The organism is Haladaptatus sp. W1 (genome assembly GCF_001723155.1).
Classification (GTDB): domain Archaea; phylum Halobacteriota; class Halobacteria; order Halobacteriales; family Haladaptataceae; genus Haladaptatus; species Haladaptatus paucihalophilus.
This window is the reverse complement of the sequence record NZ_MEIH01000327.1, coordinates 1-57671: the sequence shown is the minus strand read 5'-3', so window position 1 is coordinate 57671 and position 57671 is coordinate 1. Positions and strand designations below refer to the sequence as shown.

The following is a 57671-nucleotide window of genomic DNA, read 5'->3' as shown; positions in this document are numbered from 1 at the left end:
TGCCGAAACGACGCGTTCGAGACGGTTGACCTCTCGGGAGAGGGCACCATCTACTCCTATACCGTCCTCTCGCCGGGTGGTGCGCCGCCGGAGTTCGCCGGACAGGCGCAGGCGGAGGGGCGGTACGTCGTCGCCATCGTCGAACTCGACGAAGGACCGCGAATCACCGCGCAGGTCACGGATGTCGACCCGACCGAGGTGACGGTCGGTATGCCCGTTTCGGGTCGCATTCGTCGCATCTACGAGGAGGAGGGAATCGTCAGATACGGGTTCAAGTTCGTCCCCGCGACGGAGTGAGTCTCGCCCCGCGATGAGGCCGCGATAATCGGGTCGTCGATTGCCCGCCCGAACCACGCCACCCCCCACCGATTCATCTCTGAGCTAACAAGCGCGTCCTAAATTAGAATCATCACAATATATCCACTTCTATTTTGGTATCTAGTTAGTTTTATTAGCGCTCGATTCGAGGTGCATGACGAACGAGCACAGTAACCATGGAACTAGAACACTACACCGGCTCGGTTCAGGAGAACCATCAGCAAGCGAGCGAGGAGGCACAGTCGTTCGGGACGTTCGAAGCGTGGATCGGTGGGTCGTCTCACCCAGCGGAAAGCGGCGAGACGTTCGAAACGCGAGACCCCGTCGTAGACGAACCCATTCTCTCGGTACCTCGCTGCGACGAGGTTGACGTGGACGCAGCCGTCGAGGCCGCACAGGACGCCTTCGAGAACGAGTGGGGCAACGCGACGCCCGCGGAGCGGTCGGAAGCCCTCCTCGAATGGGTCTCCGTCCTCCGCGACAACATCGAAGAACTCGCGCTTCTCGAGAGCCTCGACGTGGGCAAGCCGCTGTCGTACGCCAAGGGCGAGGTCAACAAGGGCATCGACTTCATCGAGTACTACGCGAACATCTGCCGCGCCGAGGGTGGCAAGGAGATTGCGGCGGCGAACGACGCGCACATCTACACCCGTCGTGAGCCCTACGGCGTCGTCGGCTGCGTTACGCCGTGGAACTACCCCCTCGTCCTCACCTCGTGGAAGATCGGCCCGGCGCTCGCCGCCGGCAACGCCGTCGTCCTGAAACCCGCCGAACAGAGCCCGCTCACGGCGCTCCGAATCGCCGAACTCTCCGAGGACGTCCTGCCCGACGGCGTTTTCAACGTCGTCCCCGGCTTCGGCGAAGAGGCAGGCGCGCCCCTCACGGGTCACTCCGACGTGCAGAAGGTTTCGTTCACCGGCGAGGACGTGACCGGCGAGGAAGTGATGAAGTCGGCCGCCTCGAACATCACGCCCGTCACGCTGGAACTCGGTGGCAAGTCGCCGTTCGTCGTCTTTCCCGACGCGGATATCGAACAGGCCGCCGAGACCGTCGCCGGGAGCATCACGTACAATACCGGCCAGTCGTGCGACGCCTGTTCACGCGCGCTCGTCCACGAGGACGTTCGTGACGAGTTCGTCGAGAAACTGGTCGAGGAGATGGAGTCACACACAATCGGCGACACGCTCTCCGAGGGGACCACCTTCGGCCCGCTCGTCTCCGAAGCGCAGTACGAGAAGGTGACCTCGTACCTCGAACTCGGCGTCGAAGAAGGTGCCACCCTCGCGACCGGCGGAAACGCCGTCGAAGCCGAGGGCACCGACGACGGGTGGTTCGTCGAACCCGCCGTCTTCGTGGACGCCGACAACGACATGCGAATCGCGCAAGAGGAGATATTCGGCCCGGTCGAGACGGTCGTCACCTTCAGCGACTACGACGAGGCCATCGAACTCGCCAACGACGTGGAATTCGGCCTCGCCGCGGGCGTTGCGACGGAGAACGGCTCGCTCGCCCACCGCGCGGCCGCCGACATCGACGCGGGAAGCGTCTGGGTCAACAAGTTCTACGGACGCACCGTCACCGGTAGCCCGTTCGGCGGGTTCAAACGCTCCGGCATGGGCCGCGAGTGCTCCCGCGACACGCTCAACGCCTACACCCAAGAGAAGACGGTCCACGTCCCCATCGAGCAGGACCCGACACTCTGAATCCACCGTCGATTCTGACCTCCCACCTATTCCGTTCCCACCGACCCCGTGACGCGAGTCTGTCTGGTACTAGTTTAGATTACTCCGGTGCGTTTTGGAACCTCTACAAAATTCGGATTTCTTAGTAAGACTTATTTTATTATGGGGTGCAGTCAATCGTGATAGATGGCACATCAGAACCACATCTTCTACAAGTGGGGAGGGGGAATCGAGCCCGACCTGCCGAGGATAGACCACGCCACAGACGAGTTTCTCGTGACCGAAGACGGCGAGCAACTCATCGACGCCGCGTCGGGCGCTGCCGTAACTAATCTCGGCCACTCGGTTCCGGGCATCGACCAGATATTCGAGTCACAGTCGTCGAACGTCTCGTATCTTAGTCTGTCTCACTTCTCCCACGACGCACCCGAGGAACTCGCGCGCACGCTCGCGGAGCGATCTCCCGGTGATCTCTCCAAAGTGTTTTACACGAACTCGGGGAGCGAGGCAAACGAGGCGGCGTTCAAGCTCGCACGCGAGTACTTTCGTTCGCGTGGGAAGACCGAGAAGTCTGTCGTGATCTCCCGCTGGCAGTCGTATCACGGCGCAACGTTCGGTGCACTGTCCGCGACCGGGAACACGCTTCGACGGCGTGGCTACGAATCGTTCCTGGCCGATTGGGAGCACATTTCGCCGGCGTATCCGTACCGGTGGTCGTTCGAGGGAACGCCCGAAGAGCAGGCCCGCGCCGCCGCGCGTGAACTCGAAACGACGATTCGCCAACGCGGTCCCGAGACGGTCGCAGCCTTCATCGCCGAACCGGTCGGCGGCGCCAGCATCCCCGCGACCGCACCGCACCCCGCTTACTACGAGGAAGTCCGCGACATCTGCGACGAGTACGACGTGCTCTTTATCGCGGACGAGGTGATGACCGGATTCGGCCGGACCGGGCCGCTGTTCGCCATGGAACACTACGGCGTCGTTCCCGACATGATGACGCTCGGAAAGGGCCTCACGAGCGGCTACACGCCGATGAGTGCCGTGCTCGTTCGTGACCACGTGGCCGAGGAGTTCACCCACGACGGTGCCTCGTTCGCCCACGGCCACACGTTCGCCGGAAATCCGCTGTCCGCGGCCGTGGCGAACTTCGTCGTGGACCGGTACACGGACGACGTGCTCGAACAGGGTCGCGCTCGCGGCCGCCAACTCGTCTCCGAACTCGACGCGCTCCGAGACCACCCGATGGTCGGCGATTTCCGTGCGATGGGGCCGATGGTCGGACTGGAGTTCGTCGCCGATAGGGCGACGAAAGAGCCCTTCGACCCCTCCTCGAAGGTCTACAAGCAGGTCTACGACGCCGCACTCGACCGCGGCGTCTACACGTACCCCGGAAAGGGGTCGGTTGATGGGCTGGCGGGCGACCACCTGATGCTCGCTCCGCCGCTGACACTCAGTGAGGCCTCGGCCTCTCGAATCGCCGACGCCGTCATCGATTCGGTTGAAACGGTCTACCGCCGCATCAAGCCGGAGGTGACCACCTGATGGCGCAGAGCGAGGAGAACGCGGTCACGGCCGAGGAGTCGAACGCGGAACCCGAATCCGAGACGGCGCTCGAAACGGCCCGGCGGCAACTTGAGCGCGCCGCGGGACTCGTGGACGTGGACCCGGGTATTATCGAACGGTTGAAACATCCGACGAAGGTCCAACGGGTGGCGGTCCCGCTGAAGCGCGACGACGGCACCGTTGCAGTCTACACCGGCTACCGCTCCCAGCACGACGACGTTCGCGGGCCGTACAAGGGCGGCCTTCGCTACCACCCGAACGTCACCGAAGACGAGTGCGTCGGTCTTTCGATGTGGATGACGTGGAAGTGCGCCGTGATGGACCTCCCCTTCGGCGGCGGGAAGGGCGGTATCGTCGTGGACCCGAAGGACCTCTCGCCCGGCGAGAAAGAACGGCTCACCCGTCGGTTCGCCGAAGAGGTGCGCGACTTCGTCGGCCCGGAGAAGGACATCCCCGCACCGGACATGGGGACCGACGCGCAGACGATGGCGTGGTTCATGGACGCCTACTCGATGCAGGAAGGCGAGACCCAACCCGGCGTCGTCACCGGCAAGCCGCCCGTTCTCGGGGGAAGTTACGGTCGCGCGGCCGCACCCGGCCGGTCGGTCGCTATCATCGCTCGTGAGGTCATCGACCACTACGAGATGGACATCGAAGAGACGACCGTCGCGGTCCAAGGATTCGGTTCCGTCGGTGCGAACGCCGCCCGTATCCTCGACGATTACGGTGCGACCATCGTCGCCGTCTCGGACGTGAACGGTGGCATATACGACCCCGATGGCCTCGATACCCACGCCGTACCGACCCACGAGGAACAGCCAGAAGGCGTTATGAAGTACGATTCGCCCGCGAAGATTTCGAACGAGGACCTCGTCGAACTCGACGTGGACGTTCTCATTCCCGCCGCCATCGGCGACGTCATCACCGCGGAGAACGCGGAAGACGTCCGAGCCGACATCGTGATCGAGGGTGCCAACGGGCCGACAACGTTCGCAGCCGCGGAAATCCTCGAATCGAATGATGTCGCCGTCGTTCCCGACATCCTCGCCAACGCGGGCGGTGTGACCGTCTCGTACTTCGAGTGGCTCCAGAACATCAATCGTCGGTCGTGGTCGCTCAAACGCGTGAACGACGAACTGGAGACGGCGATGCTCCGCGCGTGGGACGACGTGTCCGATGCCAAAGCGGAATTAGACGTGACGTGGCGCGATGCCGCCTACGTGGTCGCCCTCTCTCGAATCGCCGAGGCCAAAGAATCCCGCGGACTGTGGCCCTGAGTCACCACCGCCGCGTCAAACAAAACTGTCGAAGGGCCGTCTCAGTCCTTCCAGCACGACGAACAGGTTGGTTGCTCGAACAATACCGGTCGTCGGGATGAACGTACTCACGACGAGAACGAGTGAACCGCCGACAGGAAGTACGACGCTCTCGGAGATATGCGATAAAAAATTTCGTATGCAGTTCATCCGATGGACGAAGCGGCCCTCCGGTCACGAAAAGCACTCAGAGCCACAACCCTTTGGGATGAATCCGTCTAGTTCTAGCGGATGAGAATGCGCTCGAAACGAGTCAAAAGACACCCAGGGGGGCTGAATTCATCCGTCACGGCCGATGCTAAACGATGGAGTTCGGGCGGATGACGCCCTCCTATTCCCGAAGAGGGATTCTTCGCGTGACTGGCCTCGCTTCCATCTCCCCTTTCGTCGGCGGTTTCGGAAGTTGTCGGCGCGCCGAATCCGCCACGTCCGAGTATCGGACCACTGCTGTCGCTGATTTCGAGCCGTTTTCCGAGGAAATCCGCGACCGAGCCCGCACGCTCGGAGAAACGGTACAACGGTCGGTTGTCCGACTATCGACCGATTCCGGGGGTGGGACCGGGTGGGTCGTCGATAGTGGATACATCCTTACTAATTCTCATATCGTTCGAGAAGCGACGTCGGTAGCGTTCGAAACGTTCGATAGCCGCACGGGAACGGCTACTCGTGTCGGATTTCACCGGGACCTCTTTCCGGACATCGCCTTGCTCAAGACGGACCTCGAAACCCCGCCTCCGCTTTCACTGGCGACGAATACACACCCCTCTCGGAACGATGTCGTGCTCGCGGTCGGACATCCAAAAATGGTGGGTGACTGGGTGATATCCTTGGGTCGGTACGAGCGCTACAACCCACATTCGGATTGGATAGAAGCGACGATTCCGACCGGAGATGGTAACAGCGGCTCGCCGCTGTTGCTGATGGACGGGGGCGTCATCGGCTGTGTCAATGGCACTACGCGGGAGAAACACACGATAGTGCGTGAAAACCGACCGAAAACCGTGTACACCACCTATCCGAGACGACTAACAGTCGCGACGGCAATACCAGCAGATACTATCGCGAAATGGGTGTCGAGGTGGCGATGATTCCAGAGAATGGAAAATCCGCTCCGGAACTTCCCGTATTCACCGATCAAATTCGTTGTGAATCCGTCGCCCTTCGTCGTTCGGGTGGGGACCCACACCATTGCTGGTCTCTACACGGATTTCTGCCAAGCGAATGGATGATTTCGTACCCGTGAATTCCGTCATGTCACCACTGCTGACGCCCTGGTCGGGGTCCCCTACAGCGAACGATCAGGGCCCACGTTGCAGGACCGTTACGCTGATGAGTAGTACGCTCTCACTCGAGCGAGCCGAGCGGGCCCTGCAACGAGAGCAACACCGGTCGCCAAGAACGCGATAAAGCTGGAGGCAAGCATGAGCGTGTCGTACCCAACCCCAACGGAGATCGCGAGACCGGCGAACACGATTGGACCGGTAGTCCGCCCAAGGAACGTGGTGCTGTTTCGGAGACTCATTGCGCCAGCCATGTATTCCGTGGAAACCCGGTCGCTCACGGCAGCGTCAACAACCGGCATCAGCAGACCAACGCCGACGCCGATAATCACGACTGCCGCCATCGTCGCAACCAATTCACTCGCGCCCCACGCGGCTGCGAATCCGATCGCATAGCAAGCGAATCCGACCACGATCAGCCACTCGTTCGAGAGGTAGCGCGCCAATCGGCCACTCGAGGCGGCGACGATCATCGACGCCGTTTCCGATACCAAAATCACGGTCCCGATTAGCACCGGCGTGAACGTCGTCGCGAGGACGAACGGTATCGCCGTGAATATCACGCCGAACAGCAGGAACTCGGTGATGAAGGCGACGGCGAACAACGCCAGAAGCGACGGCTTTACGATCGATCGTGCCGCGTCCGCAAGATACGCGATTCCTTGTTCACCATCGACGTGGTGGGGTTCATCCAGTGCTACCTGTGTGAATACGGCGACCGGGATTGCTACGAGATACGCCAGAAACGGTGCATTCCACGCGATACCAGTGAGCGCCCCTCCAAGCACCGGAAATAGGGCGGCAGTAGCAGAGAGAACGGCGACGTTTGCTCCCAGTACCGCGTTACGCTGAACGCCGTCGAACACATCACCGACAATCGTAACGGTGGTGATGAAGATCGCGGCGGCGGCGGTCCCCTGTGCGATACGGAGCACTAGTAAGAGCTCGAATGTCGGTGCGATCGCCATCGCGCCACCCAGCACACCAAACGCCAATAGACCCGCGACAAGTACTCGCTTCCGCCCGATACGATCCGCAAGGATACCGATGAATGGCGAAAGAACGATTCCGACAAGGAAGTACGTACTCACCAAGAGACTCGCCTGTGCGTCGGTAATTTCGAACACGTTACGGAATACCGGTAGTGCGGGGCTGATGAGTGGCACTCCGAGCGGTGCGAGCGCCGTGCTAATCAATACAGTCTGTACCGTCCGGGAATGCCACGGAACGGTTTCAGTTGGTTCGTCGACCGATGCTACCTGTGAACCGACCTCGGTTGTGTGGTCCATGGTTGTATAGATGCGACTTGCCTTGTGTAGTCATTTAACGAAAATGACATCTCTAGCCGAATGTGGTATCATCGCTTTTGAGGAGTCTCACCACCTGCGACAAGGATAACCATGTGAGAACCGTCTGTCTCTGTAGTGGTTTGGCAACCATGTGATCGAAATGGGAAACGCAGTACTTGACGAGATCTTAGAGACCAGCCTCGAATTGGATTCGAATCCGGTTTCAGCACACAAACTCGGCTCGCGGATGGAGACTGACGAACTCATCGATATCATCCGCCATCGCGAGGTTCTCGAGGCGCTCGTAACCGATTCGCTCGACCGAAAGGATCTCGAAGCGCGGCTCGACATCTCTCGGGCCACGAGTCACCGATTCACGCGATGGTTGGCGGATCACGACCTTGCGGAACGCGTCGACAACCAATTTACACTGACCGGGAAAGGGCAAGTCTACGCCGACGCGATCATTCATCTCGAACGAGACCTTCGAGCGGCCACGATACTGGCCCCACTGCTCGAGTCGATCTGTGAAGCACATCGAGAATTTGTCGTTGCACCATTCGCGGATGGAACGGTGACTACCGCAACACCCGAGGACCCGTACGCGCCATTCACCCGATTTGTTCAGCTGTTACAAGAGAGCAATTCTCTTCGTGGGTTCAACACGACTCACATGTTTCCACCAGCGCTCGAAGCGACATCCGGTCAATTGTTTGACGGTCTCGAAGTGGAACTTATTTACTTACCCGATGTCGTTGACATGCTTTTCGAGACCCATCCCGATCGACTCCGTGGCGCCATCGATGCAGGTCATCTAACGCTTCGAACGCGTGAGGCGCTTCCATACGGGCTTGCAATCTTCGACGATCGCGTCGGGATCGGCGGCTACGACGACCAGACCGGCATAATGCGAGTGTTCGTCGACTCTGACTCCGCCATCGCCCGTGGATGGGCCGAACGCGTGTTTGAGACCTACCAGGAGCACTCGAAACCGATCCCCGATTATGATGATCTATGAGAGAATAATCGTGCCTCTCGGGAGCTAGTTTTCACAGCGGTCTGATAAAAAGTCTATTACCCTGAAAGGCGTCTCAAGCGGTGAGATATTCATCATCCGATGACTGCCGTCTCACTTCTACTCATTGTTCTCGTGCGTGGATTATACATGTTTGTCCATCCTTCACTCATGCATGGTCCAGGTACGGTGGTTGGGATCGGCGACGGTGATCAGACAACGGTTCACAAGGGCTCGTGCATTCGGTGAGCGGTGCCGTAGCGGTCTCCTATTCGTGACCGTGACTCTCGTGATGGGGGTAGGATACGTTGCGATTGGAATCGGCACCGAAACCGTCCCGCCAACGGTTCTTGCAGCGTTTCGCTTCGACGTGTCCGCGGGGGTACTGTTGACGTACGCGGTCCTCTCAGGTCACTGGCGTCCACGAACGACAGTCGATGTGCTCGCGATTATCACTCTTGGCGAACTCGTGTTCGCTGGAACCATCGGCTTCCTCTTCGTGGGGCAGCAATATACTACGGCTTCGATTGCCGCTGTTGTGATGGGTCTTGGTCCGATCGTTACTATCCCTATCGCGTACCTGCTTGTTCCAAGTGAACGTCTTTCTCGAGCGGACATTGTCGGCCTTCTCCTCGGGTTTTTCGGCGTTGTGATAGTCGCCAATCCGTCACCAGCGCAAGCGGCGACGGGAGCCAACGCGGGGATCGTCTTCGTTTGCTGTGCGGTGCTCAGTTCGAGTCTCGGTGGTGTCTTGCTCAGTCGCTTCGAGACGGAGCTCTCGCCGCTGGCATTGACCGGATGGGGGGCGTTGCTTGGGGGAACGACGTTGCATGTCGTCACCATCGGTCTCGGTGAATCGACCGAGACGATCAGTTGGACGCCTGCTTCGATCGTGGTGCTTGTCTACCTTGCCGTCATCGTCGGTATCGGTGGGTACGCAGCGCTGCTCGTTCTCCTGTCAGAGGTCGGCCCTACCCGGACTAGTCTCACGTCTTTCGCGAGCCCGATCGTCGCTATTGGGGCGGGCTGGTTCCTTATCGGAGAGGTCGTCACGGTCACCACGCTGGTAGGATTGGTCGTGGTCGTCGGAGGGTTTGCCGTGTCGAACTGGTCGAGCCTTTCTCAAACCCTCGACCGATTCGGATGAAGACCAATTCAATCGGTAGAAGAGTAACGGCAACAATCATCGAGTCACTCACAGTCGCATTTCTCTGGTTCTCTATCAACTGTATCGTCCTCTAAGGGGAAAGCGTTGCGAGTCCCATCGTCAGTTGCGTTCGCAACACCGGCCATATGCTTACTCCATTCTCCACTGAACGATCTTCTTCGTGCCGGATTCGGTGTACGTCAACTGCACTGCCACATCAACGGAAGTGGTTGCTTTTTTCGGCAATTCGAACGCAACGGTCGTCGATGTCGATTCATCGGGCTTCACCGACGACGAGACGAACTGTTGCCATTTCTTGGCGGCTGGTTCGGCTATTCTGCGTAGCTTTTCGTCTCGAACGTCACGAGAACGAATGTTTTTCCCTCATTCGATTTAGTCGTCGTCCCGTCATACTTGTACGAATTGGATACATCACCTCCTGTGGCGGCGACTTCGAGACTGCTACCAACATTCGTGAATTCTCCAAAAGTAACAGTTCGAGTTTCTCCACTCGGTGTGGTTGATTCCAATGTAGTTGTTTCCGCTGTTGTTTCGTCTGTCGTTTCGCTTGTTGTGGTGCTACTCGTCTGTGTCGTCAACGTTGTTTCGCTCGTGGTCGATTCCTCTGTCTTGGGTGTGGTCGAAGTTATATTCTCCCCGCTAGAGGAGCACCCTGCGAGAAAAGCTGCACTTGTTGTGCATGTAATAAATTTGCCGCGTTTCATAGCATTTGGCGATTATTAGCTAGGGTATTTTACCACTGATAAATTATATTATATATAATTAATAATGGGGAACTAAGAGTAGGAAGAAGATTTGTTGGAGACTATTCAGTTGAGGTTGCCGTACCGATCCAGCAGCTTGACTATTTGGCGAGGAACTGCGTGCGTCGGTGACCAACCGTAAATGAGGTTGCAGGGGAGGTATGGTGCGAACGTAATGACACAAGTCGCTGAGTGGAATCAAACCAGTGGGTCACAAGGGAGCCGCCATCGACCCGATGTCGATGGTGCTTCTATCAACAAGCAACCCGTTTCATGAAACGGCGCGTAGTCGTGCCGCAGAAATACGCAGCGAACGGTAGGTATCCAAACAAGTCGTTTGCTCGTTGACGATGCTCGAGCGTCGCAGACTATGGCGACCTGACTGGTGTAGTGCGACGCTCGCGGTTCTTCTATTGAGTGCGTTGAGTATTGTTATGTAGTGCCTGTCAGTAGTGAGAGGGAGGAGAGCAAACGCCAAAATATATAGTATCATAATTATCATCACTGAATATTATACATCGTGTAGTTAGGTACTACCAGGTGGAAATACTCATTATTATTTGAATTTATTCTTATGAGTATGGGCTCAATTGATGGGTATCGGTTGGTTGCTGGTGGAGTTGCCCCTTATTGGGATTCTCGGCGGACTCTATTTCCCCCTCGTGACGAACCTACTTATAACAATGATTCTGTTTCTACTTGAGAATTTTGTGATTGCAGCAGTCGCCGAAACGATTGGTGCACGGCGTAAAGCAGAGCAGCTCAAATCGCACTCGTAAGTATCTCCTTATCGAACTATACGGTGTCATTTCATCGTAGTTGTAGAGAAGTATTTCATGCGTCCTTTGAGCAAAGATTAGACAGGGTAGAAAGGATACAAACGATCTAAACGTTGCCTCTGTTCAGAATTCTATAAAAATTCGCTGTAGACCCGAGCAAAAGCCCAATTTGTACGAGTTAGGATGGCACCGTTTATCCCACTTGACCGAATCTTCGAAAATAACAGTTCGATTGAAAATCGAAACAGTCGACGGAAGTTATCAAGAGCGGTGAACACCCTCAGCATGCAATGCGACGAATACAACGCCTGGGTTGCCTACTCGTGGGCGCGGTACTCCTCACATCCGTAGCGATGGGTGCCACAGCCTCCAGTGGCGATTCTGCAACACACCCGAACGATCGCGCGGAAAAAGAGCACCAGATTCAAATTAGTGGTGGGACGGTCCAGATCCACAACACACACCTGTCGGGGCCCGGTCTCCCGACCGCTTCGATCGAACACCAAGCGTTCACGATCGATTCGTCGACAGTCCATATCGACGGAGTAACACTCACCATCGACGGTCACACGCAGACAGTTGGCCAGACATCGATTACGATGGATAACGTCGGTATCGTTCTTGAGGATGTGTCGACGAGTTCGACCTGATGGCTATAAGCGTCAACCAATTGGATATCGATCCAAACGCAATCCGGTTCTTTTTCTGAACAACCAGTGGAATACACGGAATTATACCGAGCGATCATGACGGAGACCGATCGAGAGCTTATCGAGATGAGAGGACCCCTCGAACCAACAGCGCTTTCAGGCCGTCTATCGGGTGAGTAAGCGAATTACCGAGGAACTCCTGAAAGATATCGTTGTATTTGCTGAGTATCGACCCGACAAACTCCAAGAACGTCGTAAGATCGTATCGTTTTGCGAGTCCAGGCGTTTGTGGTCTAGTCCACTACAGTGAGCACCATTTCAACGGGCTGGACGAAGCGAGGGGTAATTATTTCTCAACATTAGATTAGTCACCATATTAAAAACAATTCAAATCGAGTATTCCTCGCTGGGAGCAGCCTTGAGGATCGTTTCGAGTCATGAATTACCCCAATATCGGACCGTTTCACTTCGCGGATCGTACTCAAGTACATCGGCATCTGCTAGTCTCGGCAAATGACTATGAAGCAACTCAATCGTAACCTGCTCACGGCGTTCAGCCGACTTTGCTCCTCTCTTCAGATCTGAAGAGACGATGTATTCAACGAGGTCGTCGAAGACAGCGCTATCGGTTGTCTTCTGATCGAAATACGAAATAATGGCACGATGATGTTCATGCTGCAGCAGGTGCACCATCTGCTCAGTCGAGAGGACTTCCGAAGTACTCGATTCCCCTGTACTCATGCGTCCTAATTGTAAACCATCCTGAAAAAGGAAAGATCCCAAATAGTTAGGGACTACGTACTAGTTCTGTGTCTCTGCTTCCCCGAAGAACACTGCCAAAAGTTTACGCTGGCTTGTTCTCAGATGCTGATGGAACGTCGGTGCCGAAACTCCGAGGGAATCTGCGACATCTTCGCCGGTACTCTCACGTGGCCACTCGAAAAATCCGGCATTATATGCCGCGGTCATGGCTGCTTGCTGACGATCAGTCAACTGGTCTCTGAGGTGTGCATGCTGTCTTCTGAGCGGTGGAAGAGACCGCTTCACCTCCTGTTTCGCTGTGAGACGAGCCTTCGGATAAATCGACTGCACAGCATCAGTGAGCGCTCGGATATCAGCATCGGCAGACGCTTCAGCAATGAGCAATCCTGTCCCTTCAGTCGTCCTCGCGTGTTTGATACGGGCACCCCGTTCGATGAGAACTTGTGGGGACGTCGACGCCCCCACGAATACGATTTCAAGAAGACTCCGCTCGGGTCCCTGCCTAATACAGCGGGCCTTTTTAACAATCGACTGGTGGCGTGCCATCTCGAGAAACAAATCGACTTGAACGTCCTCCAGCGTGATATAGTAGAGGAGTTCTTTGTTTGTTGATGGAACAACGTCTTCGAGCGTGATAGAACACTGTAAGTCAGCAGATGCAGTAACGAAAAATGCTGTTGTCTCGGTGAGATCAAAAGTGAGCTCATAGTGACTATCCGTATGGAGTAGCTTCTTACTCTCCGCAGCATGAATCGCGTAGCCAATTGTTTCGCCCAGTTCTTCGAAGACAGCCTGCTCTGGCTCACTGAATGCATCAGTCCGAGACGCGTGGACGATTAACACACCATACGTTGTTTCACCATAGATAAGCGGTACACACAGCACAGAGCAATACCCACGTGCGAGTGCTTCTTCTCGCAATGAATTGGGAAATTGGGGATCGGATTCGATCGATGTAATTAGTTGGGGTTCCTGTGTCCGGATCGCTTCGGCGGCACCTCCAGTACTTGTCTCGGCCGGTTCTACGTCGTTTAGGAGATCGAAATAGCTCGTATCAAGGTTTGCCCCTGTGCGGGGCGTAATTCCACCGTTTGGCAACGAACGTTCACCAATATACGCGTCCTGGTAGAGGTCGGACGCAGCGAGAAGTTCACAGACACTAGTTTCAACTTCGTCCCGCGTTGTCGTTCGAACGAGCGTTTGATTGATCTCGCGTATGAGTCGGTTAATTCGATTAAGCGCTTTGAGGCGATCACGGTGCTGTTCAAGAGCCTCCTCGCGTCTCTTCCGTTCAGAGATATCCTCGCCAACGAGGACAATATATTCGAGTTTGCCATCTGGGGACCAGAGCGGTGCAGCGTTTAGCGAAATCCACAATCGTTCTCCACCTGCTTGCTCAAGAATCGCTTCATAATTATACACTGGGTCACCGGTAGTGATGACTTCTGCTACTATCGCGGTTTCCGGATCGATGGGTTGATTCTGGGAATCGTACAGCGTAAAGTCATCATACAATGACGGGAGAGACAGCAACTGATCGACGGAAGCTCCAAGAATTTCACCGACTTGTTCATTTGCCCGCACAAGTTGCTTCTCTGGTGTGAAGACCCCAATCGCGATTGGACTCGTTTCGAGAATTCGTTCGGTGAGATCTCGTTCCTGCCGGAGCTCTTCTTCCCATTCTTGCCGTTCAGAAATATCCCGGAAGATTCCCTGTATGACTGTTTTCCCGTCCAATTCAGTGACACCAGAACTAACCTCGACAGGAATGCGAGAGCCATCTTCGTGGACGACGTGCTGATCCATATCGTGCCGAATCACACCCGTTGAATCACCCCGGACACCACCGTGTTCGACGTGCTCTTGGAAGTTTGCCGTATACTGCTCGGCCCGTTCGGATGGATGGAGCTCCGACTGATGCATCCCACAGATCTCATGCGGTGGTTTGCCCATGAGCGAGACCGCAGCTTGATTCACGTCCTCGATCGTTCCAGTGTCGGCATCCGCGATGAAGATCGCATCAGGAGCGGTCTCAATGAGTTTTGCATACTTTTCTTTGGTATTCTCGAGTTCTGTCTCTCGCTGTTTTCGCTCCGAGATATCCCGGATAATTGCTGTGAAAAGTCGCTGTCCCTCATACTCGTGTTCATAAAACGATAACGCCAAGGGAAGCTCAGATCCATCGGCATGTAATCCGACTCGTTCGTCGTACTCATGATCTACCTCTCGCGTATTATCGTGTACGCGTCGATAGAACGAGTCATAATAGGCTTCCCGATGGCGCTCTGGAAACAATTTCAGTATTGATTGCCCGACGAGATCGTCGTTGGACCACCCGAAGAGGCGTTCAGCCGCCTGATTTGAGAATACAATAGTTCCGCTCGGTTCAAGGGTGAGAAAACCATCGAGTGCGTGTTCGACGAGGTCACGAAAGAAAGTGGTTTCAGTGCTAAGATGCGCTGCAAACTCTTCGGCAGCTTTCTCGTGATCAGGTTGGTGAGTCATGGTGGTATGCGGTGGTGTAGCACCATTTGGTGGAACGAATGGAGAACGAGGACCAATATAACACTTCGGATAATTTTCATCCGCTGTGTTTTAAATACGAATAATGGTGAATCGGGGCGACTGAACTTAACACGAATTCGATCAGGGTTGGTGCAAGCAGCGAAAGAGCGGCTTGATGCAAAGACGACCGATATTCCCTATCCAGTCCGAACACTCGAAGGGTCGATTGAAATCTCGGAGTAGCGTGCGACGAACAGAGGTCGCTTTGTGAGATAGTGACTTCGTCTCCCCTACTCACTCACGGCGGAGGCCGTTCACTCTTTGTGGAAGGGTTTTCCTGTTTCCACGACGCACTTGCAGGATCAGAATCGGTCCCGTAGGATGTCACATCCCGTGGCCACGCAGTGAAAGTAAAGCACCGGTCGGGGTGTTGCTTGACGGCGCGTTTCCACATCCTCTCGGTCACCGATGTTAGTCGACTTATCGAGGATGCATATTCATCACCGAAGCTAATGAGGGCGAGTCCCAGTGAATCGTTCGATTGTGATACCTACCGGAGTGCACGCTACCTCGTCGTGACCTATCGCTCGAATCGAAGTGCGTAGTGATACGGGGGCAACTCGATGTGAGTATCCAGAGTGAAGTCAGCGGCGTCCAGCACGGCCATTTCCGTTTTATCGGGAGTCATTCGCAGGTCGGTTGGTGGGCCTCGTGGTTCGCCCGCAACGGTGGTGGTTTCCCGCGGTAGGTCGTGCCAGTTGACGACGATGAGCCAGCCGCCCGAGCGAAGCGAGTCGGACACCTGCTGGATGAACTCGGTCGTATCGACGACACCGTGGAACGAGTTCGCATGGAAGACGACATCCACCGGTTCCGGAAGATGGTGTGTCATATCTCGAGCGTCACCGTGGAGGGTCACGATGTTCTCGATACTTTGTTGCTCGGCGAGGTGGGTGAGTTCATCGAGAGCGGATTCATCGAGGTCAAGTGCGTAGATTGGATTGGGGTCGGTAATCCGAGCAGCAGGAAGGGCGAAGTAGCCATTTCCGGAGGGGACTTCAGCGAGCGTGTGGTCGGACGTTATCCCGAGCTGACGGAGGGTTTCGCCTGGAGCCGGCCACAGCTTTCCCCACCAATCCCAATCTGGCTGGGCCGTATTTTGGAACCGGTCCATGTAGGACACTCGGTCAAGGACTTCAAAAACCCACTTGATTCGCGTTTCTGGAGGGGTGGTACAGGCACACCACACAAAGATCGACTCGGTGTCCGTCGTGGAACCAAGGTCCGACCGGCAGTCGTCGCCAGTTGTGCTCGCGCTCACGCGGTTATCGTAGTGGCTCCGTTCTGATTGGAAGGGGAACATCCCGGGACGCGTGAGTCCAAAGGCCAACTACCCGAGGATTTCAACGAGGCTGAAAGCTTCGATGGCATCGACATCGCTCTCTTGCGACCCGGTTTGGTCGGGGTCACAAAACTCCGCGTGAGTCCCCCACCGCGGTAGCTCTCCAGTCAGGCCATCGACCGTCCCAGGTCGGTGGCGCCATAGAACTGCCCGTGGAACCCGTACGGAAGGCGATGAGGCAACGGCGCTCGCGCCCGCTCGGTCACCGTTTCGGCGTCGAGACAGAGCAGTACAGACTGTTCGGTACGTCCGTTGAGCGCGACTGACAGCAACACCCCGTCGTCCTCGGTTGTCGGTAACGGCGCCGGAACGAAGATGGGTTCGCCGGGGTGGAGACCGGGTTCGGACCATCTGACGGTTGTCGGCCCGTCAAGATCGACTTTCGCGATCGCCGTCGGAAGGGCTCCGTAGTCGGCCGCCGCCAGGTACGCGTAGCGGTACCGGCAGGCATTGTACCGCCCATAGTGAATTGTGGGGAACTCGACAGGACCGCGGAGGAGGAGCGTACGTCTCACGTCGCCGTCCCGTAGCGGAAGTCGATATCGGACGAAGTTACCCCGTGGAAGGTTGGGGTCGTCTCGACGGAGATTCGACAGCGTCAGTCCGGTGATAGCTTCCAAGTCGGGATACGCCACGCAGTCCACGATGATCGTGTCGTCGTCCTCGTAGGCATTGGCGAAGTGGTAGATGAAGAACGGTTCAGTCCGGACGGCGGCGACACGCTCCCCCGTCGCGCGGTCGAAGACGTGGAACCGCGGCGGGGCCTCCCGTGGTTCAAAGGCGTCGAGGAACGTCGTTCCGCGGGGCGTCCCCAACAGGAGTCGGCGGAAGTCGACGCCGTACGGAGCTTCCGGGATGACGGCATAGTGTTCGGTCATCGCGAATGCATGTATGTACGGCGGGTGGTCGTCGAAGACTAGTCGACTGATCGGTGTAGCATCGCGGTCACCCGTCCGGCGGAATAGCGTGTAAGTGCACTCGTTCCCGAAGTCGGCGGCTAGTCCCCACTGAACGCCGTCTTCGACATGGGCATGGCCGAGCGTGATATCGCTGTTCACGCCGGTTGTGAGGTCACGTTGTCCTGTCGTTTCCAGCGTCTCTGGATCGGTCTCGAAGCCCACCGGGCTCTCGGTGACGGCATAGAGCGTGTCGTCGAGTCTGATGACGCCGATAGAAGGATTGTCCTGGAACGCGCCGGAAAGGGCATGATAGAGCCGTTTGAACGCCGAGCCGTCGGCAGGGGTGCCAGGCAGGGATCGGCGGACGCGCTGTCGTTCGCGTGCGACGCGGAAGTCGTCACTTCGGACAAAACGGTTGGTGTAGCGCACCGACCCGTCGTCGATTCGGAATCCACGTAGCATAGCCAACGCGTCAAACCAGTGTTTGAGTGGAGTTTCTCCGACCTCGAATTGTCCCGGGCCGTTGCTGATGAATTCGCCGTCGAGCCACCCCGGTAGCGTGCCTTCGACGTCGAGGGCGACATCGTGGAGTTCCTCGCATTGCGTTCGAAACCCCGCCCGCCACGTGTTCTCCATACACCTTCATCGACGTGTGTCCTTATCCGACTACTGCCCACGTTGCTGGCTGTCGTGTGAACCATCCGTTTCAAACGAATACGAGAACAGGGCAAATCCATCGAACGGCGATCACCCACAAAACACAGACCTCGGCGAGTGAGTCGATGAACGCAGAGACCATCGCACCGATGCGCGGAAAGCGCACGTCTATAATCGACTGAAGCTCAGCCGTCTCGAAGACATCATCACGACGGAAATGGATAATATTCGAGCGGGATACCGATTGATTTCTGCCTTCCCACCATAATCGGAGGCGTTTTAAATAGGAGCGAGTGACTTCTCAATGGATCTTTGAGATACGATGAGTGATCGAATTCACAGCATAGATACGCTGCGAGCAATTGCTATATTCTTCATTGTCATCGCACACGTTCAACCGTTCCGAGGCTTCGGAACGGGCGGAAATTACGTCTATTTTGTACTGGACACTATCGGTCAATTCGACGTTCCGTTCTTTTTCGTAACGTCCGGATACTTTCTCGCGGAGTCGGTAAACGTCGACAACGTAGTATCAACCGTGAGTGGTTCAGTCCAAAAACTCGGTTCGATTTATGTGTTCGGGAGACTCCTCTCTATAACGGCAGTGATAGGTCTCGCGTTATTCCAAGGCGTTCCTGTAGCGAATGCTCTCATCGCTCACGGCCTCGGTGACATCTCCGCAATTGATCTACTGTACTATGGAAACGCACTCGCCGTTCCGTTGTGGTTTCTGACGGCATTGATTTTCTCTCTCGTTTTCGTCGCTTGCTTCGTCAAGTTCGGAAAAACCCGCTATCTGTTGCCAATTGCTGCGCTCGTTCACATCGTTGGCCTCATCGGAACGAATTATCAAATGATCGCAAACGTACCGTTTCGAACACGGGACGCCCTCTTCTTTGGCTTCTTTTACGTTGCTCTCGGATACCAAATCAACTCGGGCGACTGGACACCGAACAAGGATCGCCGCCACATCTATCTTGGAGCAGTGGGCCTTCTCGCGGGAGTCCAACTCATCGAGCAGTACGCGATTGGCTACATCATCCGTGATAACGTTCTTCGTCAAGAAATATACTTGACGGAGTACACCATTTCGACGGTGTTCTTCGTTCTCGCTCTCTTCGCATACGTGCTCTCGAACCCACAGTTGGGGAAGAATACGATTCTCCCGAAAGTGGGGCGGCACGCCCTCGGGATATATCTGCTTCACGTACCATTAATTCGTCTCTTCCGAACGATGAACAGAGTTTGGCATCCGACTATCGGGGTCGACCTCACGTCGACGTTTCTCTGGCAACTGGCGATAACGCCAGTGGTATACGTTTTTTCGCTGGCAATCTATCTCTCCTTGGCGAAGATGCACATCATAGAACTCGGCGGAAGCCATACTCCGTGGCTAAACCGTTTCCGGTCACGCGGCCGGATTTCGGTGCGGGATAAACATCCAGATGAGAATTGATGCCATGTCGACGAAAGCGATTGGCTTGAGGGGATTGACGTAGGGATATTGACTTGGCCGAGTTGCAGACGAATCCAAATACACAGGTGATACCGTATTAAATGCCAGCCATTCCGAATGGAGTTTTTCGTCGCCGCGATCGATTCAACAACAGTGCTCCAGCCGAGGCTGAGATTTACAATATTTAGTTACGCACCGCTAAGATAATAGAACTGTTATATTAGATACTTACCAAAGGATTTGTAGTAGTTCCATTCTATACCCGTGCTATGACGGACTCACACGATGAACTGTTACAGCAGGTGAACGAGATGCAGGCAGCATCCGGTGTTGACCCCGAGACGCGAAAAATAATCGGGATTCTCAGCGAAACAATTAACACGCTTGGCGAGGAGATCGAGGAACTTCAACAGCACGTCGCGGAGTTGGAGGAGAGCATCGAGAAAAACGGACATCGCGAGGATGACGAACAAAGGCAAGCGTGGTATTCGGAGCGCTAACCTCCTGTACTTCCGTCCCCGTTTCGGTTCATCACCTTGTATCAGACAGTGCTGACCGAGTGATGGGTATCTCCGTGGAGAGCGAAGTCGAAAAGCGGACAGAAATCATCCGACCAAGCCGAAAACAGCGTCAAAATCCGTCAGAAGACAGTGTGTTTGATGGCAACTTCTCCGTTAGGAACGACATTGTATGCTAACTGAGGTGGAATAATGAGTACACCCGATGGAATACTTCGACTATGAGCGATCACTTGTTGTTTCATTGCAAAATTGACTCTCCAATGGTTGATCGGAGTCCTCATCTGATGGCAAATACGGTTCTACTGGTACCGCGCGTCACCGAGAATCGACTAGAGTCGTAGACAACACAGTGACGCCGGTTGATGAGTGACGGCGTTAGCTCCAACAGTCCTCCCACCATGAAAATGTATGCGTAGTGAACTACTTCCACGTCCCGCGTTCGGGCTTCCCCAGCCCTCACTTGGTGCGGTGGGAGCTTCCTGGTTCTGTGTCAGAACGTGCAGAAGTCGGTTCCACAGCGTCCACACGAGCGTCACTCGTGTGCGGTCCATCAGAACCGACGGTTCTGCGGACGGTGTGTCTTACTCCGCCATTCGAACGCTGGGAGAGTAAGGTGCTGGCGGCCAGTGAAAGGACCCACAGATGGCGGGTGTCTCCCTGTCCTACTCGCGCCCGTCGGTCGCTCGTTGCGGAAGGAGGCTTACCCGCCTACAATTCAGCTAATTAGAAATCCCTTCTGAACGCAAGTGTTCGACAGCAACGTCGTTGCCCACGGTCGTGCTCGATCAAGCAGGACCGTCGACGTTTGGAGGATTTCGTCGGTCGATATATTCGCGTCTTCGTTCATTCCTCATAGACATCAACATCGAATTTACTACGCCATTCGTACCTCCGTCCTGCCCACACGAACGACGTTCGAGAGATACCGTACAGGAGGAGCGGGAGTTGAATAAGCACCGAAGGGTAGGCGAGAATTGCCGTCCAACGTTTCACGCCAAAGAAGAGATAGATAGCAGTATATAACAGAGTGAGCAAAATCAGTGCTGGGACCGGGAATAAAAGGCACCCAATTAGTGTTATCACTGCAGTGAGACACAGTACGGCAAATGCCGTCGGATCTTGATAATGGACGATTTGTGAGAATCTGGTGTGACGCTCTAACGTTTGACGGAAACTCCCTCCGATGGGGACGGTACGGACTCGTCGTAGAGGTGTGACGTCGAGGTATTCGGTAAGAACGCCGTCGTCGCTGATAGTTCGTTGGAGGTCGTCCAAGAACGCCTGCTCATCTATCTCGATTCGGTCGAACATGACGGCACCACCCCAGACAATATCGCCAATATATACTCCCAGTGTCCCACCGAATGCATATACTGGTTCTAACAGCATTGCCAGTGGATCTTTCCCGATAAAGAACGGAATTTCCGTAACGGGCCCGTTCTGCTCGTAGTCTCGATGAAGTTGTGACAGCCAATCTGGGGGATGGTGGAAATCATCGTCCGTCCAGACGAGTCGTTGATGTGATGCTTCTTCCATTCCTGTCGCAATTGCATTCGCCTTCCCGGAACAGCTCTTTGGACTACCTGCAAACAATATTTCTACCTGTTCAGGGAGCGAGGAAATCTGTCCGGCGATGGGGTCACTTTTCGAGTCGCAAATGATGAGAAGTTCGTCTTTATCGCGTAATTGTGCGCTTAGTTCCTCACAGACGGAGTTCCAACGTGTAGTCGGGAGGAGGATGGATATCGGAGGGTGTTCTTCCATGGATGGGTGTCAGACTACAGTATGAATTGATTTACGGCAGCACCTCGGAATCGAAGCCGAAACTGTTTAAATCGGTATTCGTCAATGGGAGCAGCCCTGAGGGTCGTTTCGAGACGCGAATCTCCCCCGATAGCGGACCGTTTCACTTCGCCGGTCGTACTCAAATACTTCAGCAGCGGCTAATCTCGGCAAATGAGTAAGAAGCAATCCGATTATAATCTTTCCACGGCGTTTAGCCAGCTTTGCTCCTCTCTTCGAACCTGAAGCGACGATATTCTTGCGGCGATACGGAGATCTGAACTTCCTGCTGTGATCATCCGGTGGGGAGCAGATTCGCTCGAGATTGAGCGACCGTCCACTCATCGACGGCTTGAGAATGGGGGAGTAGAGTAGGGAAAATTACGTCATCGAGGTTCCACTATTCACCCGGTAAATCATCACGCCCCGGTTTTCGAATACGAGTGTGTACTCCGGCGACCGCACGAGCGACCGGCGCATTCGAATTGACTGAATGTGGTCGTCTCGCCGTATCGTATATTCTCCTTTTGGAACATACACGTACTCCGGCTGTCGGTCCGCGCTCTGAAACGATTGTGTGAGACAACCAGCGCTCTTGCAAGCCGATGTCGAGTCGTATAACCTCTTTTGACGCTCGAACTGGGGATTACCTTTCCACTCGACACCCCACGGACTCATGAGGCTCGTACGGTGTGTCAGGAACGGAAATAGTTCTGCAGCATCACCGAGTACGACGAACCGTGACGAGGGGAGGGTGTGACGTTTTACCCACCCCATGGCGCGTTCGTCGTGTCGGTCCATGTACGATGCGGGAAGGAGTGTTTCTATTCGATTTTCGGTGGTACTATCGGTCGTCATCAGGACACCGCCAGCGACTATCGAACTGCCGATCAGTGCGAGCAGAAGTAGTGAAATGTATCGTTCCCGGAACTCGCTTCCCAGCTGCCTCTTGGCGATCGGCAGACAAACTTCGCAGATGAATACTGCCGCCGCCATCGCCCCCGCGACGTACAGCAGTCGATCCTGCGTAAGGAGATATCCCGTCAGTAGCATCCAAGTCGGTACGAAAAATTTCCGCTGTCGGACGAGGGCCAAACTCCCGGCGACCGAGAGGGCATAGAAGAGCCATTGAGACTGTGATAACAACGGTTTGACGAACGAGTCGAAAAGGCGAGCGATTCCGCCACCGAGTCCGTCGTGTGTCCCGGCTGCAGCGGTGAAAATCGATATCCCGTGCATCGAAACGACGTGCCACCACCACGGAGCCGCTAGCATGATTCCCCCGATTGCGACCGATGCACCGAGTCCTACCCCGCTCCACGATCGGTCAAAAAAGCCGACCATGAGGAGGTAGCTAAGACCAAAGAACGCTGTGTACACGGGATGAGTGAGAATCGTAAGGGCGAACAATACGATCGACGGAAAAAGCCATCGTCGATCCTTCGCTTTGAACGTTCGTATGCCAGTGTAAAGGCCAGTGAGGACGAAGAGAAACGCCGCCGCGCGGACGATGCCGCCCGCCGCGAGGTGCCATTTGAGGACGACCGGTGTTATAGCCAGTACGACGGTGGCACTACCTGCTTGCGCCGGTGATTCGAGGAGTTCTTTTGCGAGGTAATAATAGGGAACCAGATACGCGACCGTGAAGAGTCCCGGGAGATATCGCGTGAGTGAAATCGGATCGAGACCGAGCACATCGTGAAGAACCGCGATCACGTAAAACATCAGCGGTGGATACGCGAACGGAACTCCTCCTGCGGTGTAGTGTGGAATCGTTTCCGGTAGCCGATATCCGTGCATGCTAATCTGTTCTGCGATTGCGAGATACAATCCCGCACCGTGTGCCGGATATGGATAGATGGCGAGATATGTCAGATACACCAGCGTGCCGACGGTTACAACGGCAGAAAGCCAGACACCGTCACGTTCCACCCACCCAGTGCTGAAGGACGCACGGACGCGGCCCTTGAGAGACATTCGTCTGGTCGATTGCAACGACCGGTATTGGATCTACTGGTATCGCGGCCTATCCGTGGAGACATGGTGGGTCCGAGGAATAGGTACAATAGCCACCTTAATCAGCTATTTTCGGCTCATCTCTTCGCTGTTGTCGATCTCTCATTCAGAAGGAAAATAGTACGCACTGGTGCACTTTTCCCCCGACTATTTACAACCCAGACGTGGTTATCCCACCGACGGTATCGTTTTCTCATCGCACGAAGGACAACAGTCCGCGAAAATCTTCCTCGTTATCGTGAGAACGACTTAAGCAGGGCGGCGATAACCATCGGAGTAGTCAACGAATGGAATCGCCACGATTTATCGACCTGACGGGAACGATTGAACCACGTCACGATGGATGTTGGTGTTTTATTTTCTCGGCGATTTGTCCAGGAACCGGCGTCCCACAGTCTTTGCACTTCCACGTCGGATAGACCTCACCCTGTTCTTTCACGAGATCCTGCTTGTACTCCAGGGTCGCACCGCACGTACACCGGTATGACGTGGATGACATACTTGGTAGGTCGTGACGCTATCGGATAAACTACAGGCGATGGGACCGCCCATTACGGGAGTACAGTATCGGAGATAAGAGAGAATAGGTCTTCTCGGGGAAATCGGCAGCAGTTTCTCTGTTGCCGTCACGTCGGGACCCCATTCACTCACTCATTTCGCTTACGTCCACCCTTTCCAATGAACCACCTCGAAAGCACCCCACAGTACGACGATGAGCACCGCGAGGACGAGGAGATTGAATTCTAGCGGACCGATCCACGTCGGAAGAACCCATTGGGCGGTAGTGTAGACGTACGTGTACGTGGCATCGATTCTGGCCACTAGACCATTCCCATCCTGCCCGACTGCTTTCGTATCGACGGCATCGCTTCCCTCGAGTTCGGTTATCGGTGGTCCCGACGGTTCGTCCCCGTACACCGGCCGTTCGACGTCGTACGGTTCGAAGGGAATCTTCACTTTCCAGACGATGTCTCCGCCCGGCGTCACTTCGAGAGCGCGATTGTTGTTACTGTCGACGATGAGCGTGTTTCCGTTCGGAAGTCGGTCTGCGTCCCGCGGCCAATCCAATCCCGTTCCGTAGGACCAGGTCTGTTTCCATCCGCTCTCCGTCTTTTCGTACTCGACGACGCGGTTGTTCTCGCTATCCGCGACGAGAACTGTGACCGGATCCTGCGAGAGGAGAACCGGGTTGTGCTGTTCGTTGAGGATGTCGTAGTTATCCTCCTCTCCCAGCGTCCAGCGAACGCGTTTCGATTCCCGGTCGATAAGCATAACACGGTCGAAATTCCGCGGACTGACGAGAAACGCGGACCCGTTGTCGACCGCATCGATGTCGTTCAAGTGAGTGTATCCACCGGGACCGCCCCCCGCACTCTTGGGGAAGTGCTCGCGGAACCGATACTCCCACACGACCTCGTCCTCGGAGCGGTCGTACACGAACACGCGGTTTTTCTTGCTCAGGTCGGCGATGGCGTACCGATCTCCCCCGAGGTAGTCGATGTCGTGCGTTCCGGGTGGAATCTCGAACTTCTTGAGTACCGTCCCAGTCCGCCAGTTCATCTCGATGGCGTAAAACGTCACGTCGAACGAAAACGCGGACTTGTTCATACTCCCATCACGTGCGACGAAGAGAACGCGATTCTCTCCGAGCGGATCCACGTCCATATATCGGTCGTACTTGCTGTGTATCCAGACCGGTTTGTTCGTCGCCGTGTCGAACGCTACCAATCTCGCCTGTCCCGTCGGGAACTCCTTTCCCTGTGCGGAAACGAACGTGACGTCCTTGACCGGGATATCGTTTGCTCGTCGATTTGCGTCCTTCGAGACCGTCAAATCCTCGTGCATCAATCCGCTCGTCGCGACAGGTGCTAGAAGTACCAGCACGACGATAAGGATCGACACTCGAAATTTCTGGGTTGGCATCCACCACCAACAACGGGCTCATTAGGTATTAATCAACTTACAGTATCGCACCGACAGAGGCGGTCGTTCGCGACCACTTCTATTCTCACACTTGCCAAAAAGAGAACCATCACAGAAATTCACGAAGCGATGTGGAACGTGAGAAATCGATATCAGAGCCGGTATTCCCCTTCACATAGCTATCGTACTCTCCCATCGATGTGAATATCTTGATGGTCTTCATTTGGAACACTGATTCGATAACTCGTTTCGATTTTCGGCGTCCGAGTTCTGCAGAAGTTCGGAGATGACGGCGGAAACGATTTGCCACGACGCGCCGGACAGCTCTGTCGACCAACTGTACATTCTCTCTTCCTCGCCATCGATGGTGAGTTTCCCGGATGAACAGCAATTCCGTTATCCCATAGCTTCTTCCCAACTAGCTCCTTACAAAAAGAGTGATGGAGTACCGCTACACCGGCAACGCTCACCACAGCTTAGTCGCCGCCTACGAGGCCGACGAGCCTCCCTTTCCGGTCCACGAGCCGCGGGCCGCCCCCGAGGCCTCACACGCGAGCACTGAACTCGATCTCCTTCACCGCCTCCTCTTCCCGAGTTGCTGGAACGCCTACGCGGACCACACCGACCCCGATGACGTTCGAGAGACCCTCACTGAACTCGGCGAACAGCTCACGCGAGGTTGTCAACTGTACGCTCCCGGCGATCACCCCCGGGACTGCATCAGCGCTGTCATCGACGAACTTCCCGCCATCAGAGAGCGCCTCAAACACGACGTCGAAGCCGCGTATAAAGGCGACCCCGCTGCGAAGTCCTACATCGAGGTAATCCGTGCGTATCCGGGATTCCACGCCATCGTCGCGCAGCGTGTCGCTCACGAACTGTACAAGGAGAGCAGGCAGGAGTACGCCCGCGAACTCACCGAAGCCGCGAAAAGCGACACGGGCATCGACATCCATCCCGGCGCCGAGATCGGAGATTACTTTTTCATCGACCACGGCACCGGCGTCGTCATCGGCGAGACCGCCACTATCGGCGACTGGTGCCGACTCTACCAGAACGTCACCCTCGGTGCCCTCCACTTCGAAGAGGAGGAGGACACCGACCACGCACTCAAGAAAGGGTACAAGCGCCATCCCGACATCGGCGACCACGTCGTCATCGGTGCCGGGTCGAACGTCCTCGGCGCCATCACCGTCGGCGATCACGTCAGTATCGGCGCAAATTCCTGGATTACCGAGGATATCCCTTCGAACACCACGGTGTACGTCTCCGACCATCCCGACCAAGAACGCAAATCGAACGGCCGCGAGACCGAAAACTAATCAATCTCGCTTCACCGTCGTGGGGGGGCAACCGCGTAATCGGTACCGTGCTCACGGTAGGCGCGTCGGATAACGTGTCTGCATCAATGACAGACGACAGTGTGCGATACCAGAAAGAGAGAGAGACACGCGCTATCGGTATGTAGAGGAAACGACCGACGACGATATTCTCGTGGCGACCGGGGAGTCAGCGTTTCCAGCGGTGACGACTCAGTGGCTCACAGGTACGCGAGCAGAACGGGAAACCGTTATCCGGTCGCCGTGATATCTGCCGAGTATGGGACTCCTCCAAGACGTGCTGTGCATCACGGGCATCAGACACGACTACGGCGACGTGCACGGCGGAATGAAACGCTGTCGGAACTGCGGGAACGTCGAGGAGACCGAGTAGTCCGCGGAACGGGCAGGCGACCACACACGCGAGGCCGTTCTGACGAACCGAACTGACATCCCTCCGCCCGAAGGGCCGGGTAGTATCACCGACTCTCGGTGATACTCAGGTCTATGTTATTTGGGGATCACAGTGGTAGACCGCTGTATGCCTCCAAATGGGTCCGCTTCCAACGGAAGTTCTCGTCTCCCGACGGACGTACAGACGAGAGTTCGATACTGGGGGCCAGCAATCGCCGTGAGTCTGACGACGTTCATCGTGGTCATCAATGCATCCCTTATGAACGTGGCGATTCCCACGATGGTGAACGAGTTCGATACCACGGTGACCGCGATTCAAGGGGCGGTCGCGCTCTACTCGCTGGTGATAGCCGCGCTGATTCTCCCGGCGGGTACGCTGCCGTCTCGGCATAGTAGTCGTCGTGTAATGACAATCGCACTGCTCGTCTACGCCGGTGGGACGGTTGTGGCGGCGATTAGTTGGAATACGACGGTCCTCTACATCGGCTGGTCGTTCATCGAGGGGTCCGCGGCCGCCGTGTTGTTTCCCCTGACGTTCACCGTATTGACGGTCAGTTACGAAGACGACGACCGGGCGAAGGCATTCGGACTGTTGGCTGGCGTGAACGGGGTCGGGTCAACTCTCGGACCGATTATCGGTGGTGCACTGACCACGTACGCCAGTTGGCGGTGGGGATTTACGCTCCAACTCATCGGTGTGGGAGTTATTCTCTTCTTCGTTCGGTACTTGAATCCGAACCCACTGTCAGAAACAGGCGAGTCGCTGGACAAAGGCGGGACTGCTCTGTCCATCGTCGGTGCAACGTCGCTCGTCACCGGATTCCTTCTCAGTGGGAAGTACGGGTGGCTACTCGTGAGGCGACCGTTTTTCGTCGGCGACGTGCAGTTCAACCCGTTCGGCACGTCGCCGACGATCTGGTTCCTCGGGGTCGGACTGCTCGCGTTCGCCGCGTTCGTTCAGTACGAACGCCGGATGGAACGCGCCGACCGGGAACCGCTCGTTCCGCTGAACGTACTGACGAACCGCTCTTTTTTGTCCGGTGTCATCACGTACAATATTCGATCGATAATCTCGGCTGGCTTCATGTTTATTGTCCCGGTCTATCTCCAGGCCGTGCTCGGATACACCGCCTTCGAAACCGGGCTCGCGTTGTTACCGTACTCTCTCGCGTCGGTTCTTTTTTCGGCGTTTACTCCCGGTTGGCGGAAGTACATCTCGCCAAAGACGCTCATTCAGGTCGGCATCGTCTGTATCGGCGTTGGACTGGTGCTGTTGTACGAGCAGACGGGGCCCGACCAGACGATCAGCAGGATGATTTTCCCGGTGGCACTGTATGGTGCCGGTGTCGGACTCATACTGGCACAGATCACCAATATGACGATGTCGGCTGTCCCGACCGCGGACTCCGCCGAGGCGTCCGGCGTCCTGAATGTGAGCAGTTCCATAGGATTTTCCCTGGGGACGGCAGTCGTCGGCTCGTTTTTTCTCGGACAGTTCTACGGCAGCGTCGTCGACGGCGTGCTGCGCGTACGGAACGTGACGGTCTCGATGAAGCAGCGGTACGAGTTGATAATCGCGCTCGAAGATGCGGCAGAGACGGCAACCGAAGCCACGCAACGGCAGTTCCTGGCCCAACTCACTCCGTCACAACGTCGATTGGTCAAAGGTATCTTCGAGGCCGCGATGTTCGACGCGCAACGGGCGGCGCTGCTTCTCCTCGTACTGTTCGTGCTCCTCCTGATTATCGTATCGACGTTCTTGCCACGACGGATTCCGGAAGCCGACGAACGAACCGACCAGCCCGAATCAGAGTAGTTTGCTAGATGATTTGGGGGTACTATGTCTGTACCATCAGTGGTTACATTGGAATTCTCTGCCGTGGCTACCCGGTGAGAGGCGGATACGCTCGAAACCGACCTTCTATTCGCGCACCGACGGCTCGTGGGGGCGCGAAGATGGAATCGTTGACCGAAGGAAGTCGGGGGCCGCGCATGTGCATCTGATAGCGGCAGCTGAAATAGTTACAATAGTTGCATTAGGTGATATAGGTGGCTATTCCCGACCGGTCATCCGTCCCGCGCTGACTTCTCGTGAAACCACCACAATTGCTATCATGACTCGTGGTGAAGATGTTCTGTTATGCAAGCTGCACGGTGGCATGGACAACATGACATTCGCGTCGAAGAGACGGAGGAAACGAGTGTCGGGGCAACGGATGTGCGCGTAGCGGTCGATACGTGTGGCATCTGTGGCTCCGATTTGCACGAGTACGCGGCGGGACCCATATTCATCCCTGAAGGTGAGCCACATGCGGTTTCGGGTGAAAAGGCGCCCATTACGATGGGACACGAATTCAGCGGTGTCGTCAGCGAAATCGGAGCGGATGTGGAAGATCTTAGTGAAGGAGATGCGGTGGCGATCAATCCCATTCTCTACTGTGGCGAGTGTCGCCAATGTCGACAGGGAAAGTATCACCTCTGTGACTCTGGTGGTTTCATCGGTCTCTCCGGTGGCGGCGGTGGGTTCGCCGAAAACGTCGTCGTGAGCGCGGAGCAAGCAGTCCCCCTTGGAGAGGATGTTCCGCTCGAACACGGTGCGCTCGTCGAACCGTTGAGTGTCGGGCTCCACGCCGTTCGTCGTTCTGGTATTAGCGCTGGCGACACTGTCGCGGTCTTCGGCAGCGGTCCTATCGGCTTATCGGTGATTCAGTGTGCACGGGCGGCCGGTGCCAGACGGATCTTCGTCTCGGAACCTCGGGCGGCCCGCCGCGACCGAGCGGCAGACTCCGGAGCCGACCATCTCATCGACCCGACTGAGATAGATGCTGTCGACGAAGTACGCTCATCGACTGACGGTGGCGTCGATGCAGCATTCGAAGTCGCTGGCATCGAAGCGACGTTCAACGCCGCGCTCGAAAGTACCCGACCGGGTGGAACCGTTACCGTCGTGAGTATCTGGGAAGAGACGGTGAATATGCCTCCGAATACGGTCGTCCTCGGCGAACGGACGCTCACCGGAACGCTCGCATATCTGGGAGGGCCGCGCTCGAACGAAGAGTACGGGATGGTTATTGATATGCTCGCGGACGGGACACTCGACCCCGAACCGCTCGTTACCGACCGCATCGAACTCGATGATATCGTTGACGAGGGGTTCGAATCCCTCCTCGACGAAAGGAGCGACCAAGTGAAAATCTTCGTCAAACCGTGATTTTTCACCGCAGCTCATTTGACATCTCTATCTGACGGGCTCTCGACGACGCGGCTGCGGCAAACGCGGGTGCCGTCGTGGTTCACGGCGGGGCGACCCACGATGGTATCCCGAACACGTTCACGAGAAAGTACGACGAAATCGTGGAGAAAGCCGAGGTCTCGTATTATGTTTTCGAGGTGAAACGGATACACGATATCGACGCGTGTCTCGCCGATATTCCGGCGAAAGCCGCCGTCAGGACACACGTGGGCGATTAGGACGTCGGTCACCACCTCGATAATCGATTCTATTATTATTCCTCCTGCGAGTGTGCAGTTATATGACGATTTCGCTGATCGTTCGAGCGTGGGGAATCACGCTCGGACTCTTGGCCGCCACGCTCCTCGCGGTTGCAGCTGTCGTTCGGACTGGTGCCCCCCTCCCTGTCGTCGGCCTCGGTCTCTTCGTGTTCGGTATCATCGCCTTTCTGTCGTACCGCTCCGGTGGTCGCTACGAGTTCGAATACGAACACGCCAGGCCGTTCGACCCCAATGAGTTACCAGACGTTCAGCGGGCGGTACTCGAAGTCTGCGAAACCGCCGACCGTCCCGTTCCCCGAATCGTCCTCATGGAGATGGACGCGCCGGGTGCCGTCGTCGGCTACGACGACGGTGAACCCGTCGTCGCGTTCGACCCGCTCCTCCCGCAAATCGTCGGGCGAGTAGGCGTGAGTGCGTTGTTCGCACACGAACTCGGTCATCTAGGAACGGATATCCACACGGACGCGATTCGTGCGTACACTCCCCAGATACTCGGTTTCAGCGCGTTCTGGCTCGTCGTTCTTGCAGGACGCGGCCCGTTCGTAGCCGCCGTCGGCTCGCTGTTGTTCAGCGCGCTTGCGTTCATCGAAGAGCGACCAATCCGCCTCGTTCGGTATGCATTCGGGTTGGGTGTCGAACCACTCGCACTCGCGCTGAGTCGGTATGCGAATCGAATGGAAGAGTACCGTGCGGACGCCTACGCCGCCCACGTCGTGGACCCCGAAACGCTCGCCGATGCGCTCTACCGAGTCGCAGCTATCGCAACTGGCGAGAACATCGAGGATATTGCTGGCCCGGTTCCGTGGAACACGGATCGTTCACTCCTCTTTTCCTTGTTCGCAACCCATCCATCGATAGAGAACCGCGTGGCTCGACTCGGCTGTGATATCCCCACGTGGGCCAGTCCATATCGTCCGCGTCAAATCGCATAACAACACAGTCGGGGTGTCACTCGGTGTAGTACCGCTGTGGTTCGACGAGAGAAGTAAAATCGAAATCGGCTTCGAGTATCCGCATTCGGTCCGTAGTATCGACGGTTCGTCGATCATCGGTCGTGTATTCGAGCAGTCCGTGGTCGACGAGCTTCGGCAGTTGAGCGTGTGATAGCGATGTATACACCGGTTTCATCGACTCCCCATTGACCTCCGACAGCGGGACATCCGCTTCCCATGCAGTAGTCTGGCGCGCGAGTTCGGTGAGCGTCACCGGATGGTTCTGCTGTCGGAGATACGCTAAGACGAACTGGCGACGAGGGTTTCGAAGTACGTCGAAGACGATATCTGGCGAGAACGTCCGTTGGTTATTCGGTGTTTTCATTACTACACAGGCATATGATACGAAGTGGAGTAAAACCTTCTCCAATTCTCACGTGCTGAAAACACATTTATTACAATCCCATCGAAAAGAAACATATCGTGGCACGTCCAACTCGATTCGGTCGAAACCGTGAGCGACTGTTTTCCGCTGCGCCACCCCTCGCTAGTGGCTTCCTCGTTTTGCACGGTCGGCGGGAACTGTCGGTGCTCGCCGACCATCCGGAAGTATTTCGCCACCAGTTATTCGACACGCAATTAAACCCTCGCTCAGCGTGGTAGTAGTATGAGCCGCACGCGACTCCGATTCAACCGACGCACATTCGTCGCGCTCTTGCTCCTCGGCGTCGTGCTCTCCGCGGTCCTCTGGGCCGCGGGAGGTACGATAGACGACGTGAACCCTTCGGTCGACGCCAACGTGACCGAGCGCTACCGCTCCATCGACACGTTCACAGGCACGCGGACGGTCACGATGCGGACTAACGGCACCGTCACATCTCGAAACGTCGCCACCGTCACGCTCGTCCCGGGTACCGACCGGAAACGAGTCCGCTTCCAAAACGCATCGGATCGACGATACGAGCTGCAGGTCTCGAATGGTTCGACGCTTTGGCTCCACGATATCGACCAGAACGTCGTGACTACCGTCGAGTTGACGGGACCGCCGACCGATTCGCAAACGGCTGTTCGACTCCAACGGCTCGTCGCAGCTGCAGGGCTGACCGACGACGCGGGGCGACCCAAATCCATCGGCGTGTCGCCGTTACCCGCCTTGCCGCGACACACCGGCGCCACCCCCCAGATGGACGGGAATCGTAGTTACGTCGTCGAGTTCGTCAAGACCGAGGCCGTCGGCGGGCGAGATGCATACGTACTCGATATCACTCCCGCGGACAACCGGAGCGAGGACAGCTACCGACAGCGGTTGTGGGTAGACTCCGAGCGATTCTACCCGCTGCGCAAGGAGACGGAGTGGACCGTCAACGATACCCATCGGTCGATGACGACGACGTACACCAACGTGACGTTCGACCCGCAGGTGTCGGCGGACACGTTCCGTCCCAGGATAGACGATAACACGACGGTGCGGCGGCCGGAGACCCCGAACACGGAGTGGTATCGGAGTCGGGCCGACCTAGAGGCGCAGAGTTCGATTGCGGTGCCGGACCCGACCGTGCCGTCCGCGTTCGAACTGGTCTACGCGACGCAAACGACCGGCCGCATCGAGGGGGTCGGACTCCGGTACGCCGCTGATGGGCGCGAACTCTCGGTTGCGAAGTTCAACTACACTCTCGACATCGAGGAGGACGAACACGACGTGACGATCGACGGACAGCCGGCGACTATCGACCACGGAACGACCAATTCGCTCTCGTGGAACTGCAACGGCTACGGCTACACTGTCCGGGGAACCGGTGTCAAAATCGATCTCATCGTCGAAGTCGGCCGTTCGGTGGGCTGTCACGCCTAAAATCGCGCGAATTTCCGGGTCAGAAACTCGCCCTATTTTTATATTATCTAACGGTCCCTTCATCGAAATGCGATGGGTGCCAACGAATTGATAGCGTGCAGCCACACCGGAAGTACGGTGATGTGCCCTCTGACAGCACGAGGCTACCCATCGCGGTCACCGTTGACGTACCAGCCCCTCCAGAGTAACGCCGTATCGCTGTAACACCCCCGTCATACTCCCGGAATCGGTCGCCGCAACCGTCCGCGTTCAAAACCCATGGACCTATTAATCCGACAGGCAGTCATTCGACCGAAACGTGAGTGAGGATCCAGCGCTGGGTGAGCTTCTCGATATCCTCAGCGACGAGTACGCCCGGGAAATCCTCGCAGTAACGAGTATCAAACCAATGTCCGCACAAGAGCTTGCCGACGAATGTGAGATGTCCAAACCGACGGTCTACCGCCGAGTGGAACGGTTACAAGGACACGGACTCCTCGAAGAGCAGACCAAGATTCGGACCAGCAACAATCATTACAGCGTTTATACGGCCACGCTATCGGAGGTCTCTATCGAGTTGGACACCGGGTCCTTCGAGGCGGCCGTAACGCGCATTGACGAATCGTTTCCCGGAGAACGGGAGAGCGACACCGCCGACCGCTTCAAGAAGATGTGGGAGGACCTCTGAGATGGCACCAGTGGCCACCGTCATGGATTGGGTTATCATCGCGCTCGCCCTCGGGTCGACGCTCGTCGGTAGCTACGTTGGCTATCAGGCCTACCGTGGGTATCGCCGCCACGACAGCCGAACGATGCAAGCACTCTCCATGGGCCTATTTTTCCTCACAGCCGTCGCGTTCAGCATCGCCTTCGTCGGTTCGCTGCTACTCCGCGAGGGCTACCTCGGTTTGCAGTACCAGCAACCCCTCACGCTCGTCACGCGACTGTTTCAGTTCTTCGGCGTTCTGCTGATCGCCTACTCGCTGCATTCGCGCGGTTAGCCCATAGCGGAACCGGATGCCCGGGGGAAACCGATTCCAAGGCCCGTTCTGTCATCGCTACGGTAATGGATGTTCAATCGAAGTGAGCACTCAGTTTCTGCTGGCCGACTGTCCACCTGGTAGGAGAGTTTGTTGATTGTTCAACAATTGTGCGATATGCCACCGAGTAACATCTAAAACCTATTAGCACACCTTGCTTGAGCAGAGCGTATGGAGAACACGTCATCGTCACGGCCAGGGCCATCGATACGAACGACACGTCCAGACACCGAGTCGATCACCGCTGCCGTGGTGACGGCGGTGACGGAAGCGAATGGGACGGAGCCTGCGACGCCCCTCTACGAGGTGATTGACCCAGATGCCCTCGAAGCGCTCTATCAGCATGGTTCACCGGAAGTGAGCTTCGAGTATGTCGGGTTTCACGTTACGATTGATTCTGATCGCACGGTTTCCGTTGCTGACATAGATCTGTAAAGTGCTACGAGTTGGAGTTGTTCACATCCGATCCATTACCACCGTCACCGAGGCTCTGTCCTGCCCGCAATAGTGCTTCGTGGTGAGGGTGTTCTGTGTACGAAACGACCTGCAGTGAGGAGTTGTACTCAATCACGCCATAATCGACAAGTTGGGCAGATGGAGATGATGGAGACGAGTTTACAATTGTTTCAGAGCGTATATTTGGCGCCATCGCCGTCTGCTTCGGAGTGACGTGGTAGTCCCCCTTCGACTAATGTCTGTGCGTGAAGATCAATGCGCGATCGTCTTCGACGCCGACGCAGAGGTCGAGTTGCAATGAGAGGTTGAGGCTCGTCGGGTTCTGCTTGCAGACGACGAGGTCTTCGAATGGTTCGTCGCATGCCGGACATGCCACTGAAACCGTGTTCTGGTACGACTTGATCGACTGGTTCTCCTCCTGGGGCGTTAGTGACGACACCAGGGACTTGAGGTCTACCTCGTCCATGCTCGTCGAAACGAATTTCTCCCTCATAAACGCTTTGCAGGTTCAGATCGACCAGTCTGGGACCGAATCTCCACTCGATCGGCTCGCGGTTCATCATTCCACTACAAGGGAATGAGGAGGAAAGTAGACGCGAAGGGGATGCGCCACGAGACGACGGGAGATTTTCATCCAAATTGTGGGACTAATGTGAGCAAGCCGACTATGGCTACGAACCACTCGATCTCGATTTGAGCGCACTTCGTACTCGAACAGAAGTATTCGTCGACCGAATGGATGCACTCGTAGATCAGCTACAAAAGGAAGACTGAGGAAAGTCAGCAGGTCGAGGACAAGTATCTCAACGTCCTCGAGCACGCGAAGAACGTCACCAAGACGAACGACGTGATGGTCGCACGGTTGGGCTATCGAGAGGTGGCGACGCACTATAACTGTCAGGGATGTTGTGCCGGAGACAGAGGACGTAGTCAGTATCTCCAGTACTGCACATACCTATCACCCACCGGTCATAGACTTCGAATAAGGTTGGGCTTCGATGACCCCAACAATGATGCCATGGCCGGGCGTTAACCTAGACGTTATGCTCAAAGATTCGCTCGAGGAGGCATTGAACGAACAGATCAACGCTGAACTCTACTCGGAGTACTTGTACCTCTCGATGGCGGCCTACTACGAGGATGAAGGTCTGCCCGGGTTCGCGTCGTGGATGCGGGCCCAGGCCGACGAGGAGAATGCTCACGCGATGCGAATTTATGACTTCGTCATCGAGCGCGACGGACGAGTTACTCTGGATACTATTGACAGTCCGCCAAAGGAGTGGTCCAGTCCATCTGACGCCTTCGAGGCAGCCTACGAACACGAGGTCGAAATAACCGAGATGATCAATGACCTCGTCACACTCGCCCGTGAAGAGAACGACAACGCGACCGAGAACATGCTCCAGTGGTTCGTTGCGGAGCAGGTCGAGGAGGAGGCGACAGCACAGGCCGTTCTGGATAAACTCAAGCACGTCGGTGACGACGGTCCCGGCCTCCTGATGGTTGATCAGGAACTCGGCCAGCGTGGTGGCGCCGGAGGAGACTCGGGCGGAAACGAAGCGTCCACATCTGAGCCCATGGGCGAATAATCAGAGACAGTGGCGTCGAACTTCCTACGTCACATGATGAATAAGCGCGTTCTATTCAACAGCGTTACTGAAACCCATCACCAATTGGGGGTTTCAACAAGGCCGTTGCTCAGCGTTTCACAACCGAACGACGCCAAACTAGACTCGGAATACTGTCCTAATTCCTGCTCAATGCATTTCTCAAGACACCCCATGGGTGACACCACACTCGCTGTTGCACGAACCAACACCCCTCGATAAAACCCAACATCATACTCACTCAACTCCTCACTTGCCAACAGCACCCGCTCCCGCGAGCACTTTCCGCCGTCAACTACCACTGAAGAGGACGAGCGGCACGGACATCGACGGCATTGATGTCACTCGACTCCAGTCATATCTTACGCAGACTGAGGTCACGTTCGCCCTCCTATTTGGATCCCATGCACGTGGGACGGCAACACTGACATCCGATGTCGATATTGCACTCCACTTCCCGGACCGAGGATGCCCGTGAGGTCCATTCGTTACTCATCGGCGAACATCCATAGCCATTTTCTGCGTCAAAATCTGTGGGCTTTCTCTCCCATCGTCGATATCGAATCCGACGAATTCCGGGCCGTATACCAATACGTCTCCTCACATCCGAATGAGTACCGCTACAAATGAGGGGCATCGTGTCACCAAAAAATTAGGAAAGCATAACCGTCCGCCGACCCTCCTAGTAGTGAGTACACAATGGACATTTCTGAGATAGTTTCAACAAAGTTCACCGAGTTCGATATCGGGGCACCCCTTTCGAAGGTCGCCGGTGCGTTCGAGAATCAAGAACTTGAGGCCGTCGTCGTTACGGACGGCGAGGAGTATCGTGGCGTCGTCAGCCGCCGACAACTGGCCTCGTCGTCCAATCAACCCTCGGCGAAGGTTGGTTCACGGGTGCAACACGTCCCGACCGTCGACCGGACCGAGGATGTCCGTGAGGTCGCACGACTCATGATCGGGAGTAACGCCAAGACGCTCCCAGTGCTGGACAAAGACCGCGTCTTTGGTGTGGTGACCGCAGATGCCGTCCTGGAGGCCGTGAGCCCGTTTCTCGACGCGGTGACCGTTGACGATGCATACACGACAACGCTGATCAGTGCGACCCCGATGACCACAATGGGGAAAGCCCTCAACACGCTTCGAGAAGGACGTATTGCACACCTTCCGGTCATTGATGATGGCGAACTCGAAGGCATACTGAGTCTGTACGATGTCATCGAATTCACGACACGCGGCGGGAACAAGAGCCAAGGTGGTTCGTCGGACGAGTTTAGTGGTCGCGGCGGGTTTGGTGAGCGTGACGGTACTTCCGACCGGATGCTCGATCTGCCAGTGCGGAACCTGATGTCCGATGCAGCTGTGACGGTTCAACGAGACACACCGCTCGATGTGGTAGTCGAAACGATGTTCGATAAGGAGATTTCCTCACTTGTCGTCACGGCTAACGAGACGGACGAACCGATCGGAATCATCACAAAGACGGACGTCATTGAGGCACTCACCTGGGAGCAAGAAGAACGACGTCCCGTGCAGGTGTTCGGTCTCGAGTTACTCGATGAGATGAACTACGATGACGTTTCTGCGTTGATCGACAGCGTGACCTCGAAGTATGGCGAGATGAGTGTGATCAAGGCCAGTATCGAACTGCACGAGCACAAAGAAAAGAGTCGAGGGGTGCCACTGGTGCTGGCACGGATTCGACTAGTCACTGACCGTGGTTACTTCACCGCTAAAGGGGAGGGTTATGGCGCTACGCATGCACTTCGTCTCGCCGCGAACGCGGTCGAACGCCAGCTTCTCAAAGGCAAAACCTACGGCCAATCGAAGAAGCATCCGGACACAGAGGAACAAGCGCAACTGTACGGCTGGTGGCTCGGCGGGTAACGGTCTTTACTTCCAGTACACGGAGGCCAACTGTTCCGAGTGATACGATTCGCTTGCTAGATCCCCTATGATGGGCTCGGATCTTCTGTCGTTGAAAGATATGCCGTGAGGTCAGTCGTCGTGATAACACCGATGACCGCCTCTCCGTCGACAACCGGGAGATGGTCAAAGCCGTGTTCAATCATTATGTCCGCCGCAGTTTGAACCGATTCACTCGCGGTCGTTGTAATGACGTCTGTACTCATAACAGAGGCAACAGTTGCATTCGGATCAGGATCGCCTTCTGCGACGACATGAATGAAATCAGTTGCAGTGATGATCCCTTCGAGATGGTCGTCATCACCAACGACGACTATCGATCCAATCTCGTGTTCGCGCATCGTCTCGCCAGCGTTCTGGAGTGACGTGTCGTTACTTACAGTGTACACCGGCGAAGACATGAGACTCCCGACGAAGACATCGTCCATTCAAGTAAACAGTATTCCTGCGGGGATAAGAGTTTGCTTCTTTTCACGGAGGTGGAATATCTCACATGGAAACGAGAGTATCGTATCTTCGTTGAAATACCAAGTGATGACCAAAAGCTGCTCACCAGGATCTCGCGACAATCGAAGTCGGTGATACCTGGACTACCGGAATGGAGTTGCTCACTGTACTTCTATTCGAAATCGGACGTGCAGGGTTCCAAAGTGAGTTGAACGTCCCAGTAAGCGAGTGGATTGTTAACTTGTGGTTTTAGTAAATTCTGCTGAGATAGAGGTAACATAATTCATCGTGCCGGAGCACGTACTAAGCTATAAGGATGAGTACTGCTGTGTAAAACTGGAACCAACAGTGGTTGTCCCCAACAGCGAGGAACACAAAATGTCTGACACAATCGCTTCTCTCCGGTATGGGAAACCACAGCATGAGGTTCGATCGACTCCACTAAACGAACAGCAGTTCTATGGTGAGCCCCAGCACGAAATGCCTGGGCCAATTAACATCGAACTCCGAGAGTCTGTTACGTACCTTCGTCTCTGGAGATACTACGCGGAGAAACAGCGACAGCGAGAGGTCAGACCGAAACGTCCGATGCTCTACTCTCGGTAGGCAAATTTCCTTCCCACTATTTTGGCACGAGGACGCGATAATTACTAGCGGAAAATGTTCCAAGTGGCGGCCACAGCGTTATCCCTCTCGTCCACCTAAATATGGTATGGCGGACAACAAAAAGAGCCGAGACAAGCAAGCCCGTGACGAAGAGAACCGCCAGCGAGCGTGGGAAGTTGAGCAGGCGCGTGAACGTATGGACGAAACTGAACCACGTGACGACCAGAACGAAGCAGATGAAGCTCGATACGAGAGAGAAGAAAATTCGGACTCATTCCGTAAGTGTCACCGTCGTGGGTGCGACGACCCCGCGAAATTCGTCGTTCTTGAGCGCTACCAAGAAGAAACGGGTCACGGAGGCGTTGAGGCAGAGGCTAATCTTTGCCAAAGGCATACTACTGAAGAAAGTCCCACGAATCTTGATGGCGTCTATGCAGACTATGTGTTTCGTGTTGACCCGTTACCAGAGACAATTGATACAGACAGGGCGTGATTTCGTTGGGATTCCACTCGGCTTGATCGGGTATAGTATCGGACGAACGCTCACTAACTGACTCGATAGGTAGTCTATCCTGCATTCTCGCTCGGCCGTGACTCACACTGTGAAATTCACGCAAATGCGTTCTGGGACTTGCAGACGTATCTCGGACTTCGAGAAAACTTAGCGGCCAATGAAGGCGCACGGAGTTTCACACTCGAATTCCAACGAGACCGAACGCCACTCGGACATACTCATCGAACACACCTCCATGACCTCTCTATCAACGAAATCTGCGAGATGAGGTCCACGTGTTGGAACAGGAAGAATCCGCCGTCCATCCACTCGTAGGTTACCGTTCCTTCTACACCTCCTGAGACCTCCCACGTTCCGACCAACCTGTTAGTCGTTCGAGTTTGGCACTCCGCTCGGGTACGTCCTGGGCAGTCTCCTCGAGATTCTCTCCAGTCATCGGCTCTTCACGATTGTCTAGAAGACGCGATACGGCATCAACAATTGCCAGAACTGTTCGGCGACGTCAAAACGTTGGTCCTGTTGGATTACGCGTGCGTCGATGCGTCACCGAGAAGCGTCACGACGTCCTCTGGCATCGTGACCATCGGCCAGTGGCCCGTTTCCAGTTCGTGTCGCTCCCAACCGTACCGCTCCGTCAGATCGCGAACCATCTCGAGAACCGACTCCTTCATTCCGTTCTTGGTGCACAGCACGTAGGTTGATGGATGACTAGATGCGTACTCAGTGCGTTGAAGTGGCGTCGATAGCGTCCCGACTGGCTGCGGAACCGCCTTGGACCGCATCCACCGATCATCTTCGTTCGAGAGGCCGACCCAGCCATCGGGGTCATCCGGTAAAGGCCACCGCCACCCGTCTCCCAGTTTTTCTGCGTCGGTTTCAACCAGTTCACGATATGCGCTCCCACCCATATCAAACGCCGATGCCGCCCACCTGGAGACGGTTCTCCGGTCGCTCACCACACACTACGCAGACATCCCTGCGTACACGGCGATCGCACCCTCATCGGCGACCTCGATATGATAGTCGTCGAAGCGAAATGCAACGGTTCCGACGCCATCTTGATTCTGCCCCATGACCTCTGGCCTGAAGAAGGAGTTTTCGATCGCAGCGACATCCACACCCTCGTACAGAACGGGCTCTTTCAACTCGTTTGGCGCAACACTCTCCGCAACAGCAATTGCGCAAATGATTACCGTCGTGAGATCATGACGCCCATCGCGGTCATAGTGGACTCGCTGAACGAGCTGCCAGTCATCCGCGGTCAAAGCTGCTTCAGTCAAGGTTCACCTCGTAAATCTCGATCCCCCACTCAGAATCAGACGCATCGCGACACGCCCACCCGCCTTCGACGTCGTCGCCAGTGACCTCTGCCTCCCGAATCAGGCGTGCGAGTGCACCCTGGAACTCCTCCTCGTCCGATATCTCACGAGGTGACATGCCCGTCCCATCTTCACGGACTGTAATCCCACTACTTGCCAACGCCGTGACCCGGTGCCCGTCACACGTGAACTCGAGACGTCCATCCCCATCCTGTGGGCCGACTTCCGGAGTGACTCGAACAGCTGCTCTACCGTCTCGGGATCAATGGCAGTGTGAATCGATGCTTCCACGTCGGTCCGGTCCTGCTCACTGACCGCTGCAATTGCGTCAACGATCGTCCTCGAAAGGGATTCATTCCCATCCCACCTGCATGTCACATGACGCGTCCATGCAGGACTCTTGAGTCGCTGGTGAGCTGGTCTCTCCTCTCAATATCGAGAGTATTTATATGGGCATCATACGCTCGAGCGAGAGTGGGCACCAGCGCAGACTCACTCGAAGGGTTTCCCGCTCGGCCCGAAGAGCAGTTGCTCGACGGCGATTTTGACGCCCTGTCGCAGGCGTCGGGATAGCATACCATCGCTAAGGCCGATCAGATCGGCCAGGTCCTGCTGGGTGATCTCACGCGGGACGTTCCAATACCCATTTTTGTACGCGGTGGCGAGTGTATCCTTCTGTTCGGACGTGAGCGGCCCCTTCTCCGGCGGCATCAGCGGATTGTACAGTTCGACGAGTTTTAGATCGATGTTCTGCTCTCGGCAGGCTCTCCGAAACTGATCCAAACCCGCATGGTTCCGGAACTGGAGCCGAAACTCCCAGAAATCGGACTGCTTTCACCCGATTGTTCGAAACAACCGAGTTCGACCATCGAAATCAACGTCAGTTGGCACGCTAAATATGTGACACGAAATGCATATTATCGACTCAAAGGTACCCAAGGGGGCTACTACTGCTTACGATTTTAGGAAGGAGTAGAAGCAATACCACAGTGACGGATTCAAATACCCTGTCCAGAGGATGACAATCAGATTCTTCACGATCACTGGCCGCCGTCAGTGGCTTCGCCACTCCCCGTCGTGTCGTCGAAATCATCATCCGTCTCTTGAACTGTCGTCGGACCAATTTCGAGACCGGACGTTGGTTCCTCACCCCACAGTTGTGGGACAACGACTTGGAGGAATTGGACGACGATGACCATTAGCAGCGGCCCGAGGAAGATCCCATACCACCCGAACAGTGACGGCCCGAGCAGATAGGCGAACATAACGAGCGAGAGGTAGAACATCTTTCCCGAGAGGTACGGCCGGATGTATATTCGGACGACGTTATCGAAATTCTATTGATAATTAAGTCTTTTTACATTTACGGCGCCAGTTGTCGATAATCGACGCTGCCGTCTCTTCCTCGTGGATCTCACCGAGTGTCTCGTCCAAGGACGCAGCTTTGAACATTTCCAGTACTTGCTCGTTTACCCCCGCCAAACGGAGGTCGATTTCACGCGGCTCGAGGGTACGATGCAAGTCTTCGAACATCTCCACAGACGCAAGATCCACCATGGGTGAAGAAGACAGGTCGAAGACGATGAGGTCGACCGGCGTCCCGCGCTCGTCGATTCTTTCTAAGAGGTCGTCCTGAACGCTGTTCGTGTTCGCGTAAAACAACCCGGCATCTACACGGTACACGAGCACACCCGGCTCCTCGACCGCTTCCGAGTGTTGCTCTCGGCTGACGAATTGGTCGCTCCCTGGAATTCGGGCAAGCACCTCCTTTTTGGGGTTGCTCGCCCGTGAGATGGCGATCGCGAGCGAGAGGAAGACACCGATGAACACGCCCCAGAGCATCCCGAGGGCGAGCACACCGAACAACGCCGCTAACGCGATGAAAAATTCGCTTCGACTGATGGAACGAAGTCGTTGCATCCCATTGACATCGATAATGCCAAGGACGGCGACAGTAACAACTGCTCCAAGAGTAGCATCTGGGAGCGTCGTGAACAAGCCGGTCAGAAACAAGAGGACGAGGACGAGAACGCCGACGATCACCGCGCTGACGAGCTGCGATTTCCCATCCATCGAGTCGTTGAGCGCCGATCGAGACATGCTCCCACCAACGACGAATCCACCGAACAGACCGGCACCGACGTTCGCAGCCCCATCCGCGAGGAGTTCTTGATCGGGATCTGCCCGGTAGTTGTTTCGACGTGCGAACGTTTGGACCGCCCCGATTCCTTGCACATACGAGAGGATGAAAAGTGCCAAGGCCACCGGGACGAGCGACTCGATGACGCCGATCGATGGGAGGAGAGGAACAGTAACAGGGGGAAGCCCACTCTGGATTTGGCCGACTATCGTGACACCTCGCGCTTGGAGGTTGAGTATCGACGACACGACGATGGAGAGCAGGACGACGAGGAGCGCGGTCGGTGCGCGCGGTAAAAATCGCTTGCCGAGCAATAGCAGGACGATGGAGACCAATCCGACGGCAACCGTTGTGGACTGTGCCTCGTTCAGGTGAGTGATGATGAACCCGACGCGCTGGAAGAAGGTGCCCGAAGAGCCTGAGATGCCGAAGAGTTTCCCGAGCTGCGTAGAAATGATGTAGAGACCGGCACCGGATGCGAAGCCTGTGAGTACGGACCCGGAAATAAAGTTCACGAGGTCACCGAGTCGGAATATCCAGGCCAACACGCAGATAATTCCAACCATGATTGTTGTAGTAGTGACGAGGGATATGTAGCCCATCGCACTCCCTGCTGCGATGGGGCCCACCTCCGTGAGGAGCAAGACAGCAAGCGGAGACGTCGGACCGACGATCACCTGACGAGACGAGGCGAAAAACACGTACGTAAGAGCACCCATTAGGGCGGCGTACAGCCCTGTCTGAGGAGGTAATCCGGCGAGCGAGGCGTATGCCAACCCACCAGGGATGACCGCCGCGGAGACTGTGAGACCCGACACGATGTCGGTGCGGAGCCATGACCGGTCGTACTCTGGAAGCCACTTCGTCACCGGAAGATCCGATTTAATTCCTTGCGTGATCCGTTGTGAAACACTATTGCGTGCCATGAATTTCCCCTCCCCCGATTTTGAATCCGATCAGGATACGGTGTCTGGGGCAAAAAATGTTACCAACAGAACTCATTTGATATTCTATCATTTTTAAGTTTTGATATTTTTAACAAATGGAGTTTAGGGTCTTCGCCCAGTCTACCATTAATTTCATGTCGTTCTGTCTCCGACATCTCGTCAGATTGCCATTGGTGACAATGTACTTATATGATACAAAAAACGAAAATTACAAACAAGACAGATTATTTTATAGAATACTTATCATTTTGGCGCGCCTACATCTAGGAGATCATGGAGATTAACTGGAGAGCTGTACTTGACGGATTCCTGACCGCGTTCATCCTCGGACTACTTGTCGTCTGGTTCGTCCCGGTTACGGCAATGTCGGGACTGATTCAGGCGCTCCCTGGCCTCATTGGCGGGTTCGTCGCCGGCTACATGGTTAGTGGTGGCGGACGTGGTGCTGTGCACGGTGGTCTCGCCACAGTCATTGGAGCAGTCGTCCTCCTCATCGTGTGGTCTGTGTTCGGTGCCCTGTTCGCCGGTCTGTTCCCAGCATTTACAGGGCTCGCACTTGGCCTGTTAGTCCTGATCGTCCAGGCGATTCCCGGGGCTATCGCTGGTGCCTTCGGTGGCTGGGTGAAAGGTCGCCGTACCGCGACTCGTGAGACTGCTGGAACCACTCGCTAACGAATAACGACCAACCATTACCAGTTTTTCCACCGCGGTTTCACCAGTAACTACTTTTTGGCTTATTCACTGTAGAACTACTGAATCTCCCAATTATATTGTCAATTGATCTCTGCTCTCAAATCAAATCTGGCAAGAACGACTGTTCTGCTATTTTTAATGTTGCAATGATAACAAATAATATATGAACAGTGAAATCCGACTTTACTGAGATTGATAATGTCTCCTGCTGATCGTTTGGAGAGACAATCGTTAAATTGTTGACCACGAGCTTTGGCTGAGAGAGATGATTTTCTCACCAATCGACTGGTATTCACTTCCTCAAATGAAAGCCGAAACAGATAGAAGTGCGGAATGATTGTTAGGATGACACTATATACTGAATAGCACGTATGAATATGCATGCGTCTCATCCAAGTTCTCATTCCAAAGGGTGATCGAGCGGATGTCCTTACGGCACTCGACGAGGAAGGGATCGATTATGCCGTCTGGGAGGAGACCGGTCGCGGCGACTTTGAGGCACTCGTATCGTTCCCAGTTCCCGAGCCTGGCGTTGAACCCGTACTGGATAAGCTGTACGCAGCAGGAATCAAGGAAAAATCATATACGCTCGTCATGCCGACGGAGACGGTCGTCTCCGAGCGTATCGGGGCACTCAAAGATCGATATCGAGGGTACCGTATTTCGCGTGACGAACTCGTTGCACGTGCCGAGGATCTTGCGCCTGCATCCTCAACATTTTTCATTTTCCTCGTGGTGAGCACGCTTATCGCAACGACCGGCTTGCTGCTCGATTCGGCGGCGACCATTATCGGGGCAATGGTCATTGCACCGCTGATGGGACCGGCTATCTCGGCCAGTGTCGGAGCGGTTCTCGCAGATTCTAACATGACATCACGAGGTGTGCGACTTCAAGTAACAGGGCTCCTTGCCGCAGTCGTGACGGCGGCTATCCTCGGTCTACTATTGAGAGAGACAGTTTTCCTGCCGCCGGTTGATATTCGAACGATACCGCAAGTCCTCGAACGAACCTCACCGAACTTCCTCTCACTCTTTCTGGCGCTCGGATCGGGTGTCGCCGGTGCTGTGAGTATCATCCGGGGTGCTGGATCGTCACTCGTCGGGGTTGCGATCGCAGTAGCACTTATCCCTCCTGCAGCTACCGCGGGACTTGGTCTCGCGTGGGGACATCCGGGCGTCGTTATCACTGCTGGTGTTCTCGTGCTGGTAAACCTACTTGCAATCAACCTTTCGGCGCTCATCCTGTTGTGGCTTGCTGGCTACCGCCCCGAAAAGGGTGAACAATCTAAGCAAGCTCGCAGAGCAGTTCGCGTTCGAATTGCCACGATTGTTCTCGGTCTTGTCCTCTTGTCGGTGGTTCTCGGTGCTGTCACCTGGGCCTCATTCGAAGTTGGAACTGTTACGAACAGCGCACACACAGAGACTGAAGCAATGTTTGACAGCGGTCAGTTCGGTGAATTAGCAGTCGAATCGGTGAGTGTCAACTATAATGTCGATGAGGTGCTCCTCGGGAATCCAGCTACCGTGACCGTCGTGGTGGCACACGGGCCAAACGCGCAGCTGCCAGCTGACCTCGCACAGCGTATCGATGATCGTCTGACGAAAACGACCGGAGAAGATGTTGTCGTCGATGTCGAATTTGTACGAGGACAGAGTTCAGCTTCGAATTAATGCTGTGAGAGATACAACAATAGCGAACTACTCGCTGTTTACCACAGAGAGACCCGAATAGTCAGACGTCCATCGAGTGATAGAGACGGTAGAAGCAGAGTTTCCGGATACTCACCGGTCGCCTCACTCGTTCCACTAGCGGACACGCATAGATCGAAAAGGAGATACCGGGGTGTTCCACTTCCGCTGTGGTTGGCTGAAGACTTTATCCGTCGGGTACCAAGTGTCGAGTGTAGTTAGCGTAACCCAGCAGACGATGTGGATTCTCGTACTCATCCCAACCCATACACCTACATCGGCTGCTCATTCCCCTTCTACACCACACTACGTAGTGGCACGAATAGGCCCTGGCCGAGGGTTTACCTATGAGGTAGATGAATTGGAGAGTACCAATGGTTCCAAATGGGAAATCACCACTCTCCCCACTTGCGCAAGATGCCCTTGACGCGCTCGCGAGAAGTCTCCCAGAAGAGCGAGAACTCACTTACGAGCAAGCCTATTCGATTTTGGACGATGAAGAGGATCTTGGACGACCATCTGCCGAGGATATCATCGAACGGCTGCACGATAAGGGCCATATTTACGAAGTCGAGGGGAAGATTCGACTCACGGATTACGGTTCTGAATAGCGAAGTCGGTCTCGAGAGAAGAAAGCGTCGTACTACATCGCGAAGTATGGAACGATTTTCTTGATTAGCTAGCTGGACATGGATTTCCATCCGTATCGCGTTGTGTTCCGATCGGTTCGTAAATGAGGACGGTGTTGTCGCTCCGAACAATGACTAGATAGTCCTCGACTGTGAATCGCACCTCAACGTCGCTCTTTTTCGATGCACTTGCTGTAATGATGTTTTCGAGGGCATCTGGGTTCACGTATTCGTACAGCGAGAGTGTGGTCTGGCCACCTGCTGGCTCTATCACGTCAATGAGTACGTCGACGACACTTGTAATGAGTTCCGAACTTGATGATTCGAAATCAATCGTCTCGGAGGCGACCAATGCGTATTGCGGTGATGGACTCGGTCCAGAGTGCTCTGTAGTGGAGCCGAACCAACCAGTCGTTTTCGTTCTCATTGTGTCGCTGTTCATACTTTCTGCTAGCTCCCCAGAACCTTGAGTAACGGCTGCTTACTACAGAATTCAGTAAATTGAAAGAAAGCGCTAGAGATCGAGTGTGATGGACGCTGTCCGGTTATTTAATCGAATTATATAATGAACTCAATCTATGTCTGACGAGCTTATTTGGTTCTTCGTGCCATTGATAGAGATACTCTCTCACAGAGACCAGCACGATGCCATCGTCTGGCGCCATCATCCGACAATGTCGTCGTGCTTGGATGTGAGATTTCCCTCTTTCCCTACCCATCCTTCCCGACGGGCTGAATACGGTTTGTTGTTTGATCAGCGATTTCGAATGTGTTGCCCCAGCGTGCCTGAATATCCGTGATGACCTCTCCGATTACATCAAAGAAGTCCTCGGGATAGCGTCGATCTTCTGCATCATCGGTGGTCGCTGCTGGAAACGGATGATAGTGATCGCGAGCGTTGTGTGGATTGTCGTGCCGATCCCATCGACACTCTTTCCGGTCATCTTCCCATCTTTCCACATAGTGGATGTAGAAATTGCCATCGAGCTGTAGCTCGATATCGACATACACACGTGAGATATGCTCCGGATACGCGGTTGCATCAAAGACGACCTCGACGGTCACCGGTTTGTTCGATGGAAACGGGTTAACCTGCGAAACGAGACTTATGTTTCCGAGCTTTCGTGCAACTCTTCGCAGAATCTCCTTATTCGGTGACTTCCCGTCCATCTAATCACGAATGATTTTCTGAGAGTGCGTCTGCGCCAGAATTCGGTTGGTTGGACTGCAGTCGTTGGAAGAACCGAACCATATCTGCAACTTTCACCGTTCCCGTTTGTGCGCTCGGCGTGCCATGCCCGAGTGCCTCGACAAGCGTGTCGATTTCTTCACACGCTGCGTTCCACTGCCGGAGATCGTCCATCGTCTCATCAAGCTTCTCGTAGCCGTGCTCCTGCGGGACAACCTCACCAGGCGTTTCGGCTTCATAGGTCTCCTGGAAGGACGAGATGGTGTCACTGAGTTCCGATAGTCGATTGTTTAATTCCTCAATGGTGTACTCGCGCTGCAGGCGATCGATATTCCGCCATTCGAGGTATGAGTCGTTCCGACCATACGTCACGGGATTGTCGCCGATCTTCTTCGCGACTCCCATCTCTTCGAGGAACTCCAGATATTTCCGTGCGGTATCTGGCGCAACTCCCGCTCGGTCTGCAATCTCAGAGACCCGAAGTGGATCGTTCAACTGGAGGAGTACATCGTAGACCTTCTCGACAGTCGTTCGACTCTCGAGTTCGGTTTCCCACTCCGATGCTAAGTCTCGTGGAGAGTCACTCATGCTGCTCACTACTCTATTAGTCTACTAGACCAAAAAGATTTGCTAGTTCACTACTATAGTAGTCATACTCCGAATCATGTATGGTTCCTCTTTGGAATCAAGTGGCATAACGATGATTAATATAATATTCCAACTTGATCTTGTTCGATGCCTTCTCTGTCGAGATTAATCAGCCAAGCATGAGTTTTTGCTGATATCATGCTGCCCTCCAAGCAGGTTGCGAGTATTCATGACGAAAATTAGACCGCAGGGATGCGCACTTAATCAGCCGAGTTTGTCTGGGGAGTGGGAGCAACTGATGTCGATTCAGGAGAAATATCGACGGGGCCATTCACGAATAGTGCATGCCCGATGAGGAGGACGGAAACAGTTGCACCTCCAGTTCCGACGCCCAAATTGGCGAATGAGACTCCAACGGCGACACCCTCTGGAAAGCTGTGGACGGTGAGTGTTCCGACGATGAGCGCTACCCGTCGAAAATCCGCCTCTGAAATCGTTTGTGGATAAAAATCGTACTCCCCGAGGAGATGACTCGTGCTGAAGACGAGAAGTACCCCGACAATGACTCCACCAACAACCTCTACGATGGGTCCTTGACTCAGGCCTTCAGGAAGCAACCCAAAGAGTGACGATGATGTCATAATTCCAGATGCGAATCCCCACAGTATCACGTACCAACGGTCGCTCACATCTTTGACGAAGAAAAACGGAATTGCACCAAGTCCAGCCGCTAACTCCGTGAGTAAGGCGGCGATGAAGACGAATATGTACGCTTCCGTTGTTGCCATCGTTCTAATCTTCCCTGTCTAAGGGGCGAGAATTCCACGAAGTGGCTATTCTGGCTACGCGTTTTCTCCGGTTTCAGATACGCTTCGACGTCTCCGTTGTATTTCATTCCCCCTCGTACTTTTCGCCTGCTGAGGAAAAAATGATGGTGGAATATAACTACTAGCGAGCTGTAGAGATTTTCTGGTTCTCTATAGAATCTCGGAGAACTCGCTTCAGCCAGAAAAGCTGCTGTATCGTCCCTGCGTGATTTGTCTCTCCTGTTTAGAATCGTCGCGGTGGCAATCGAAGTTCGTCTAGCACTGGGTGGTGTTTTGCATTGTAGATGAGTTTGATATTCTCGGTAATCGGGACGCCCACGCAGGTGAGGCGTGCATCGTATTGCTCGATCATCTCGTCCGAGAGGATCGTATTTCCTGGCATGGCAATTTCACCCTCCTTGAGGATCACGACACAGTTCGAACACGCACCGCCACGGCAGGCGAATGGCCACTGAAACCCGCGTTTTTCGGCTGCTTCTAATATCGATTCATCGATTCCGACTTCGATTCGACCGAAGTCTTCGGCGTCAAGGTCAGCGTCGTGCGATTTCTCGAAGAGGTCGTCGTCATCGATATCCCAGCCATAGTCGTCCAACACTTCGTAGTTGAGATACTCGACAGTCGCCTCGACGGGAGGAGTGAACGGTGTTACCTGGCCGTAGTGGTATCGTTCGGTCTCGTCGATGACTTGTGGAAGTGGATTCGAATCGAACTCCTCGAACCACTCCTCGATGGTAGTCTCTGGCCAACCGTACCATTCGGAAAGAGTGGATATTTCGATTCCTTGTTTGTACCCAATCGCTACCATCAATCGCTCAGTGGTTTCTTTTTGTTGAACCTCACCCAGCCATCTCCGAAGTTCCCCGATTGAAATGTTGTCAAGATATTCCATAGCATCGTCAGTCACGCTAAGCGCTTCAATAAGCAGAGTGGGCGATGGGTAACTGTCCTATCTTCGAATACAGTGCCATATTCCCTTTTGTCGACTCTTTGTGCTCTTCGTGACATCCCAGCTGTGACGAAAACAACGAGTTCCAGATGGTGGAACCTCTTAACTGCGTTCCCGAATTCTCCCCTGCATCGATTGTGGATGGAACTTACATCGGTATTTCCTCATTTTCTTCGTAGCTGTGAACCTGACTGACTGAGTTGCCCCTTGTTGTTTATCGGCGTTCGTCTGTTCGAGAATATTTCCGCTGGCATCGAGGATTTGGAGCTGGTGTTGTGCACCATCAAGATTGATCCACGATATTTTGTATTTTGTCCCCGTTCGAAGCTCTAACGATGGATTTTGGTCACCGCGTATCGACTCGGGTAACTTCCCTTGCCATCCGGATACTTGTCCACCGAGAAGGATCACCCGTTGATTCCCAGACGCCCCGCCCTGATCCTGGCTGCCACCATGGTGTTCGGTGCCTGTTTGTTGGTGATCCGTCCCGGACTGATTATCACCACTGTTCCCGTCTTGTGCACTTGCGAACCCTGCGGTACTAATTCCGATAGCTGTCCCCCCGAGACCTTTGAGAAGCGTTCGTCGTGAACTTCGAATCGAGGCGTTCGATTCACTCTGATTTTCTCTCATACCTATCCCCGACTGGCTGACGCCGACGGATTCAATAAAAAGTGAGTATCGTTCCAAACGAACAGCACACTCCAAGCGGTCGTTTGATCGATGTAATCAAAGTTACTTTCTCACCGATTGTGTACTGGGATATTTTAGTGAACACGGGAAGATGGGTTCTTTCGAGTAATTAGGGTGATTCGACCGAGTTGCCTTCCGATTTCGTCGCCCCGAGCATAACGATAGCACCACCACCTGCAACCACTGGAAGGAGATACGTACCCGTTCGATAGAGCAGGACCGCAGCCGTAGCCGCCGGAACGGAAATCGGAGTGAGGGCGACGAGGAGAAGAATGTATGTAGCTTCGATTCCACCGGCACCCCCTGGAAGTGGTGTGATACTTGCAGTGATGGCAAGTGGAACAACGAACATCACCACTTCGAAGGGCACCACGTATCCGATTGCATATAACGACAACCAGAGCGCAATCACCAGACAAAGCCAGCCAACCGCCGAGAATGCGAGTGCGACACCGAGTTGTCTCGGGTCGCGAGCAATCCGTTCTAGACTCCTGATGAAACCATCCACTCGCTCCGTAACGGCGGGCGTTCCGAATCGATCTGACTCGCCAATTGCTCGCTCGATAGCCTGTTCTACCCCCAATGCGACACGCTGGAGTGTTCCCTCGAGCGAAACTCGCCGCCGCCATGCAAGGATACCGAGTGTACCGACGAGGACAACGAGGCCGATGAATAGTACCGCGGCGAGTTCGATTCGAGGGTTGAGTGTCGCTCGGAAGAGGAAGTATACGAGACTGATGGTACCAGTCCGACCGACGGAAGCACGTTCAACGCGTCCACACTCGTGACAGCAGAGAGACTCACTTCGAATCGGGAGTTCGTCGCACGGGAGACGATGAGCGCAGCGAACGGTTCGGCACCAGCTTGTGCGAACGGTGTGATGTTATTTGCGAAGACGATACCCAAATACGTGCCAAACGTTCGCAGACGTGTCTGGGAGACTCCGAGTAGGGAGAGAACGACTGTGAGGCTGAGACTCCAGACGAAAAGCCACAGGAAGGCAGCGGTAACAAGAAGCGGGAGCACCCAGAGACGTGCAGAGCGAAATGCATCGACAACGGCAGAAAAGCCGACGACGGAGACTAACACGAAAATGACGATCGCTGCACCCGCAAGCCCAAGTCCAACTGCCCGAAGATTGACTGTGGATGTCCCCTGTGCCATCGTTGCTTCGTCGACGGCCAACAGTATAACGGTCCGTGATAGAGCGAGAGATGGGTTCCATTCACTAATATCATCTTGATGTCGATAATGCAGACAAGCGACGTGTATCGTGTTGTTGAGTGAATCGCGCGAAGATATCGATTACTACTTCCGTTCTAACGGCTCTTTGAGTTCTGTCAAGAGAGTACGGATTCGACGATTACTTCGAATGTACGACAACCATCCACTGACGAAGAAGAGAATATGAATTCGATCGGTTACATAGTTTGGCCCGGCACTGTCTAGATAAGGACGAGCAGGTTGAAGAGCTAGTGATTCATGCTACTCTCAAACCTGCTCAACAAGAGTTTAGAGACGGCTACGCTTGAATGTTGGGAGCGTGAGCGGACGGCGACGCCCGTCAGGGCGTTCGCCGTCCGGCTCCACGCGACCGGTTGTTCGCTCAGGGAAACAAAAGGGATTCTCGCACTCCTCGGCGTAAAACGGTCGCATCAAGCAATTTTCCAATGGGTTCATCGGGTATCTGACAGCGTCTCCGACCCGCCGTCGGCGACGCCGACGCGGGTCGCGGTTGACGAAACCGCTGTCAAAATTAACGGCGAGTGGTCTTGGGTGTACGCTGCAATAGACATAGAAACAAAGTTACTGCTCGATGTCAAAGTGTTTGATCGGCATGGGACCGATCAAGCGGCTGCGTTTCTCGGCCAGTTGGCCGAGAAACACGATCTCTCGGACGCTGTGTTTCTCGTTGATGGCTACGGCTATCGGACTGCCCTCTTTCGAATTGGGTTGCGCGGTCGGCTCGACTACACAGAACGAAACCTGATCGAAAAGTGGTTTCACACGCTTAAACAGCGGATCGACCGCTTCCATACGTCATGGGTGGGCAGTCGGCCAAGCGTCCAGCAGTGGCTTGAACAGTTTGTGCATTACTATAACCATCAGCGACCGCATCAATCGCTTGACAACCGAACACCTGTTGAGGAGGAGCTTAACTAGACAGTGACAAAAAATTAGAATTATCTAGTATTCGAATTTGATTAGTGAGAAGGTATACAGTTAGATAACAGCGAGCAATTGCTACTATTCAGTTCAAATGACCATTTCCGTAGAGTTTATGAAGCAAGTTTGTGGGTTAGTACCACGAAGTGGCGACTCATGAAAGTACTCTCGTGGAACTTGAATGGTGAAACTGCTGTCTCTGATTCTCAATTGCACAATCAACTTCAGTTGCTTAACGAGAACTGTGGGGACGTTGATGTCTTCATGTTTCAAGCTGTGAGGAACGACTCTACGAAAAACGGGGAGTGGGACATCCATCTAAATGGGCTTATCGAGTACTTTGAGAGTCTTTCTAGAGAGTATTACGTTGCACACACTGGTGATTGGTCGCGTGAACTCATGGCGTCGGACGTACAACCTCATTCAGAAATCAGTGGTACGCATAACCGCTGTAACGTGACGGTCAGTCGGTGGCCAATTGAGAGACGGCCACTTAATCTCAAGAATCACGGGCATCGAAAGCCACGAGAGCTCAATTACTACTACTCACACTTCCCGGAAAAGATGCTGGTTACAGCAATCAATACCGCTGCGGATGACACAATTGAAGCATCGACGATCGAAGTATGGAATGTTGCGATCATCAACGGATCTAATTGGGGTGAAGAAAAGATCAACATGCTTAAGACGGTGTATGACCGCATCTATCTTCAAAATAAGAAGGTCGGTTATCCTGTGATTCTGGGTGGTGATTTCAATGCACCAAAAGAAGAAACGAGTGAGAAGCAACTCATCCCGCATGGGAAACCAGCGTATACGCAGTACCCATTCTACGGCGACCCCTATTATTTTCAGGAAAATGGGAAAGCGGCTGTTGAACAGACGTTCCGACAGCGATGGGAAACAGCAGAGCAACAACTTTTCGACAGTGGAATTGGTGAATGGGGAATGCAGGACACATATCTAGCGTCTTCTCCCGAGGTATACGAAGCGAGTACCGAGGAGTATACTCATATCGTGCATAATGGAAATCCGTCGAGAAAACGCTTGGATCACATCCTGGTTTCTGATCAGTTTGCCGTGCGAGGATGTGAGATTTGGAATGGACAAAATGAGTCTGTTAATGGGTTTGAGAGAGATAATGGGTATACGAGTGATCACGCTCCGGTAGTTGCTGACATAGAGATTGGTGAATAATCCCGGGGGTCGAACGACGTATCCGAGAACATAATATTGGAACTGATAAGAGCGCTACCCGGTTCACGAACACCTTCTCACCTGTTTCCCTTGTAGAGTTGATTGGGCGAGATACGAAAAAAGAAGTGGAAGAGTTGGAAGCGTGCACGTAAGATTAGCAGGTAGGAGGGACTTTTTGTGTTTACTGGTATGGTAGAGAACTGATTTCAGTCTCGAAAATAATCTGCTGCCTTTTACTTTTGTGTGATTGCGTTATCTCCTCGTGAATAACTACGAGCGTTACACTGTCATAACGAACCCCAAGCACCCAGTGTAACGCACACTGAATCCTTTTTTATCTATCGAATATAAGGGGAGAAGAAAAGATCGTTACACTCCACAGTAATCGAGTAAAAATTACGAATCAAAACGGACGCAATTCTCGTCTGATCCTCATCTTCACGGCTACTGTGAGGGCAGTGGTGTTACGCCCGTCTGTAGAAGGGCGTTACCACCGCGTAACGCGCTCCGTGTCTGTGAAGCCCAGAAAGTGTGAACGACTGCTATACAAACCCGCGATCCGTGCGCTTCAACGAATCGAGCTCGTTCGGTGCATAGAAGCATCAAAATAATTTGGAAACGCTCATTTACTACTTCCACCTAATACAATGGTACGTCATACCATGTCAGAACAGATGCCGGCAGAAATGCTCCGACTGAAAATCCAACTGTGGCATCCAAACTGCTGGACACTACAAGTGACTGAACAAACCCAGGCGGGGCTCCTTGGCCACGGCGTTTTCACCACGAATGACGGTCAGGCAAAATCAAGATTCACCGTCTATGGGGACTCTGTCTCTGAAATCGAGGATTTGATTCAACAAACGAGAGAATCGCCTTTGACTGACTCTGTTCGGGAAATTCAGTACAGTTACGACACGAGTCAATCTCCTGTGGCAGCCCCCGGAAACGCGACCCGGGAAATATTTGTCGAGTTCAACCCTGAAAATAGCATCGACCATTCATTCGTTTCTCGTGGATTTGTCTATGATGGCCCCGTTCGGATCTATGATGGGCTTGAGCGATGGACGGTTGTGGCCCATCAAGGTCGGAAAGAGGTGAAAGAACAACTTGCAGCTATCGAGGAGGAGATGGACGCCGACATCGAAATTCTCCAGATATCTACTTACGACCGCTCCAACAGTCAACAATCAATACTCAATCTCCTTTCCGCGCGCCAACGAGAGATATTCGACCATGCTCGAGAAAACGGCTATTATTCGTGGCCACGTGAAGCGACATCGCGTGGCCTTGCTAAAGATTTAGACATCTCGAAAACGACGTTTCTTGAACATCTTCGCAAGGCTGAGGCGAAGATTCTCACTCAAATCGAGTAATTTAGTGAACTGTTCGGAATCACGCCTTGAGGTACTCGTTCTGTTCCACCTGTAAATCCCTCAACGAGACAGATCTCCCGGCATATCTCCCCGAATATCCTTTTTTGGAGGGGTCTGATATAGTCCTGCTTCACTCTGAACGAGGCCCTGCTCGGCAAGTAAACCAACCATTTTGACCGCGTTTTCGACCGGATCTATAACTGGCACAGCGGTACGCTCGGCGACCCTTTTCTGTAGACCGGCCATTCCAGAACAACCGAGGATAAGAACTTCTGCTCCAGCATCCTTCGCTCGCTCCCCTGCTCGTGATAACGCATCCACTGTTTCATCTTTGTCTTCTTCTAACTCGAGCACCGATAGGTTAGTCGACTCGACGGAGGCGAGTCGATTACTTAGCCCGTACCAGTGGACCATATTCTCCATCATTGGGATTGCCCGTGGGAGGGCGACCAAGATGCTAAACCGATGGCCAAGCAAGGTTGCTGTCGCCAGCGACGCTTCCGCAACGCCAACGACAGGAACATCGAAGACTTCTTTCAGCGGGTAGAGTCCAGGGTCGCCATAGCAGGCGATGACAACCCCATCAAACTTCTCCCCGATAATCAGCAATCGTTTCGAGCATCGCGATGGCGGCGAGATGGTACTCGTAATATGATTCGAGTGATTCCGGACCGATATCTGGATTCGTGACGATTGTTTCTGTTTGGGGAGATGCTGCTTGCTCTGCTGATTTTGCGATGTTTCAGTCATCGCCTCTGAGGTATTTGGATTAAGGACGAGAATTGTATTCATCAGAGGGAACCTTGTATTACTGCTTCTTGGTCGCGGACTGGAAATCCTGCACCGCTTCTTCAACAGTGAGATACGGTCGATGGATGTCCGGGAACTGCGTATCGAGTTCGTAGCTGAAGCGCGTTATTTGTGAGGCCTGCACTGCT

Annotated in this window: 54 protein-coding genes and 3 pseudogenes (1 of these 57 running past the window's edge); 30 read left to right on the top strand and 27 right to left on the bottom strand. The window is 54.7% G+C overall.

All coding sequences use genetic code 11. The annotated features are described in order from the left end of the window. From BG842_RS18185 to BG842_RS18165, 5 genes are all read left to right on the top strand, one after another. Positions 1-297, top strand: partial view of a Zn-ribbon domain-containing OB-fold protein gene (locus BG842_RS18185; protein ID WP_069451888.1) — the 3' portion only. 123 nt of this gene lie to the left of the window's left edge; the window shows 297 of its 420 coding nt (coding positions 124-420); its start codon lies off the left edge, out of view; its stop codon occupies positions 295-297. A 197-nt stretch (positions 298-494) separates the two neighbouring features. Continuing rightward, the gene (locus BG842_RS18180; RefSeq protein ID WP_069451887.1) at positions 495-2021 is read left to right on the top strand and encodes an aldehyde dehydrogenase; all 1527 of its coding nucleotides are present in this window, start codon (positions 495-497) and stop codon (positions 2019-2021) included. A 165-nt stretch (positions 2022-2186) separates the two neighbouring features. Further along, positions 2187-3542, top strand: coding sequence for an aspartate aminotransferase family protein (locus BG842_RS18175; RefSeq protein WP_069451886.1), 1356 nt, complete (start codon positions 2187-2189; stop codon positions 3540-3542). Further along, positions 3542-4840 (top strand): glutamate dehydrogenase GdhB, encoded by a 1299-nt coding sequence (gene gdhB / locus BG842_RS18170; RefSeq protein WP_069451885.1) that lies wholly within the window; start codon positions 3542-3544, stop codon positions 4838-4840. Before BG842_RS18175 ends, gdhB begins: the two co-directional genes overlap by 1 nt. Before the next feature lie 344 nt (positions 4841-5184). Next, positions 5185-5967 (top strand): serine protease, encoded by a 783-nt coding sequence (locus BG842_RS18165; RefSeq protein ID WP_069451884.1) that lies wholly within the window; start codon positions 5185-5187, stop codon positions 5965-5967. Positions 5968-6200: 233 nt separating this feature from the next. Here BG842_RS18165 and BG842_RS18160 read toward each other — a convergent pair whose 3' ends face one another. Beyond that, positions 6201-7448: an MFS transporter gene (locus tag BG842_RS18160; protein ID WP_069451883.1), complete on the bottom strand. Its 1248-nt coding sequence runs from the start codon at positions 7446-7448 to the stop codon at positions 6201-6203. 160 nt (positions 7449-7608) lie between these two features. On the opposite strand from BG842_RS18160, the gene BG842_RS18155 reads away from it, so the two are divergent. The 3 genes from BG842_RS18155 to BG842_RS29070 all read left to right on the top strand — a co-directional run bounded on the left by BG842_RS18155 (position 7609) and on the right by BG842_RS29070 (position 10354). Further along, positions 7609-8466, top strand: coding sequence for a winged helix-turn-helix domain-containing protein (locus BG842_RS18155; protein ID WP_069451882.1), 858 nt, complete (start codon positions 7609-7611; stop codon positions 8464-8466). A 271-nt stretch (positions 8467-8737) separates the two neighbouring features. Continuing rightward, positions 8738-9610, top strand: a complete 873-nt coding sequence (locus tag BG842_RS18150; protein WP_175424210.1) for a DMT family transporter — start codon at positions 8738-8740, stop codon at positions 9608-9610. 516 nt (positions 9611-10126) lie between these two features. Then, positions 10127-10354, top strand: a complete 228-nt coding sequence (locus BG842_RS29070) for a hypothetical protein (RefSeq protein WP_139136185.1) — start codon at positions 10127-10129, stop codon at positions 10352-10354. Between the two features lie 1884 nt (positions 10355-12238). Here the strand turns inward: BG842_RS29070 and BG842_RS18140 are convergent. The 4 genes from BG842_RS18140 to BG842_RS18125 form a co-directional block, all read right to left on the bottom strand. Further along, entirely contained in the window at positions 12239-12544 is a 306-nt protein-coding gene (locus BG842_RS18140; RefSeq protein ID WP_139136184.1) for a hypothetical protein, read from the bottom strand. 60 nt (positions 12545-12604) lie between these two features. After that, a complete protein-coding gene (locus BG842_RS18135; RefSeq protein ID WP_069451879.1) occupies positions 12605-15070 on the bottom strand; it encodes a PAS domain S-box protein in 2466 nt (821 codons plus the stop codon). Between the two features lie 580 nt (positions 15071-15650). Next, positions 15651-16244 (bottom strand): class I SAM-dependent methyltransferase, encoded by a 594-nt coding sequence (locus BG842_RS18130; protein WP_069451878.1) that lies wholly within the window; start codon positions 16242-16244, stop codon positions 15651-15653. A gap of 335 nt (positions 16245-16579) precedes the next feature. Beyond that, a complete protein-coding gene (locus BG842_RS18125) occupies positions 16580-18007 on the bottom strand; it encodes a carotenoid oxygenase family protein (protein ID WP_069451877.1) in 1428 nt (475 codons plus the stop codon). A 343-nt stretch (positions 18008-18350) separates the two neighbouring features. Between BG842_RS18125 and BG842_RS18120 the strand changes: the two genes are divergently transcribed. Both BG842_RS18120 and BG842_RS18115 read left to right on the top strand, forming a co-directional pair. Continuing rightward, the gene (locus tag BG842_RS18120) at positions 18351-19484 is read left to right on the top strand and encodes an acyltransferase (RefSeq protein WP_069451876.1); all 1134 of its coding nucleotides are present in this window, start codon (positions 18351-18353) and stop codon (positions 19482-19484) included. 269 nt (positions 19485-19753) lie between these two features. After that, positions 19754-19984 (top strand): hypothetical protein, encoded by a 231-nt coding sequence (locus tag BG842_RS18115; protein ID WP_069451875.1) that lies wholly within the window; start codon positions 19754-19756, stop codon positions 19982-19984. Between the two features lie 864 nt (positions 19985-20848). Here BG842_RS18115 and BG842_RS18110 read toward each other — a convergent pair. From BG842_RS18110 to BG842_RS18095, 4 genes are all read right to left on the bottom strand, one after another. After that, positions 20849-21769, bottom strand: coding sequence for a glycosyltransferase family 2 protein (locus tag BG842_RS18110; protein ID WP_069451874.1), 921 nt, complete (start codon positions 21767-21769; stop codon positions 20849-20851). A gap of 399 nt (positions 21770-22168) precedes the next feature. Next, positions 22169-23764: a hypothetical protein gene (locus tag BG842_RS18100; RefSeq protein WP_069451872.1), complete on the bottom strand. Its 1596-nt coding sequence runs from the start codon at positions 23762-23764 to the stop codon at positions 22169-22171. Between the two features lie 373 nt (positions 23765-24137). Next, positions 24138-24302 (bottom strand): hypothetical protein, encoded by a 165-nt coding sequence (locus BG842_RS30100; protein ID WP_175424209.1) that lies wholly within the window; start codon positions 24300-24302, stop codon positions 24138-24140. A 161-nt stretch (positions 24303-24463) separates the two neighbouring features. Further along, positions 24464-25648, bottom strand: a complete 1185-nt coding sequence (locus BG842_RS18095) for an aryl-sulfate sulfotransferase (protein ID WP_069451871.1) — start codon at positions 25646-25648, stop codon at positions 24464-24466. A 518-nt stretch (positions 25649-26166) separates the two neighbouring features. Here BG842_RS18095 and epsC point away from each other — a divergent pair. From epsC to BG842_RS18070, 5 genes are all read left to right on the top strand, one after another. Then, positions 26167-27048, top strand: a complete 882-nt coding sequence (gene epsC, locus BG842_RS18090; protein WP_069451870.1) for a serine O-acetyltransferase EpsC — start codon at positions 26167-26169, stop codon at positions 27046-27048. Between the two features lie 628 nt (positions 27049-27676). Next, positions 27677-29275, top strand: coding sequence for an MFS transporter (locus BG842_RS18085; protein WP_069451869.1), 1599 nt, complete (start codon positions 27677-27679; stop codon positions 29273-29275). Positions 29276-29599: 324 nt separating this feature from the next. After that, entirely contained in the window at positions 29600-30670 is a 1071-nt protein-coding gene (locus tag BG842_RS18080) for a 2,3-butanediol dehydrogenase (protein WP_083252623.1), read from the top strand. A 77-nt stretch (positions 30671-30747) separates the two neighbouring features. Beyond that, on the top strand, positions 30748-30930 hold the full coding sequence (locus tag BG842_RS30665; RefSeq protein WP_069451868.1) for a hypothetical protein: 183 nt from the start codon (positions 30748-30750) through the stop codon (positions 30928-30930). 62 nt (positions 30931-30992) lie between these two features. Then, entirely contained in the window at positions 30993-31904 is a 912-nt protein-coding gene (locus tag BG842_RS18070; RefSeq protein ID WP_069451867.1) for a M48 family metallopeptidase, read from the top strand. A 16-nt stretch (positions 31905-31920) separates the two neighbouring features. On the opposite strand, the gene BG842_RS18065 is transcribed toward BG842_RS18070, so the two are convergent. Then, positions 31921-32289 carry a hypothetical protein gene (locus tag BG842_RS18065; RefSeq protein ID WP_069449383.1) on the bottom strand — a complete coding sequence of 123 codons (369 nt, stop codon included), beginning with the start codon at positions 32287-32289 and terminating at the stop codon, positions 31921-31923. Between the two features lie 282 nt (positions 32290-32571). Between BG842_RS18065 and BG842_RS18055 the strand changes: the two genes are divergently transcribed. The 4 genes from BG842_RS18055 to BG842_RS18040 all read left to right on the top strand — a co-directional run bounded on the left by BG842_RS18055 (position 32572) and on the right by BG842_RS18040 (position 35210). Continuing rightward, positions 32572-33756, top strand: coding sequence for an outer membrane lipoprotein-sorting protein (locus BG842_RS18055; RefSeq protein ID WP_069451865.1), 1185 nt, complete (start codon positions 32572-32574; stop codon positions 33754-33756). A 298-nt stretch (positions 33757-34054) separates the two neighbouring features. Beyond that, positions 34055-34423 (top strand): helix-turn-helix domain-containing protein, encoded by a 369-nt coding sequence (locus tag BG842_RS18050; RefSeq protein WP_069451864.1) that lies wholly within the window; start codon positions 34055-34057, stop codon positions 34421-34423. Between the two features lies 1 nt (position 34424). Continuing rightward, complete coding sequence (locus BG842_RS18045; protein WP_069451863.1) at positions 34425-34736, top strand: hypothetical protein; 312 nt, start codon at positions 34425-34427, stop codon at positions 34734-34736. A 210-nt stretch (positions 34737-34946) separates the two neighbouring features. Then, positions 34947-35210, top strand: a complete 264-nt coding sequence (locus tag BG842_RS18040; RefSeq protein WP_254663284.1) for a HalOD1 output domain-containing protein — start codon at positions 34947-34949, stop codon at positions 35208-35210. 253 nt (positions 35211-35463) lie between these two features. Here the strand turns inward: BG842_RS18040 and BG842_RS18035 are convergent, their stop codons facing one another. Continuing rightward, entirely contained in the window at positions 35464-35697 is a 234-nt protein-coding gene (locus tag BG842_RS18035) for a hypothetical protein (protein WP_026178018.1), read from the bottom strand. Positions 35698-36229: 532 nt separating this feature from the next. On the opposite strand from BG842_RS18035, the gene BG842_RS18030 reads away from it, so the two are divergent. The 3 genes from BG842_RS18030 (at position 36230) to BG842_RS18025 (ending at position 38725) form a co-directional block, all read left to right on the top strand. Then, entirely contained in the window at positions 36230-36820 is a 591-nt protein-coding gene (locus BG842_RS18030) for a ferritin (RefSeq protein WP_217493343.1), read from the top strand. 196 nt (positions 36821-37016) lie between these two features. Next, on the top strand, positions 37017-37316 hold the full coding sequence (locus BG842_RS33225; RefSeq protein ID WP_394327488.1) for a nucleotidyltransferase domain-containing protein: 300 nt from the start codon (positions 37017-37019) through the stop codon (positions 37314-37316). Positions 37317-37537: 221 nt separating this feature from the next. Next, complete coding sequence (locus BG842_RS18025; RefSeq protein ID WP_069451861.1) at positions 37538-38725, top strand: CBS domain-containing protein; 1188 nt, start codon at positions 37538-37540, stop codon at positions 38723-38725. A gap of 65 nt (positions 38726-38790) precedes the next feature. On the opposite strand, the gene BG842_RS18020 is transcribed toward BG842_RS18025, so the two are convergent. Beyond that, the gene (locus BG842_RS18020; RefSeq protein ID WP_069451860.1) at positions 38791-39192 is read right to left on the bottom strand and encodes a cyclic nucleotide-binding/CBS domain-containing protein; all 402 of its coding nucleotides are present in this window, start codon (positions 39190-39192) and stop codon (positions 38791-38793) included. A 731-nt stretch (positions 39193-39923) separates the two neighbouring features. Here BG842_RS18020 and BG842_RS18015 point away from each other — a divergent pair. Further along, the gene (locus BG842_RS18015; protein WP_083252620.1) at positions 39924-40310 is read left to right on the top strand and encodes a hypothetical protein; all 387 of its coding nucleotides are present in this window, start codon (positions 39924-39926) and stop codon (positions 40308-40310) included. A gap of 69 nt (positions 40311-40379) precedes the next feature. Beyond that, positions 40380-40598: pseudogene (locus tag BG842_RS31915) on the top strand (transposase); the annotation flags it as partial. A 257-nt stretch (positions 40599-40855) separates the two neighbouring features. Here the strand turns inward: BG842_RS31915 and BG842_RS29065 are convergent. The 7 genes and pseudogenes from BG842_RS29065 to BG842_RS17995 form a co-directional block, all read right to left on the bottom strand. Beyond that, a complete protein-coding gene (locus BG842_RS29065; RefSeq protein ID WP_139136182.1) occupies positions 40856-41239 on the bottom strand; it encodes a hypothetical protein in 384 nt (127 codons plus the stop codon). Positions 41240-41293: 54 nt separating this feature from the next. After that, positions 41294-41611 (bottom strand): HalOD1 output domain-containing protein, encoded by a 318-nt coding sequence (locus tag BG842_RS18010; RefSeq protein ID WP_069451858.1) that lies wholly within the window; start codon positions 41609-41611, stop codon positions 41294-41296. Then, positions 41604-41768 (bottom strand): hypothetical protein, encoded by a 165-nt coding sequence (locus tag BG842_RS30090; protein ID WP_175424205.1) that lies wholly within the window; start codon positions 41766-41768, stop codon positions 41604-41606. The genes BG842_RS18010 and BG842_RS30090 overlap by 8 nt, the downstream gene beginning before the upstream one ends. Beyond that, positions 41711-42028 (bottom strand): HalOD1 output domain-containing protein, encoded by a 318-nt coding sequence (locus BG842_RS33220; protein ID WP_175424207.1) that lies wholly within the window; start codon positions 42026-42028, stop codon positions 41711-41713. Before BG842_RS33220 ends, BG842_RS30090 begins: the two co-directional genes overlap by 58 nt. 114 nt (positions 42029-42142) lie before the next feature. Then, complete coding sequence (locus BG842_RS18005) at positions 42143-42433, bottom strand: helix-turn-helix domain-containing protein (protein ID WP_139136181.1); 291 nt, start codon at positions 42431-42433, stop codon at positions 42143-42145. 257 nt (positions 42434-42690) lie between these two features. After that, a pseudogene (locus BG842_RS18000) lies at positions 42691-42984 on the bottom strand (AI-2E family transporter); the annotation flags it as partial. Between the two features lie 13 nt (positions 42985-42997). Further along, a complete protein-coding gene (locus BG842_RS17995; protein WP_069451855.1) occupies positions 42998-44716 on the bottom strand; it encodes a SulP family inorganic anion transporter in 1719 nt (572 codons plus the stop codon). Between the two features lie 294 nt (positions 44717-45010). Here BG842_RS17995 and BG842_RS17990 point away from each other — a divergent pair, with 294 nt between their 5' ends. The 3 genes from BG842_RS17990 to BG842_RS27940 all read left to right on the top strand — a co-directional run bounded on the left by BG842_RS17990 (position 45011) and on the right by BG842_RS27940 (position 47730). Next, a complete protein-coding gene (locus tag BG842_RS17990; protein WP_069451854.1) occupies positions 45011-45409 on the top strand; it encodes a DUF5518 domain-containing protein in 399 nt (132 codons plus the stop codon). A 402-nt stretch (positions 45410-45811) separates the two neighbouring features. Then, complete coding sequence (locus BG842_RS17985) at positions 45812-47101, top strand: TIGR00341 family protein (protein WP_069451853.1); 1290 nt, start codon at positions 45812-45814, stop codon at positions 47099-47101. A 392-nt stretch (positions 47102-47493) separates the two neighbouring features. Beyond that, complete coding sequence (locus tag BG842_RS27940) at positions 47494-47730, top strand: hypothetical protein (RefSeq protein ID WP_083252627.1); 237 nt, start codon at positions 47494-47496, stop codon at positions 47728-47730. Between the two features lie 64 nt (positions 47731-47794). Here BG842_RS27940 and BG842_RS17980 read toward each other — a convergent pair whose 3' ends face one another. From BG842_RS17980 to BG842_RS33210, 7 genes and pseudogenes are all read right to left on the bottom strand, one after another. Next, positions 47795-48190, bottom strand: a complete 396-nt coding sequence (locus BG842_RS17980) for a HalOD1 output domain-containing protein (protein ID WP_254663283.1) — start codon at positions 48188-48190, stop codon at positions 47795-47797. Positions 48191-48459: 269 nt separating this feature from the next. Beyond that, a complete protein-coding gene (locus BG842_RS17975; protein ID WP_139136180.1) occupies positions 48460-48918 on the bottom strand; it encodes a hypothetical protein in 459 nt (152 codons plus the stop codon). A 4-nt stretch (positions 48919-48922) separates the two neighbouring features. Continuing rightward, the gene (locus tag BG842_RS17970; protein WP_217493342.1) at positions 48923-49432 is read right to left on the bottom strand and encodes a hypothetical protein; all 510 of its coding nucleotides are present in this window, start codon (positions 49430-49432) and stop codon (positions 48923-48925) included. Positions 49433-49785: 353 nt separating this feature from the next. After that, positions 49786-50313: a ZIP family metal transporter gene (locus BG842_RS29060; protein WP_139136179.1), complete on the bottom strand. Its 528-nt coding sequence runs from the start codon at positions 50311-50313 to the stop codon at positions 49786-49788. 262 nt (positions 50314-50575) lie between these two features. Further along, positions 50576-51259, bottom strand: a complete 684-nt coding sequence (fer, locus tag BG842_RS33215) for a ferredoxin Fer (RefSeq protein WP_394327487.1) — start codon at positions 51257-51259, stop codon at positions 50576-50578. Between the two features lie 844 nt (positions 51260-52103). Beyond that, complete coding sequence (locus BG842_RS30080; protein ID WP_256388554.1) at positions 52104-52733, bottom strand: lysylphosphatidylglycerol synthase transmembrane domain-containing protein; 630 nt, start codon at positions 52731-52733, stop codon at positions 52104-52106. 14 nt (positions 52734-52747) lie between these two features. Continuing rightward, positions 52748-53158: pseudogene (locus BG842_RS33210) on the bottom strand (lysylphosphatidylglycerol synthase domain-containing protein); the annotation flags it as partial. 318 nt (positions 53159-53476) lie between these two features. On the opposite strand from BG842_RS33210, the gene BG842_RS17955 reads away from it, so the two are divergent. From BG842_RS17955 to BG842_RS17945, 3 genes are all read left to right on the top strand, one after another. Then, positions 53477-54157, top strand: a complete 681-nt coding sequence (locus BG842_RS17955) for an IS6 family transposase (RefSeq protein ID WP_069451850.1) — start codon at positions 53477-53479, stop codon at positions 54155-54157. A gap of 159 nt (positions 54158-54316) precedes the next feature. Beyond that, entirely contained in the window at positions 54317-55357 is a 1041-nt protein-coding gene (locus tag BG842_RS17950) for an endonuclease/exonuclease/phosphatase family protein (RefSeq protein WP_069451849.1), read from the top strand. Between the two features lie 662 nt (positions 55358-56019). After that, positions 56020-56733: a helix-turn-helix domain-containing protein gene (locus tag BG842_RS17945; RefSeq protein WP_069451848.1), complete on the top strand. Its 714-nt coding sequence runs from the start codon at positions 56020-56022 to the stop codon at positions 56731-56733. Positions 56734-56793: 60 nt separating this feature from the next. Here the strand turns inward: BG842_RS17945 and BG842_RS17940 are convergent, their stop codons facing one another. Then, on the bottom strand, positions 56794-57525 hold the full coding sequence (locus BG842_RS17940; RefSeq protein ID WP_256388551.1) for an aspartate/glutamate racemase family protein: 732 nt from the start codon (positions 57523-57525) through the stop codon (positions 56794-56796). Positions 57526-57671 lie beyond the last annotated feature (146 nt).

Bases quoted from the DNA above. Each gene is read 5' to 3' on its own strand.
- BG842_RS18180 (WP_069451887.1), top strand. From the start codon at position 495: ATGGAACTAGAACACTACACCGGCTCGGTTCAGGAGAACCATCAGCAA.
- BG842_RS18175 (WP_069451886.1), top strand. From the start codon at position 2,187: ATGGCACATCAGAACCACATCTTCTACAAGTGGGGAGGGGGAATCGAG.
- gdhB (WP_069451885.1), top strand. From the start codon at position 3,542: ATGGCGCAGAGCGAGGAGAACGCGGTCACGGCCGAGGAGTCGAACGCG.
- BG842_RS18165 (WP_069451884.1), top strand. From the start codon at position 5,185: ATGGAGTTCGGGCGGATGACGCCCTCCTATTCCCGAAGAGGGATTCTT.
- BG842_RS18160 (WP_069451883.1), bottom strand. From the start codon at position 7,448: ATGGACCACACAACCGAGGTCGGTTCACAGGTAGCATCGGTCGACGAA.
- BG842_RS18155 (WP_069451882.1), top strand. From the start codon at position 7,609: ATGGGAAACGCAGTACTTGACGAGATCTTAGAGACCAGCCTCGAATTG.
- BG842_RS18140 (WP_139136184.1), bottom strand. From the start codon at position 12,544: ATGAGTACAGGGGAATCGAGTACTTCGGAAGTCCTCTCGACTGAGCAG.
- BG842_RS18135 (WP_069451879.1), bottom strand. From the start codon at position 15,070: ATGACTCACCAACCTGATCACGAGAAAGCTGCCGAAGAGTTTGCAGCG.
- BG842_RS18130 (WP_069451878.1), bottom strand. From the start codon at position 16,244: ATGGACCGGTTCCAAAATACGGCCCAGCCAGATTGGGATTGGTGGGGA.
- BG842_RS18125 (WP_069451877.1), bottom strand. From the start codon at position 18,007: ATGGAGAACACGTGGCGGGCGGGGTTTCGAACGCAATGCGAGGAACTC.
- BG842_RS18120 (WP_069451876.1), top strand. From the start codon at position 18,351: ATGAGTGATCGAATTCACAGCATAGATACGCTGCGAGCAATTGCTATA.
- BG842_RS18115 (WP_069451875.1), top strand. From the start codon at position 19,754: ATGACGGACTCACACGATGAACTGTTACAGCAGGTGAACGAGATGCAG.
- BG842_RS18110 (WP_069451874.1), bottom strand. From the start codon at position 21,769: ATGGAAGAACACCCTCCGATATCCATCCTCCTCCCGACTACACGTTGG.
- BG842_RS18100 (WP_069451872.1), bottom strand. From the start codon at position 23,764: ATGTCTCTCAAGGGCCGCGTCCGTGCGTCCTTCAGCACTGGGTGGGTG.
- BG842_RS30100 (WP_175424209.1), bottom strand. From the start codon at position 24,302: ATGTCATCCACGTCATACCGGTGTACGTGCGGTGCGACCCTGGAGTAC.
- BG842_RS18095 (WP_069451871.1), bottom strand. From the start codon at position 25,648: ATGCACGAGGATTTGACGGTCTCGAAGGACGCAAATCGACGAGCAAAC.
- epsC (WP_069451870.1), top strand. From the start codon at position 26,167: ATGGAGTACCGCTACACCGGCAACGCTCACCACAGCTTAGTCGCCGCC.
- BG842_RS18080 (WP_083252623.1), top strand. From the start codon at position 29,600: ATGCAAGCTGCACGGTGGCATGGACAACATGACATTCGCGTCGAAGAG.
- BG842_RS18070 (WP_069451867.1), top strand. From the start codon at position 30,993: ATGACGATTTCGCTGATCGTTCGAGCGTGGGGAATCACGCTCGGACTC.
- BG842_RS18065 (WP_069449383.1), bottom strand. From the start codon at position 32,289: ATGAAAACACCGAATAACCAACGGACGTTCTCGCCAGATATCGTCTTC.
- BG842_RS18055 (WP_069451865.1), top strand. From the start codon at position 32,572: ATGAGCCGCACGCGACTCCGATTCAACCGACGCACATTCGTCGCGCTC.
- BG842_RS18045 (WP_069451863.1), top strand. From the start codon at position 34,425: ATGGCACCAGTGGCCACCGTCATGGATTGGGTTATCATCGCGCTCGCC.
- BG842_RS18040 (WP_254663284.1), top strand. From the start codon at position 34,947: ATGGAGAACACGTCATCGTCACGGCCAGGGCCATCGATACGAACGACA.
- BG842_RS18035 (WP_026178018.1), bottom strand. From the start codon at position 35,697: ATGGACGAGGTAGACCTCAAGTCCCTGGTGTCGTCACTAACGCCCCAG.
- BG842_RS18030 (WP_217493343.1), top strand. From the start codon at position 36,230: ATGACCCCAACAATGATGCCATGGCCGGGCGTTAACCTAGACGTTATG.
- BG842_RS18025 (WP_069451861.1), top strand. From the start codon at position 37,538: ATGGACATTTCTGAGATAGTTTCAACAAAGTTCACCGAGTTCGATATC.
- BG842_RS18020 (WP_069451860.1), bottom strand. From the start codon at position 39,192: ATGGACGATGTCTTCGTCGGGAGTCTCATGTCTTCGCCGGTGTACACT.
- BG842_RS18015 (WP_083252620.1), top strand. From the start codon at position 39,924: ATGGCGGACAACAAAAAGAGCCGAGACAAGCAAGCCCGTGACGAAGAG.
- BG842_RS29065 (WP_139136182.1), bottom strand. From the start codon at position 41,239: ATGGGTGGGAGCGCATATCGTGAACTGGTTGAAACCGACGCAGAAAAA.
- BG842_RS30090 (WP_175424205.1), bottom strand. From the start codon at position 41,768: ATGTCACCTCGTGAGATATCGGACGAGGAGGAGTTCCAGGGTGCACTC.
- BG842_RS17995 (WP_069451855.1), bottom strand. From the start codon at position 44,716: ATGGCACGCAATAGTGTTTCACAACGGATCACGCAAGGAATTAAATCG.
- BG842_RS17990 (WP_069451854.1), top strand. From the start codon at position 45,011: ATGGAGATTAACTGGAGAGCTGTACTTGACGGATTCCTGACCGCGTTC.
- BG842_RS17985 (WP_069451853.1), top strand. From the start codon at position 45,812: ATGCGTCTCATCCAAGTTCTCATTCCAAAGGGTGATCGAGCGGATGTC.
- BG842_RS27940 (WP_083252627.1), top strand. From the start codon at position 47,494: ATGGTTCCAAATGGGAAATCACCACTCTCCCCACTTGCGCAAGATGCC.
- BG842_RS17980 (WP_254663283.1), bottom strand. From the start codon at position 48,190: ATGAACAGCGACACAATGAGAACGAAAACGACTGGTTGGTTCGGCTCC.
- BG842_RS17975 (WP_139136180.1), bottom strand. From the start codon at position 48,918: ATGGACGGGAAGTCACCGAATAAGGAGATTCTGCGAAGAGTTGCACGA.
- BG842_RS29060 (WP_139136179.1), bottom strand. From the start codon at position 50,313: ATGGCAACAACGGAAGCGTACATATTCGTCTTCATCGCCGCCTTACTC.
- BG842_RS17955 (WP_069451850.1), top strand. From the start codon at position 53,477: ATGCTACTCTCAAACCTGCTCAACAAGAGTTTAGAGACGGCTACGCTT.
- BG842_RS17950 (WP_069451849.1), top strand. From the start codon at position 54,317: ATGAAAGTACTCTCGTGGAACTTGAATGGTGAAACTGCTGTCTCTGAT.
- BG842_RS17945 (WP_069451848.1), top strand. From the start codon at position 56,020: ATGTCAGAACAGATGCCGGCAGAAATGCTCCGACTGAAAATCCAACTG.
- BG842_RS17940 (WP_256388551.1), bottom strand. From the start codon at position 57,525: ATGAATACAATTCTCGTCCTTAATCCAAATACCTCAGAGGCGATGACT.